Source organism: Demequina zhanjiangensis, from assembly GCF_030418315.1.
In the GTDB taxonomy this organism is placed as follows: Bacteria; Actinomycetota; Actinomycetes; order Actinomycetales; family Demequinaceae; genus Demequina; species Demequina zhanjiangensis.
Genome location: NZ_JAUHPV010000002.1, coordinates 1 through 57,671 on the forward strand (window position 1 = coordinate 1; position 57,671 = coordinate 57,671).

A 57,671-nucleotide genomic window follows, 5' to 3' on the forward strand; every position below is an offset into this window, starting at 1 on the left:
GATGCGATGCCAGGGCGCATCTGCGTCCGACCCGGGCGCGGTCGACAGGGACGATCGCCGAACCTCACCGAGATCAGCGACTGGTCGCGTCGGCGGCGCCCGCCGGTCGGTGACCGCTACAGCTCGCGGTGCACGACCTGCGCGGACACCTGAGCTCGCGGCATGATCAGCATCGAGTCGATGTTCACGTGCGCCGGCCGCGAGGCGACCCAGGAGATCGCCTCGGCGATGTCCTGGGCGACGAGCGGCGTCATGCCCTCGTAGACCTTGTCCGCTCGATCCTTGTCCCCGTCGAAGCGGACCATGGAGAACTCCGTCTCGACGAGGCCAGGGTCGATCTCCGAGACGCGGATCGGCTGGCCCTTCATCTCGAGCCGCAGCACGCGGGTGAGCGCCTTCACGGCGTGCTTCGCCGCGTTGTAGCCGGCGCCGCCCGGGTACGGCTCGAGCGCCGCGATGGAGCCGAGCGTGATGACCTGACCGTCACCGGACGCGACGAGCTTGGGCAGCAGCCCGCGCACGGTACGCAGCGTGCCGAGCACGTTCACGTCGTACATGCGCAGCCATTCTTCGTCGCTCGCGTCAGCCACTGACGTGGTGCCGAAGGCTCCGCCCGCGTTCGCGACCAGCAGGCTCACCTCGGGGACCGCGTCGCAGAAGGCCTCGACCGACTCGGGGTCCGTCACGTCGAGCGCGAGCGCGGTGCCGCCGATCTCCGCGGCGAGCGCCTCGAGCCGATCGAGCCTGCGCGCGCCCAGGACCACGTGCCATCCGTCTGCGGCGAGCTGACGTGCGGCGGCCTCACCGATGCCGCTCGAGGCTCCGGTGACGACGGCGGTGCGCTGGGTCATGAGGCGATCTCCTTGGATATGCGTGCCCGTGGAGGGCGTGCCGGGACTCTCACCACCATGGCCGGGCGTCGACCACGGCGCCAGAGCCAGTTGCTCCCCCGATGGTAGGGGGAGCCGTGTTTCGCCTAGGTATCGGACGCCTGCGCGCGGACGAGCGCGATGACGGCCTCGACCCCCAGCCCGGCGTCGCGGGCGCGAGCGACGAGCGCCTTGGCGTCCTCCCCCAGGCCGGCGAACGCGGCGGCACGGTCGGTGAGGACCGCTCCGCGGCCCCTGCGCATCTCCACGAGACCCTCGTCGCGCAGCTCCTGGTACGCGCGGAGCACCGTGTGGAGGTTCACGTCGAGCGCTTCCGCGACCTCGCGGGCGGACGGCAGCCGCTCGCCCGGGCCGACGCGCCCTGCGGCGGCATCGGCACGGACGGACGCCGCGATCTGGTCGTAGAGCGGCGCGTCCGACGCGGGATCAGTCCTGATCAGCATGAGCGGCCTTCTGTGCGGCGGCGGCGAGCACCGATGCGGCGGTCTGGGGGTCGTCGACCGTGATGACGAAGCGCCGGCCGCTGCGCCGCGTGACCTGGAGCGCCTGGCCGTTGCGCAGGATGATCCCGGTCGCGCCAGGGGCGAACCTGATTCCCCAGCCGCCGAACTCGGCGAGGCCGCTGACGTCGATGACCGAGACGTCGGCGATGTCCTCGACGGGGATGGAGAACCGGGGCCAGCCAAGTGCGGATCGCGCCTCGAGGCCGTCGAGATCGGTGCGCACCCTGAACACCGTGCTGGCGCTGGTGAGCAGCGCCACGAGCAGGACCACACCGGTGAGGATCCAGGCCGCGACGGAGTCGCCGGCGAGCCACATCCACACCGCAGCTCCGGCGAGCACGATGCTGACGGCGATCAGGATCGCCATGAGCGTCGCCCCTGCTTCGGCCCTCCCGAGCCACACGACCTTCTCGCTCGGTGCGACCGGCATCGGCCCCACGGCCTGGCGGCTGGGCTGGGCGAGCTCCTGGCGCGGCTGCACCGCCCATCCGAGCAGACCGATGAGGACCGCGACGACGTAGGACGCGACGACCACTCCCCCGATGGATGGCTGGTCGCCATCCTCGAGGCCGCGCTGGACCAGCAGCGACCCGGTGGAGATGGTCGCGATGAGCGCGGTGAAGCCCACCCCGATGGCAGGCATGAGGCGCAGCATCGGGCTGCGCTCGCCGCGCCTGATCGACGGCAGGGTGAACGCCATCATGAGGGCCGGCAGTCCGAGGCCGACGGCGAGGGTGAGCACCGGGTAGGTCCAAGCGGGCCCGTATCCGTCGGGACCTTCCGAGCCCCAGTGGGTCACGACCTCCGCGGGGAGGTCTGCCATGAGCCAGAGCTGAAGCGCCAGGGCGATGGCGACGAGCGCGTCGGGCGCGACGAAGCCCACCATGAAGGCGCGGCGCAAGACGGGGTCGTGACGCATGAGATCTCCTCGAGAACGAACACTGTTATAGAAGAACTATAACACTCGTCCTCGTGCGCGCCAAGGTCAGTCAGCCGAGGCCTGACCCTTCGCCTCCGACTCCGCGCGCCCAGGGGTGCCGCGATGCACGAGCGACGGATCCACGAGGGTCAGACGGAACACCTGAGGCGCCGACAGGAACAGCACCACCATGAGGTACCAGCCGCCCTCGACCAGGATCCGCGACTCCGTCAGCGACTGCAGCAGCATCGCCACCGTCAGCAGCGTCCACGCCAGGGGGATGTAGGTGTCACCCCGATCAGCGCGCTCCACAAGGCGCCACGACGAGCCGAAGATCAGCACCACGATCGCGACCAGGAGGGCCAGCCCGACCAGCCCCATCTGCAGCCACGTGTCCAGGAACGCGTTGTGGGCGTGCGTCGCCAGCACTCCTGCGCGCTCCACGATCCCGCTGTACGGCGCCTCCCACACGGGCCAGTAGCCCACGTAGCCCCAGCCCTCGGGCCGCATCTCGGCGGCTGCGACGACCTGCCGCCAGATCTCGGTGCGGTTCGTGAGATCCGCGCCGCGATCGAACACCCCGAAGATGACGTCCCTGTACTTGATGGTGAGCACCGCCGCGACAGCAGTCAGCGTCAGCACGGCGCGCGAGATCACCTTCTTGCCGCCCGGCGGCGCCCTCCGGATCCAGAACGCGGCGATCGTGATCCCCGCGAGATACAACGCCGCCACCGTCACCGTCGCGGACATGGTCAGCAGGTGAACCGCCCCGGCCGCGAGCAGCGTCAGCGCGGCATCCGCGCGCCGCACCAGCCCCTCGAGCAGCACGACGACGCCCGTCACCGCGGCGAGCAGCGCGATCATCCCGAACGGATTGCGGTTGCCGACCCAGCCCTGGATCGGCCCGCCGTCGAGCAGCAGTCCGTCGGTCCACGTCAGATCGTCGCCCACGACGTTCTTGCCATCCGTGAGCGACGTGAGGTCCGTCATGGGCGGATAGATGGGCCCGCGCACCAGGAAGGCCGCCACCAGCTCGAGCAGGATGCCGAGCCCGAGCGAGACCTGGAAGCCGCGATACAGCAGAACCATGAAGCGCCGATTGCCGGCCGAGCGCACCGTCACCGCCGCAGCGAACGTCGTGGCGAGCAGCACCACCACCGCAAGCACGGACACCGCCCTGGTCGACGACCACAGCACGGTCAGCGTCGCCAGGCTGACGAACGCACCGAGCGGCAGCGGCAGCCTGACCGTCGCGAGCGTCGGACGGAACGCCGCAGCGATCGCGACGATGCTGAGCACGCAGACCGCCGCGTAGACGGGGATGCCCAAGAGATAGCGGAACCCCTGGCCCGACGTGAGAAGCACGATGATCCACACCGTGAGTCCGTCACGCACGGGTCGGCTCGAGAGCCGGTCACGCCAGTTCACGCGATCGTCTCCTGTCTCCGCATGGTCCGCACGATCGCCGGGCGAACGTCATCGGCCGGCGCCCCTCGTGCTCAGTGTGCCTCAGTGACAACGACCCGCCGCCACAGAGGCTCCCGTCCACGAGGCGTCGCAATCAAACCGTGACACGCGGCGACGCGACGACGCCGGCTACAGCCCGCGCGCGTCCAGCCACGCGAGGAAGTCCTCGGCGGCGATCACGGGAGTCCCCCACTGCGCCGCCTTCCTCGCCTTTCCCGACTGGGTACCCCTCTCGGCGACGACGAGCACGTCCGTCCTCGTCTTCGTGACGCTCGGCACGGGCACCAGGCCAGCATCGGCAGCCCATCGCATCATGAGGTCTCGGTCCACGACGCCCCTCGTCGCCGACACGACGGTGCCCGTGAAGCACACGCGTGCCCCTGGCCCCAGCACCGCCGCAGCCTCCACCGGGCCAGCCGCCTCGAGATCCGGGGGCAGCACGTCGACCCCGAAGTGGCGCTCCGCGGCGCGCACGCGCGCAAGCACATGCTCGTCGTGCGCGATCACCCGCTGCCACGCCCCCGCAAGCATCTCCGCCATGACCGCGCTCGGGTCATCCTCCGCGGACAGGTTGCCTCCAACGACGAATCCCTCCGCTCCCAGCACCGCGCCGGGGCCCGAGACTCGCGCCTGCAGGAAGCCACGCCCACGCGACCACGCCGGGAACGCGGTGCCGGCCTCGAGCTCGCCATACGAGTCGCGCAGCCACCTCTCTCCCGCGTCCCTCATCGCCCGTGCGCGTTCGAGCGCGGTCCCCGTCTCCAGTGCGTCGCGCTCTGCCGAACGCAACGCTGCCACGGGGAGCTCGGAGCCGAGAGCCATAGGCTCCACCACGCCATGACGTTTGAGCTCGAAGTCGATCCACCCCAGCGTGCGGTCGATCCCGACACCCACCGGAACCCTCCCCGCGAGGAGCGGGGAGAGGCAGGCCCACGCCTCCGTCAGCACAGGCGCCAGCTGCACGTCCCGCACGGTGATCCCGAACTCCTCCTGCGCCCCGTACAGGTCGCTCGTGGGGTTCACGACGGTCGTCGCCTCGTCGCCCTCATCCGTCACCACGGCGATCTCCACGGGGCGAGGCCTGTAGCGATCGCCCACCGACCCCACCGTGAGGACGCTCACGTAGACCCGGCCAGCGTCGGCGTCGTCCCCGCCGCCACGCCCTGACGAGGCGAGGAAGCGCCGGATGCGCCCATCCGTCTTGAGGTCCCGCGGCAGCACGTCGCGACGCAGCACCAGGCCATCGAGAGACGTGCAGCGGCTCAACGCCACATACAGCTGACCGTTCGCGAACGTGCCGCCCGTGAGGTCGACCACCACACGATGCAGCGTCTGCCCCTGGCTCTTGTGGATCGTGATCGCCCACGCCAGCTTCATCGGCAGCTGCGTGAACCTGCCGACCACCTCGTGACGCACGGCGCCGCCGCTCGCCACCGGGCGGGTGATCTCCCACGTGTGAGGCCGCACGTGCACCGTCACGCCCTCGCGCAGCCCCACATGGACCACGGGTCCGTCGCGATCCTTCGTGAGCTCGAGGATGCGACCCAGGGTGCCGTTCGCCCAGCGATCCAGCGGATCGTTGTTGAGCAGCATCACCTGTGCCCCCACCGCCAGGTCCAGGCTCGCCTCGGTCGGATGCTCGAAGCCGTCCGTGTCCCCCTCGATCTCGGCCCGATACGAGCGCACGGGCGCCGGAAGGCGGTCGAGCATGTGACGGTTGCGGGCGCCCACGATGCGGTTCGTCGTCGCGAGGGTGAGCCAGAACTCGTCCTCAGGCGGCTCGAAGTCGGGATCCGTGCGCGCGTTGAGGGCGGCGCGCGCGTCGTCCAGCAGAGAGCCCTCGCGCACCGCGTTGAGGATGTCCACCAGCCCCGAGTCGCCGATCTGCCGGAACACCGTCGTCAGCTCGACCACCGCGAACCTGTCGCGATCGAAATGCCGAGCAGAGAAGAAGTAGGGCGTGCCGAAGCGCTCGTCGAAGAAGGCCACCTCGTCGTCCCTCACCACCGGCGGCAGCTGGTGGAGGTCCCCCACGAGCACCAGCTGGACACCCCCGAAAGGCTCGCCGTGCTTGGGACCGAACCGCTCCAGCGCAGCCGCGAGCGCATCGAACAGGTCGGCGCGCACCATCGAGGCCTCGTCCACGATCAGCGTGTCCAGCTCCGCGAGAGTCTGGGCGAAGCGGCCGGGGAAGTAGCGCGGCCCCCGCACGTGCTCCTCCGTCACCCCCATGGGGAAGGAGAACAGGCGGTGGATCGTGTAGCCGTCCACGTTCAGCGCCGCGATGCCCGTGGGAGCGACGGTGATCGCACGCCGACCGGTCGTCGCCAGGAAGTGGCGGATCAGGGTCGACTTTCCCGTGCCTGCCCGGCCGGTCAGGAACATGTGCGCGCCCGAGTCCAGGAGGTCGAGCGCGCGCTCGAAGTCCTCCGTGAAGGTGAGCTCAGGCGTCGTCATCATCCCCGTTCCGTGGCGCACGCACAGGCGCGCACCCGACAGTCTGAACCAATCCGACGGGCGACACGCCGTGGAACCGCGCCGACGGCCGGGGCTGGTCGGCGTGTCGCGGCTGAGCGTGGTGCGTACTGTCCGGGAGAGCGCGCAGCGCGCCTCACACCCCGCGGTCGAGCCGCCCCGACGACGGCAGCTCGACCGCCAGCTCCTGGAGCCGGGCCATGTCCTCCACCGGCGAGGCGCCCAGATCGCCCCACCCCTGCGACTCACGCCTCAAGCCGGCCACCGCGATCCCCAGCTGACGTGCGCTCATCATGGTGCGCGCCGGCTCCGGGAGGACGGTCAGCACCCCGAGCTGAGTCATGAGCGCGACCAGGTCCACGACCGTCACATCCGAGCGGAGCGTCCCTTCAGACTGGGCGCGCGCCACATGGACCTGCAGCCGCGGCTCGAGCTCCGTGCCCGCCGTCGAGGCCGGGTCGATCTGCGCCATCCGGCGCGCAGCCGCGGCGAACACCGGGTGAGCGTTGTTGGTGGCGACGGAGCGCTCCAGATAGCCCACCACCCCGCTCCAGCCGTCCGGCGCGTCCTCGAGCGCGTCGAAGATGGCGATGAAGTGCTCATGCGCGCGAGCATGCAGCGCCCGCACGACGTCATCGTGGGAGGCGAAGCGGCGATACGTCGTCGCCACGCCGAGACCCGCCTCGTGAGCCAGCTCGTTGAGCGAGAACTCGAGCCCCTGGCGCGCGAACAGTCGCTCCGCAGCGTCAAGGAGCTGACGGCGGCTGCGCGCGATCTCGGGGCGCGGCGCCCGGGACGTGGTCATGGGAACCGACTCTAGCCGCGCACCTCGGCGCCCACCGGGCGCCCTCCTCCCGATTCCCCCACCACCGCCAGCACGAAAAAGCAGGACCGGGGAGACCCGATCCTGCTTGTGTCGTGGAGCTGAGGGGAATCGAACCCCTGACCTTCTCATTGCGAACGAGACGCGCTACCAACTGCGCCACAGCCCCATCGCCCCTTGCGGAGCGGATAACAGGATAGCACCGCGCGGGAGTGCAAGTCACACCGCGCGGGCCCCGTCACCCCAGGACGCGCGAGGGCCCGGAAGGCGGAAGCCTTCCGGGCCCTCGCGACCTGGCTGGATCAGACCGCGTCGAGCACGTCGATCACGAAGACGAGCGTCGAGTTCGCCGGGATCGACGAGGTCTCCGAGTCGCCGTAGCCGAGCTCCGGCGGCACGATCAGGAGGACCTGCGAGCCCACCTGCACGCCGGCGAGACCCTCGACCCAGCCCTCGATCAGGTTGTCGGTGGACAGCGGGAACGAGATCGGGACGCCGTTCGCCCACGAGGACTCGACCTCGGTGCCGTCCCACAGCGACAGCGCGTACTGCACCGTGACGGTCTGCCCCTCCTCGACCTCGGGGCCGTCGCCCTGGATCAGCGTCTGCGCCACGAGCTCGGCGGGCTCGTCACCCGCGGTGCTCATGTCCACGGACGGGGTGCCGTCCTCGCCGAGCGTCACCGTCGGGAGGCCGTCGGCCGGAGCCACCGCGGTGCCCTCGGCGCGCAGCGGCGTCACCTTGTCCACCGTGACGCCCATGACGATCGGGCTGCCGGTGGTGTCGAACGAGCCGTACACGATCTGCGCACCCACGTGCGCGCCGACCAGCTGCTCGTAGAGGGTCGGGTCGAGCAGGCCCTCGGTCACGCTCAGGAGCTCGGTGTAGCCGGTGGCGTAGGTCGAGTTGACGAGCGACCCGTCGATCCCGCTGTAGATGACGTAGGACACCGAGGCGCCCGTGCCGTCAGCGATCTCCTCGCCGTCGCCGTCCTGAAGCGTCATCGCGCCGGTGTCCTCGAACAGCAGGCACGACTCGAACGCGAGCTCGGGGGCACCGTCGGCGCCTTCGTTCCACTCGACGCTCTCGAGCGCGGCGGCCGTCTCCAGCGTCTCCGCATCTGCGCAGGCGTTCGCGTCGACGGTCGCACCAGCGGTGGCCGACGCCGTCGCGTCCGGCTCGTCCGAGCTGGTGCAGGCGCTCAGACCGAGCGCGCCGATGGCCAGGACTGCCGCGGCTGCGGCAGAGCGTCGTACATTCACGTGGATTCTCCGTGGGTCGGGTGTGGCGGCGGGCCGGTCTCGGCAGCGCACGCGCTCCAGAACGTGTTCCAGCGTACGCGTCGCACCAGATGCCCAGGGACACGACCCTGCCATGACAACCTCCGAGAACGCGCAGAGGTTCCCTGCGAGAGGCGTTCGCCACACCGGCAGAACCGTTTCATGCCGGACACGGCTCCGAAACACCCCCACAACACATCGGCTTTACCGTTCTTTGAAGACTGGCGGTGGACCCTCCGCCCACGGCCCGCCTCGAAGGGAGGTGAGCAGATGCTTGAGCACATCGACCCGTTCAACGGGACCGAGGTGACGGATCTGCCCGCGCCCTCGAGGCTCGCGGCGACCTGGTGGTGGCCCAAGCCGCAGGTGGGGAACACGCATCCCGGCGCCTCGCATCCGCTGGGCATGGTGTCGGCCTGCGCGTACTCCGGCGCGTACCCGACCGGCTACGGCCTGTACGACCTGTCGACTGAAGGCGTGCCCGAGCGGGTCCACGACTCCTACGTCGCTTCCGGCTTCACCCACTTCCAGCAGTCCGGCACCGGCGCGATCCGCAAGTACTACAACTACTTCCGCGTGACGCCGATGCTCGAGCCGCTCGACGCGCTCGGACGCACCTTCGCCCTCACCGACGAGGAGGCGTCGCCCGGGTACTACGCCACGACGCTGGACAACGGCGTGCGTGCCGAGATCACCGTCGGCCCCAAGTCCGCCGTGCATCGCTACACGTTCCCCGAGCACAAGGACGCGCGCATCGTCGTGGACCTGTCCATGGGCGGGCTCACGATCCCGTACTCGGCGACGGTCCCGCTGCGCGCCTACCTCGAGTCGCTCGCGCCCGGCCAGGCGCAGGGCGAGATCGTCGTCGAAGGCGCCCCGCTGTCCGTCTACCTCGAGTGCGACGCCCTCTCGTGGCGCCAGATGCTCTGGTACGACCGCCGCCTCATGCCTGCCGGCGCACGGCTCGACCTGGACCACATCCGCCCGACGACGCTGCGCCCCTTCGGCCTCATGTGGGCCGGGCCGTCGCTCGCCGGCCAGACGATCGAGCTGCGCATGGGGTTCTCCCTGCGCGGCGTGGACCAGGCCCGCGAGAACCTCCGCAAGGACTGCGGCACCGGCCACGACCGCTTCGACAAGCGGCTCGCCTCCACCCGCTCCGCATGGACCGACATCGTGGACGGCATCCACATCGAGACCGAGTCCGATGCACGCCGGGAGGTCTTCTACACGGCGCTCTACCACTCGCTGATCAAGCCGTCCTTCGCGCGCGACGAGTCGCCGTTCTGGTCCGCGAACGGGCCCTTCGCGTATGACATCTCCACCATGTGGGACATCTACCGCACGCAGCTTCCCCTCCTCACGGCGCTCCAGCCAGGCAAGGCGATCGAGCTCGCGAACGCGCTGCTCACCATCAGCGAGCAGGAGGGCAACCTCCCCATCGGCTACCGCATGGCGCGCGGCTCGGACCGCTTCTCCCGCCAGGCATCCGCATTGGCCCACACGTTCCTCGCGGACCTCTGCCAGCTCGACATCCCCGGCATCGACTGGGACTGGGCGCTCGTCAACATGCAGGCCGACCTGCGCCGCACCTACGGCGAGGACTACCTGCTCACCGGGCGTGCGCACCCGATCTCCCACACGCTCGACCTCGCCTTCGGCTACTGGTGCACCGCCAGAGTCGCCGACAGGGTCGAGGACGCACCTCTCGTGAAGGAGCTCACGTCGCTCGCCGTCCGCTGGCGCAACGCCTTCGGGGACGACGGGCTGCTGCTCGACTCCAACTTCTACGAGGGCACCAAGTACAACTACTCGTTCCGCCTCCTTCACGACATGGCCGCGCACATCGCCGACGCGGGTGGCGACGACGCGTTCGTCGCGATGCTCGACAGGTTCTTCGGCTTCGGCGCCGCGCCGGTCACGCAGCCCGGCGTCGCCCCCTCGCCGGAGGAGATGGACGCCGGCTACGCGCTCGGCCGCTTCGAGGGGCTCAACAACGAGCCCGACATGGAGGCGCCCTGGGCCTATCACTACGCGGGCCGGCCCGACCGTACGGCCGAGGTGGTCCACGACGTCGTCCACCAGCAGTTCGGCCGGGGTCGCGGAGGCCTCCCTGGGAACGACGACTCCGGAGGCCTCAGCTCCTGGTACGTGTGGGCGAGCCTCGGATTGTTCCCCGTCGCCGGCCAGAACGTCTTCCTGCTGCACCCGCCGTCGTTCGCGGGAGCCACGATCCAGATGTCCCGTGGCCGCCTCACGATCGAGACCGACGGCTTCGTCGAGCCCGTCCCCGGCGGTCCCGTGCAGCACGTCCAGTCCGTCACCTTCGACGGCGAGCCCGTGCCGTCCTGGATCGACGGCACCCGCCTCCACGCCGGAGGCACCCTGCGCTTCGTACTCGGCGACCAGCCGAGCACGTGGGGCACCGACGAGCGTCCGCCGTCGATGCCAGACCCCGTCGCGACACCCGTCTCGACATCCCCCTGAGGCCCACTGCCAGCCCCTCACCTTCCAAGGAGGCAGCCATGAACATCGAGATCAACCGACGCCTGGTCATCGTCGTCCGAGCCGATCCGGTGATCTGCGGTCATAGCGGCGAGGCGCGCAACCTCGCCGAGGTCGCCCTCACCCGCGGTTTCGACGATGTGCGCATCGTGACGTGGCCGCTGGACCGTCTTGAGGAGACGGGACTGCCGCTCAAGCCTCTGGATACCGTCCTGCCCTACTCCCCCGGGATCACCGTGGAGAGGCCTGCCCCGGTCGGCGGGTACAAGATCCCCGACGGCCGCTATCTCGCGGGCGTGGTGGGTCGGCTGGTCGAGCTCTTCACCGACGGTGTGCCCACCGTGGCGCTGTCGCTGTACCTGCACCCGCACACCACCGCGGTGGCGCAGGCGGTGCGCATCGCGCGAGCGAGCGGCCTGCCGACGAACGTCACCACCATCGCCGAGGCGGTCGGCTCGGACATCACGGACGTGGTCCGCTCGGCCGTGGAGCATGGTGAGTTCGGTGCGGCAGCCGCAGTGCTCAGCGACTACCTGAGCCAGGACCGGTGCGTCGCGGTGTCCGAGTACACCAAGCAGGTCATCGTCGAGTCGGCCGCCGAGCTCGACGCGATGTACGGCACGGCCTTCGCCGCCCAGTGCGAGGAGCGCGTCACGATCTCCTACCCGGCGATCGACACGTCCGCCTACCTCGCGCTCGACGCCACCGAGACCGATCGCTACCTCGCCGCCCGCGGGCTCGAGCGCGGTCACTATGTGCTCTACCTCTCGCGCCTGCAGAAGGCCAAGGGCGTCGACGACCTGATCCGCGGGTTCGCAGCCTCCGAGGCGTGCCGCACCCAGCAGCTCGTGATCGCCGGCCGCGGACCCGACCTGGACTTCTTCAAGTCGGTGGCCGAGCGTACCTCCGCGAGCGACCGCATCCACTTCCTCGAGGACGTGGGCGACGAGGAGAAGCCGCACCTCATGGCCGCCTGCTCGGCATATGCGCTTCCGTCGAAGCCGGCACCCGAGTTCACCGAGACGTTCGGGATCGCGCTCGTGGAGAAGATGCTCGCCGGTGGCGGCCCCGTCATCACGTGCGACACCGGAGGGATCCTCGAGGCCGTCGGTGACACCGCCGTCGTCGTGCCCTCCGGGGACGCCTCCGCGCTCACCGTGGCCCTCAACGCCTGCGCCGGAGGACTCGACGCCGCCGACCGCGAATGGTGGCAGAGCCGGGCACGCGAGCACGCCATGCAGTTCGACCGCGTGAACGTGTTCGATCGCCTCTTCACCGGACTCGTCGGCGACTCACCCGAGCTGCCGCTCACCGCGAACGTGAGCCGCGTGAAGGTCTGACCCTCCGCCCACATGTGAGAAGCGCCGGCGCCCACCAGGGGCGTCGGCGCTTCTTGCGTCTGAAGGCAGGTCGCGTCAGGCGGACGCGCGGCGACGCGCCAGGATCTGCTCGAGAGAGCCGGAGGCAGCCGGACGCTCCTCCGCCACGGGCTGCTCCTCAGCCTTCCCGTAGCGCTCGTCCGCCCAGCGCTGCGCGACCGCAGCAGCACGCGTGTAGTCGTCCTCGTCGATCGGACGGGCCTGACGCTGACGCACGGTCGGCTTGAGGGTGTAGGCCGGAGCGGGCATCGCCTGCGGGCTCCAGCCGGCCTCGTCCTCGTCGTCCGCGAAGGCGTCGCCGTCGATGATCGAGCTCGCCTGCGGGATCGAGCCCGTGGTGGCGGCCTCCTGCGCCTCGGCGCGCGCGGCAGGGCGCTCGACCTTCGGGGAGGGCGCCGTCAGCGGCGCGAGGTTCTCGGTGGTCACCACCTTGATGGCCTGAGTCTCCAGGTCCGACGGCATGCTCTCCTCACCACGCGACCGGTCACGGCTCACGCGACGCAGCGCCTGAGTGGCGGTCGCGGCAGCCTCGACCTCTCGCGCGACTGCGAGCACGTGCGAATCAGCCTTGCGCTGCGCGTGCGCGGTGCGCGCGCCGACGACGACGAGCCCCGCGAAACCGGCGGACACGATCGCTGCGACGACGGCGGGGAACGCAGTCGCCGCGACGACGATCCACGCGACGACGCTCAGGGCTCCGGCGGAGGCGGTCACGCGGGCACGGCGACGCGCCTGAGCCCTACGCTCCGCGAGGATCGCAGCACGGTCACGACGCATCGACAGACGCTCGCGCTGCGCGAGGGTCGCGGCACGGTCCAGCGGCGTGGCCGGACGTGACACGTGCGAGGCTCCGAGCGCAGCCACCGAGGCGCGCGCCTCGCCCGTGACGAGAAGCGGAACCTCTCCTGACGTGGATCCCGTGGCCTGACGGGCGGTCTCGACGCGGGCGGCGGTCGCCTTGACGACCCGCATGTCCGCGGAGAAACGGTCCTCGGTACGGACGAGCGCGTACTCCGCGCGCTCGCGAGCCCGCTGCGGGATCACGTACGCGAGCATCATGCCGAGCGCGACGATCGCGAGGAGTCCGACAGGGGTCATGTGACGACGGTAGGGCCGCACGCCGCCCGGTGCCGGGACCACCGTCGGCGTGTCAGGACTGGGGGCGTGTCCAGGTGTGCCATGGGCGCGGTTCCTGCGCCGTCAGCGCGAAGACGCGGTGGTCACGCCACGCTCCGTCGATGTACAGGTAGCTGCGCCGCAGACCCTCGTCACGGAACCCCACCTTGCGCGCGACGCGGATGCTGGGCACGTTGTCGGGACGCATCGCGATCTCGAGCCTGTGCAGCCCTTGCGCGTACGCGTAGTCGGCGGCCAGGGTGACGGCGCGGGGGGCGATCCCCTCGCCCGCGCGATGCTCGGACACCCAGTAGCCGATCGAGCCTCCGCACTCGGGACCCCAGGTGATGCCCGTGACGCTCACGCGACCCACGAGGGCGCCCTCGACCTCGATCGCCATCGGGTACGCGGTCGCACGGCGCCACTCGCGGGCCTCACGACGCACCATCTCGCCGAACGTGATCGCACGGCTCGTCTGCCCCGGCGGCGCAGTGGCCTCCCACGGTCGCAGCCACTCGCGGTTGCGGTCACGGAGGGCGAGCCATTCGCGCTCGTCGCGTCGGCGCAGCCGTCGCAGCACGATCCCGTCGCGGAACAGCCTCAGCTCGGTCGCCACGTCACCGCTCCCACGGGTGGCATTCCACGAACGCCTCGCGCTGCAGGGAGGTCGCGTGCTCGGCGACGAGGAGGAGCGCATCCGACGCTGCGACATCCGCGAGGGTCATCGCGGCAGGATCGCCGACCGGCTCCGCCCACGGCACGTCGCCGTGCGGGATCAGCCGGACCGCCACGGCCTGCGCGAGACCGGCGGGCGAGTCGATCGCCTGGGTCAGGCGCGCCCTCACCATGCCGACGGAGCGCTCGCGACCGCTCATCGCGAGCAGCGTCTGGCGCACATACGCCTGGAAGGCGACGGCGGCCGCAGGCGGCCGGCCAGGGAGCGCGATGACGGGCACACGGCGCCCGCCCCCGGCGTCGAGGAAGCCGAAACCATGGTGGCCGCCGGGCCGCAGCGCGAGGTCGACGACCTCGAACTCCCCTCGCTGCGCGAGCACGTCGGGAAGCGTCTCCTCGCGGCCTCCCGAGAGGCCTCCGCTCGTGAGGATCACGTCAGCGCGCACCAGCTGGTCCTCGAGGGTCGCTGCGAGCCGCATCCTGTCGTCGGGCACCGGGCCGACCCGGTAGGCGTTCGCGCCGGCGTCGCGCGCCATCGCGGCGAGCATGTGCCCGTTCGACTCGGCGACGCCACCGCGGGCGTCACCCGGCTCGAAGAGCTCCGATCCGACGGACACCACGACGACGCGCGGCGTGGGGTGGACGAGCAGGCGGGGCCGACCGAGCGCGGCCGCCACGGCGAGCTGGCGCGCGCCGATCCGAGTTCCCGCGGGCACCAGCACGCGCCCCGGGGCGAGCTCCGAGCCGGCGGGGCGGACGTTCTCCCCCACCGCGACCGGGAAGGTCACCGTGACGCGGGCGACACCCCCGTCGGTCATCGAGACGGGGACCACAGCGTCGGCGCCCTCGGGCAGCGGAGCACCCGAGCCGAGCCGTGCCGCGGTGCGCGCGATGTGCCTCCGGGGCGCTCTGGCCTCGACGCTCACATCGTGCGAGACCATCAGGGTGACGGGCTCACCCGGCGAGGCCTGCGCGACGTCGTCTGCTCGGACCGCGTAGCCCTCGCAGCTCGCGACGGCGTGGGCCGGCACCGGAATCTCGGCGACAAGGTCCTCCGCGAGCGTCGCGCCAGGCGCGTCGGCGATGAGGACGTCCAGGTCGGGGACGGGCTCCAGCGACTCGGCAACGATGCGGCGATGCTCGGCGAGAGTCCTGGAGATCATGGCTGCATTGTCCCGGGCTGCGGGGAGGCGGCGCAACGCTTGACACCGCGAGTCCGGACCGCGGCCGCGTGTCACAAAGCGGTAACGCGGATATGCCACGATGGTTCACATGACGCAGAAGTCCTCGCCTTCGTCGAGCACGCTTGAGCCGGAGGATGCGAAGGCAAGCCTCCGCACGAGCCTCCGGAAGGCACGCACGCATCGCTCGGAGCGCCGTATCGCCGAGCACGCGGAGTCGCTTCGGGACCTGGTCATGGCCATCCCCACCGTCGGCGGGGCATCGTGCGTATCGGTCTACGCGTCACGCCCCCACGAGCCCGGCACCGGGCCGCTGATCCAGGCGCTCCACGAGCACGGGGTGAAGGTGATGATCCCGTTGCTCGGCGACGGGCTCCAGCGAGGGTGGGCCTGGTACAAGGGCGTCGACGATCTGATCGAGAGGGCCCCTGGCCGGCCCCCCGAGCCCTCGGGCGACTTCCTGCCGTTCGACACGATCGCACGCGCCGAGGTCGTCGTGGTGCCCGCGCTCGCCGTGGACACCGGGGGCATGCGCCTCGGTCAAGGAGGCGGCTGGTACGACCGGGCGCTCCCGCAGGCCTCACCCGGGGTCCCCTTCATCGCGCTGGTCTATGACGACGAGCTGTTCGACGCTGACGGGGCGCCGCTGCCCCGCGAGGCGCACGACGTGGGGGTGCAGACCGTCGTCACCCCGTCGCGAGTGCTTCACCTGCCTGCCTGAGCGACCGCGTATATACCCCTCCGGGTATCCACCATTCGCGCGGTCGGGCTAATATACGCACCATGCCCAAGTACAGCTACGCGTGCACCGTGTGCGACCACCGCTTCGACGCGGTGCAGTCCATCCACGCTGCCTCGCTCACCGAGTGCCCCGAGTGCCGGGGAGAGCTGCGCAAGGTCTTCGGCAACGTCGGCGTGACGTTCAAGGGTTCGGGCTTCTACCGCACCGACTCCCGTGCCGGAGCAACCTCAGGCTCCTCCGACTGACACGCGCCCGCTGAGCCGCACCGCGCGATGCGCGCCTCGGCTCGGCGGCGCGACGGGTCACCAGTGAGGCGGGCGATCCCCACGGATCTCGTCATCACGGCTCTGCCCTGAACGCGAGCCGCCCCAGCCCTCCTCCTCGTCCTCCCACGCACGCGTGGGGATCAGCGGACGCTCGGCACCCCGCGCAGCACTCGGCTCCGGGACGCCGGCAGGCTTGGTCGGCTCATCCTTCACGTCCTCCGCCTTCGGGAGCGCCACCGCGAGCTTCGGCACGCCGAAGCCCATCGCGGGAACCGGCTTCGGCTCGGGAGCGGGCTCCGGCTCAGCCTCGGGCTCAGCGCCAGCCTCCTCGACCTCTTCGGGCTCCTCGGCCGACTCGGCAGAGGGGGCGGAGGGTGCCGACGCAGCGGACTCGGCCGACTCGGCAGAGGGAGCAGTCTCGGCAGAGGGGGCAGTCTCGGGAGAGGGAGCAGTCTCGGGAGAGAGCGTGGACGGCGCGGACAGCGCGAGCTCCGGCTGCACGACCTCTGCGGTCTCCTCTGGCGAGAGAGCCGACGGCGCCGACCCTGCCGACGGCGCCGACTCCTCCTCACGCGCCACAGCGTCGTCACCCGGCTCCTCCGCGGAAGCGGCCGAGACAGCGGACTTCGCCGACGCGGCCGACGCCGGCTGCGACACGAGCATGGGCCCGATGCCGAGCGTGAGCGGAGCCTGCTCCGGCTCCGCCTCGTCGTCGGCATCCACCGGCTCCGGCTCCACGCGCAGCTCCGGCACCGCGCCCGTGACGAGCGGTTCGTCGTCGGTCAGCTCGTCGGGCTCCGCGAGCGTCACCTGCTCGACGTCGAGATCGAAGACGTCCTGACCGGGGATCTCCTCCGCCCCCTCGTCGGGAGTCTCGGCGCTCGGCGTCGGCGCGAGCACGGACGGCGCGAGGTGCGGCAGGGAGATCGACGCGGTGACAGCGGGCGCCTCGGTGACGTCGAGCGCGTCACGCACGTACTTGGCGGCGGCCTCAGGATCCATGAACACGTCGAGCGTCCACAGCGGCAGCACCGTCCAACCGAGCGCCTCGAGCCGGGTGCGCTGCCAGCGGACCCGGTCGCGCAGGCTCGCGTTCATGCGCGTCGAGGCCTCGTCCGTGACGACCGCGAGACGGAAGCCCTCGTCGTCGCCGAGGCCGACCACCATCGGGATCGCCTCGGACCCTGAGCCGTAGCGCAGCCGCACCTGGCAGCCCAGACGACGCAGCCGTGCAGCGATGTCGGCAAGCAGCCAGTCGGTGGGGGCCGGCTCTGGCCGCTCGGCCGCGACGGCGGCACCCGACGCCGCGACGAGCAGCTCGCGCAGCATGTCGACGCCGTGCCCTGGTGTCGAGCGCTCGGCGATGGGCTCCAGCTGGCCGGGCGTGAGCGCGCTGAAGACCCAGGTGCGCTCCTTTCCGGCGACGAGCGCCTGGGTGAGCGCGTGGGCGCCACCCTGCTCGCTGAGCACCCCGAGTCGACGCGGAACCTCGCCGCGCGCGTCGCGCGCCCAGCCCCAGCTGAGCACGACGTCGTCGGCCGAGTAGCCGGCGGCATCGCCGAGACCCACCACAGGGATGCGTGCGGCAAGCCGAGGGTCGCGCTCCTCGAGCGCCTCACGGAGCTTGAGCGCATGCAGGTCGTTGCCCGCGACGACCAGCACGGTGCGTCGGGGGATGCTGTCGGCGGTGCGTGCGAGGTGCTCCACCACGGTGGAGACCTCCGCATGCGTGGTCTCCACCTCGAGCATCCCTGCCACCGGCGTGCCGACGGCGTCGAGCAGCTGGACCGCGAGCGACTCGGGCTCTCCCGCGGCGGGGAGCCCGGACAGCGAACGCCCGTACACGTGCTCCTGGAGCACGCCCGTCACACGCGGATCGCGCGGCTGCGGGAGCGCAGGCAGCGTGGCCTGCGGGAGGAGCGAGGCGAGCGTCGCGACCGCGGAGCGTGTGGCCGTGTGCGCGTCGCCGAGCACCACCACCTGCTTCGCGCGTGCGATCGCCGGCACGAGCTCCGCGAGCGCGAGCGACTCGGAGGCGACAACGACGAGCACGTCGAGGACGCGCGCGGCGGGCATGAGACGCGACACCTGCTCGGCACGCACGAGGCTGACCGGCCGCAGGGCGGAGACGAGCGGTTGGAAGTCCCGCCACAGGTCACGGTACGGGGCGGCAGATCCCTCGACGAGGAGCGCGAAGAGGTCACGCGCCATCTCGGGGTGACGGGCGATGGCCGCTCTGCGGCGCTCCGCCGCCGCGCGCATGAGGGGCTGCACGCGGGAGGAGGAGAACTCGCGATCGCGCTTCTCGAAGTCGTGGACGGCGTCGGCGAGCGCGCCGTACTGGGTGAGGCGCGAGTCGGCTTGCACGATCGCGTCGAAGGCGGCGGCCCACCACGCGAACTCGAGGTCAGTGCGCACCTGGGCCGCGTCGGGCTCGCGCTCCTGGAGGCTCTCGAGGAGCGGGCCGAAGCCTGCCTCCTCGAGGTCGACGCCGAGCGGTGTCTGGTCGACCTGCTCGATCGCCGCAGTGAGCCCGCCGGCGAGGCGCTCGAGCACCGAGGTCATGCGCTCCCACGACTGCGAGGGCAGGTCCTGCTCACCGCTGACCTGCGCGACCGCGTCCGCGATGACACCCCACGCCTCGCCCGCCTGGTCGAGCCGGGAACCGTACAGGTCGTAGTCGTCGGGGACCACAGGCCAGCCACCCGCGGAGCAGTGGGCGCGCCAGCGGACCGAGACGTCGTGCGCGGTCAGCAGCTGCTCGTGGAGCCGCTCCTTGCCGCGCCCGGGGCGCAGCAGCTCGACGGCTCGCCGCATGAGCGCCTTGCGCTCCCGCCGCGGCAGCTGGACGTGGCGCGGCGACCCGTCGGGGGCGGTCGCGGCGACGAGGTCGTGGAGGGAACGGTGGAAGACCGCCGGCGAGAACACCTCGAGGGTGTCGCGGATGTCCTCGAACAGCCGCACCTGGTCGGCCCAGGTGGTGAGGTCCGGAGCCTCGTCGACTCCGGTCTCGTGGGCTGCGGTCGCTGCCTCGACGCGCATCCTCGGGAGGTGACGGGTGAGGAGCGCCGCGAGGGCGTCGTCGAAGGTCGCCCCCTGCTCGGCGGAGTCGGTGACGTCACGCCACCAGGCGTCGCGGGGGCTCTCCTGCTCGCGCGCGGCCTCACCGAACGCGTCGGGGTCGTCAGGCTGCTCTCCGGACACCTGGAGGTGGAGCGCTGCGGCGACGGCCGCGAATCCGCGCTCGGCGACGAGCAGGCCTGCGTCGGGACCCAGTCGCACCCGGGTGGCGGGCTGCGGCTCGCCGGTCGTGAGGCGCACGAGCGCCTGCACCGCCTCGAAGGCGCTCACGCCCCACGGACGGTGCACGCGGTGCAGGGCGTCGAAGCGGGCATGCAGCCGGTACCGGGCGGTGAGGAGGTCCTCGCCCTGGCTCCTGAGCACGTCGTCGTCCACCTTCGGCGAGCCGAGAGTGATGGCCTCGAGGAGCTTCGCACGAGCCTCCGTGTTCCAGGCCTCCACCGCGGCGTCGATGGCGAGCTCGGCGATCCCGAGCTCCTCCATCCGCTGGTGGATGCTGTGGAGCATGCTCTCCTGGCCGGCGACGACGCCCACGATCCGCCCGGAGGCGGCGCCGTCGGCTGCGATCGCGGCGGCCATCCCGACGCTGTCGGCGCCGGGCGGGGACTGCAGGAAGACGTGGCGCCCCGTGGCGATGAGGTCGAGCGCCGCGAACTGGGCGTCGTCCAGATCCCCCAGCCCACGCTCGGCGAACGGGTCCCTGTCCCCGACGGGGAAGGCAGGAAGCGGGAGCGCGAGCGACCCGGTGGCGTCCTGATCGCCCGAGGCCGCGACGAGCACATCGCTGGCGGCGATCACGGGGTCCAGCTCGTCGAGGTCGTCGAGGAGCCGCTGCTCAGGGTCGTCGAAGACGCCGAGGACGAGGCGCTCGGGTGCCTCGAGCTCCTCGCCAAACAGGTCGGTGCGCTCGAGCACGGCCTCCCACAGGGGGCGCGGGTCGAACTCGCTTCCGGAGGAGACCAGCGGGAGGGTGCGGGCGATCGTCTCCTCGTCGCCGCGTGCACGCATCTCGGCGGCGAACACAGGGTTGACGCGCACGTCGTCCAGGAGGGTGAGGACGATGTCGCCGTCGCGGCCCGGCTCGAGGGTCACGGGCCGCAGCAGGAGGGGCAGCTCGCGGCGGTGACCCACCTCGTCCCAGGCGACGGTGCCGATGCCGAGCTCGGCGGTCCACGCGCCTGTCGCGGCGTGCACCTTGAGCGCTTCGGCGAGCATGCGTCGCGCGCGCGTGAGCGCTTCCGTGCGCGCCTCGCCTTCGCGGATGAGCTGGCTCAGCGGGGTGGGTCGGCCAGCGAAGAGGGGCGCGAGGCCGCCGGGGTGCGCGGAACGCAGGTCGATGAGGGAGCCGGCCACGCCGGAGAGATCTCGAAGTCCGGACTCGGCGTTGTGCTGGCGCAGCTGCTCGCGCCATTCGCGTAGGGCGTCCGCCACGAGGGCGCGTCCGATGTAGTCCGTCACGCCCCCAGCGTAGGAACTGTGCGCGCGAGACGCCTCCCGCCACGCCGCCCGGGAGCCCACGCCTGCCTCAAAGGTGCTGGAACCTGGGACTTTCGGGGGCCACGAGGATTCGGACGATGCGCGCCCACTTGTACAGCCGACGCGCACCGTCGAGGTTGATTGTGGCGCTCGGCGATCGGGCCCGTCAATTTCGGTTCTGGAAAGGCGCAGAACGCCCACGGATCGCCGCTCGAGCACCAGGGCGGATCCCGCGTCGGCCCAGGGCGGGCGCCGGTGGCACAGACAGGGGCGCCGGTCGGTCCGCAGGGAGAACAGCGGTCCGACCGGCGCCCTGCCGGCTCTGATGCCGTCGATCAGCTCACGAACTGCGCGAGGAACGCGAGATCGTCGGGCTGATCGATGCGGTAGCCGCCGCCTGTGCCGGAGCACGTGGCGTTGAGGCCGTAGGAGGTGACGGCGGCGATGGTCGTGGTGCCTGCGACGAAGATCGGGCCGCCCGAGTCACCCGAGCAGGTGCCGCCGCCCGACGCGTTGTTGGTGAAGAGCACGGCGTTGCCCGCCTTCTTCTCACCGAACGCGGCGTCGGCGTTGATGATCTTGACCGACGCGGTCAGGCGGGTGAGCGACGCCTCCGTGAGGCCCGTCTGGGCCGGAAGCGAGCGCTGCAGGCCGTAGCCGACGGGCGTGAACGTCGTCGTCTTCTTGCCGCCGGGCGCGAGGAGTGCGTCGAACAGGCCCTGCTCAGGGAGCGTGCCGTACTCGTCGAGGTAGACGGGCTCGTCCAGCACCACGACGCCGAGGTCGTGGAGGTAGAAGGCGGCGTCGTCGTACTCCGGGTGCGTGTACGGCGAGCCCTCGACGGACAGGTCGGTCCCAGGCTCGAGCACCTCGTCACCGAACGGGTAGCCGTAGGTGGCACGGTCGTTGACGTCCTCGTGGAACCAGATCGTCACCGACTCGGCTCCGTAGGTGCAGTGTCCTGCGGTGACATAGACGGTCGGGGACACAAGGGTGCCGGAGCAGCGCCAGGCGGGCCCGTTCGCGTCGTCGGCGACCATGAGGCCGACGTAGGGGTGAGCGCCGTCGTCGGGCTCCCCGTTCTTGATGGCGGCGGCCGGGACGGCGAGGGCTGCGGTGAGCATGACCGCGGCCGAGGCCGACACGAGTGCTTTCAGGGTGCTGCGCATGAATCCTCCATGGGGTCGAGTGGCGACGCAGAACTCTGGAGAAGGCGTGCAGATGGCCGGACTCCCCGATGCCCGGCCCTGTGGGACCACGCCCCCCAGCGTGGGCCGGACGCTCCGCGGATCGTGTGTCGATCCTGGTTCCAGACGGTGCTCCGACTTGCCGCTGACGCTAGCACCGGACATTCGGTATGTCTCGGACTATTCGGGACGGACGCAGGAAAAGTGCACCGTCGTTCCGCATCGCGCTGGTCGTGGGGCGGCCACGCCGGATTCTTGCGCGGTTGACGGCCGGGCAGACGAGAACCGGGGCCCGACCATGACGGTCGGGCCCCGGTGCGGGCGCTGGGGCTGCAGCGCCCGGTGTGAGCGACGGCGCGCGGCGGGGATCCGATACCCGGCGCGCCGTGCTCAGGTCAGAGTGCGAACGCCGCCTCGAAGCCGGCGTTGATCGCGTCGCCCACCTTGGCGGGCTTCACACAGTCACCGATCGCGACCGCGTTGCCGCGGGCGGTGAGACCCTCCACCAGCGCCGTCGCGGGACGGACGCCGAAGGCGGACACCACGGTGTCGGCGGCGATCTGGACGGGGCCGTCGGGGCCGTCGACCTTCACGCCCTTGTCGTTGACCTCGACGACCTTGTGGCCTGCGAGGACGGTGACGCCCTGGGTGGCGAGGTCGCGCAGCAGCGTGATGCGGTTGATCATCAGCAGGTCGTTCGCGACGCCGTCGGCCATCTCGACGATCGTGACGTCGTGGCCGGCCTCCTGCATCTCGAGCGCGAAGTCGGCGCCCGACAGGCCACCGCCGCAGACCACGATGCGCTTGCCCAGGTCGGCGCCCAGGTGGGCGTCGATGACCTCGACGACGTTGTCGCCGTCAAGGCCGGGAATCGGGGGCGCGAGCGGGGTGGTGCCCACCGCGACGATGATCTCGTCGGCCGCGTCGAGCTCGGGCGAGTCCGCCGTGATCTCGGTGCCGAGGTGGACGGTGACGGGCAGGTCCTTCAGCTGACGCTCCCACCAGAAGATCATGGAGCGCAGCTCCTTCTTGAACTCCGGCGTGGCGGCGGGCCAGAGGACGCCGCCGAGCTGCTCGCTCTTCTCGTACACGTCGACGGTGTGGCCGCGCAGGGCGGCGACGCGTGCGGCCTCGAGGCCGGCGGGGCCGGCGCCGATGATGGCGACCTTCTTGGAGGTCTCGGCGGGGGTGAGGACGCGCTCGAGCTCCATGCCGACGCGCGGGTTCACGGCGCAGCCGAGCGCCTTGCCCACGAACGCGTTGCCGACGCACAGCTGGTTGCAGCGGATGCAGGGGCGGATGTCCTCGCGGCGTCCCTCGGCGAGCTTCAGCGCCCACTCGGGGTCGGCGATGAGCGCGCGACCGATGCCGGCGAAGTCCATCTCGCCGTTCGCGATGGCCTCCTCGGCGCGCTCCGCGGTGAGGTTCCCGCAGCCGAGGACCGGGATCGACAGCGCCTTCTTGAAGGTGCCGACGTGGGTCATCATGCAGTTGTCGCCCAGGTAGTAGGGCGGGAAGACGTAGTCCATCGCCTCGTAGGAGCCTTCGTCGACCATGAGCAGGTCGAGCCCGGCCGCCTCGAGCACCTTGGCGATCTCGAGCGACTCCTCGGGGCCGCGGCCGCCCTCGAAGCGGTGGTCCACGGACAGGCGGAAGCTGACCGGGAGGTCGGGGGCGCCCTCCCTGACGGCGGCGATGATCTCGGCGGCGAAGCGCACGCGGTTCTCCACGGGGCCGCCGTACTCGTCCTCGCGGCGGTTCCAGACGGGCGAGAGGAACTGGTCGATCAGGTAGCCGGTGTGGCCGTGGATGTCGATGGCGTCGATGCCGGCCTCGGCGCAGCGCTGGGCCGCCTCCTTGAAGCGCTGGACGATGACCTTGATCTCCGCGGTCTCGAGCGGACGGCAGATGACGCTCGGGTCGAGCCAGTGGGTGTTGTCCGAGGCGGAGATGGGTGCGTTGTCGGGGTCGACGTTGTTGATGTTGCGGCCGAGGCCTGCCGTGAGCTGCACGGAGACTGCGCCGCCTCGAGCGTGGAACGCGTCGGCGAGCTTCTTGAGGCCCGGGGTGGCGGCGTCGGTGTCGACGCGGCCGAGGCCCTCGGCGATCATCTCGTAGTCGTTGGTGACGGCGTTGATGCCGGTGCACACGAGTCCGGCGCCCGCGGCGCGCTCGGCGTAGTAGGCGACCTCACGGTCGGTGAGGTGACCGTCGTGGTCGCCCATCTCGGTGCCCATGGGCACCATGACGACGCGGTTGCGGAGCTGGAGCTTCCCGAGCGCGACAGGCTCGAGCACATGGGAGAAGGTGGCGGTGGACATCGTGGGCTCCTGGGGGTCAGGGGGGGTTTCCGGGCCTTGCCTGATATACACATGGCAATTACTTAGGAACCTAGGCCACGCGGTCGCCACCCGCTCGGGACCACCGTCCCGCTGTGGCGTAGGCCACGAGGCCCGGAGGATCCTCATCATCGGCCACCCGCAGCCGATCGGAGCGACTCATGGGGGCGCTGGGCGTCCGCATGACCCAGCACCGCGCCGCGCACCTTGCGCCCCCACCCCCAGGAGTCTCCTTGCCTTCCTTCCGCACCCCGGGCGTGGTCGCCCAGCTCAAGGCCGCGACACTCGGCGGCGCCGCCGTCACCGCCCTCGTCGCCGTGATCGCTGTCGCCGGGATCAACTCGCTGCACGACGTGCGCGACGCTGAGCTCGAGCAGTCCGTCCCGTACGTCTCCGGACTCCAGTCGATCGCGCTGGCCGCGAAGGCCGCTGCCAACGATGAGCGAGGATTCCTGCTGACGGGCGACCCCGAGTTCTCCGCTGAGGTGCTCGAGAGGTTCGAGACGATCGATGGCATGCTCGCCGACACGCGCGCCAACGCCGCGGACGAGGCGCAGCTCGCGTCGCTCGACCGGCTGGAGACCGAGCTCGTGGCCTGGGAGGACGCCCTGGTCGCGGAGTTCGACCAGTACGCGACCGACCCCGAGGGCGCCGAGGCGGTCGCCCTGGAGGACAACCGCGCGCTGCGCAAGGTCTACGAGACGACGCTCGCCGAGATGATCACCGACGGAGAGACGCTGATCGAGGAAGGTCAGGGCTTCGCCGCTCAGGTCGCCTGGCTGCGCACCGCGATGATCGCGCTCGGCGTGCTCGCCTTCGCGATCGGCGCCGCGGCCGGCTGGTGGCTGTCGCGCCGCGTGAAGCGCGCCGTGACGTCGCAGGTCGAGGGCCTGCGCGCCTTCGCCGACGGCGACCTCGCGCACCGCGTCCCGGTGACCTCCTCGGACGAGTTCGGCCAGATGGCAACCGCACTCAACACCTCCGGAGAGCGGCTCGCGGAGGCGCTCGGCGCGGTGGCCCACTCCGCAGGCACCGTGCTTTCCACATCCGAGCAGCTGCGCTCCACCGCGTCCTCGATCGCGGCCGACGCCGCAGAGTCCGCCCGCCGCACGGCGGGCGCGGCCGGCACGGCCTCGCGCGTGAGCCACGATGTGCAGTCCGTCGCCACGGGCGCTGAGGAGCTCAGCTCCGCGATCAGCGAGATCGCACGCAACGCGGGGGACGCGACAGATGTCGCCACCCGTGCCCGCGAGGTCACCGGCCGCACCACTGAGCAGATCGCACGCTTGGGCACGTCGTCCCAGCAGATCGGCTCCGTGGTGCAGATGATCAATCAGATCGCGGAGCAGACGAACCTGCTCGCCCTCAACGCGACGATCGAGTCCGCGCGCGCAGGCGAGGCAGGAAAGGGGTTCGCGGTCGTCGCCGGCGAGGTGAAGGAGCTCGCGGGCGAGACCGCCCGGGCCACCAAGGACATCGTGGGCCAGGTCGAGGCGATTCAGCGGGACACCGAGGCTGCGGTCGCCGCGATCGCGGAGATCTCCGAGGTCGTCGAGCGCATCCAGGACTACCAGGGCACCATCGCCTCCGCGGTCGAGGAGCAGTCCTCGGTGACCTCGGAGATGACCCGCGGACTGAGCGACGTCTCCACAGGTTCGGGCGAGATCTCGCTCGCGGTCGACGCGGTCGCGCGCGACGCAGAGGAGTTCACGAGCGCCGCAGCGAGCACCCTTCAGGGCGTCGAGGAGCTCGACGCCCAGGCGAGCGAGCTGCGCGCCGTGGTGGGCCGCTTCAGATTCTGACGCCCACGCCGCGGGCGCTGCAGGTCAGCGCTCGCGGCGTCGCCTGAGCACCTCGCGAAGTGGCGGAACGATGACGCCGGCCTCAGCCATCTCGAGGCGGGTGCGCCGCCTGTTGCGCAGCACCCCTGAGACGCCCACCAGCCACGGCACGAGCAGCGCCGCGAACGCGATCCTGTACTCGTCGAGCGAGTAGACGGAGCTGCCTGCCGGTGAGGCGACCTGGAGCACCAGTCCGACCAGGAGCACCGAGGCGATGGTGGAGACGAAGCCGCCCATGTTCACGAACCCGGTCGCGGTGCCGAGCTGCGCGCGGGGCGCGAACGTGCGTGCGTAGTCCATTCCGATGAGGGATACCGGACCACCCGCGCCCACTACGCCCATGAAGATCACGAGCTCCCACATGGGCCGCGGCGTCGACGGCACGAGAAGCACGACCCACGCGATCGCTGTCGCGACGGCAGAGCCGAGCACCATCCAGCTGCGCCTGAGCGGATGCCTCGCGGTGTACGACCCCGCGATGGGGCCGGCCACCATCTTCGCGATCGTCAGCACCGTGAGCAGCGCCGACGCCTCGGCGCGCGTGAGCTCCTGCGCCGTGATGAAGAACGGGACGCCCCACAGAAGCGCGAGGGTGTTCGCGGAGAACAGGCTCGTGAAGTGCGTCCAGAAGCCCAGACGGGTTCCCGCCGGCGACATCGCGAGGCGCACCTGGGAGGCGAACCTCTCGCGTTCGGGGGCGGCGACAGCAGCCTCGGAGCCGGGGCCTTCGGCGACCACCACGTCGTCTTGGCCGACAGCGCCGGGCCGAGGCTCGCGTACGCCCACCGCGGCGACGACTGCGATGACGACGCCTGCGATCGCGAGCGCGACGAAGGCCACGGTCCACCCGTAGGCGGCGAGCAGCCAGGCCACCGGGATCGCGGTCGCGAGCTGGCCGGTCTGGCCGACGAAGCCGGTGACCTGGACCATGAGGGGCGCCCGACGCGGCGGGAACCAGTGCGCGACCAGGCGGCATGCGGCGATGAAGATCGGGGCGTCGCCCGCGCCGAGCAGGATGCGCGCGGCGATCGCTGTGGGATAGCTGTCCGCGAGCGCGAGCATGAGCTGGCCGACTGCCATGACGAGCGAGCCGATCACGATGACCCGCTTCGCCCCGAAACGGTCGAGCAGGGCGCCTGCGGGGAGCTGGAGCGCCGCGTAGGTGGCGATCTGCGCCACGGAGAGCATCGCAAGCCCGGTGGCCTGGATGTCGAAGCGGTCGAAGGCCTCGACGCCCGCGACGCCGAGCGCGGTGCGGTGCACCACTGCGAGGAAGTAGGCGCCGATGGCGGCTGCCATCACGAACCAGGCCTGACGGGGGACGCGCTCGACGGCGTCGGTCATGGCGGTCCTCCGTCCTGTGAGGAGGTGGGATCCGGGGAGGTCCTGAGGGGCGCGTTCACTGTAACCGACGCCGGATGCCGGTTTCGGCCCTGGAGGTCCCGGGGCCGCGACGGTCCGCGCTCGCCGGCGCAGACGGTTGACGCGTCAACTCATCACCCCTGGCAGACCCCTGGATCAGCGCCGGGACCTTGGTCGCTTACTCGTGTAAGCGCACAGACGTACCGTGACAGCGTCCACCCCGTCACCGACGATCCGAGGGACCAGACCACATGACCGCACTCTCCACGCCCCGCGTCCGCGCGGAGCAGCCCACCGACGTCCTCTTCGAGCCCTACATGCTCGGGAAGCTCCGCCTCAAGAACCGCTTCGCGATGGCCCCCATGGGCCCGCTCGGGTTCTCCGACGCCGACGGCGGCTGGAACGCCCGCGGCATCGAGTACTACGTGGCCCGCGCCAAGGGCGGCACCGGCCTCATCATCACCGGCGTCACCTTCTGCGAGAACCCCGCCGAGGACGTGCCCCGCCCGTCCGTCGCCTCCTCCGTGGTGAACCCCGGCCACTTCATCCGCACCTCCAACGAGATGACCGAGCGCGTCCACGCGTACGACGCGAAGATCATGCTGCAGATCTCCCCCGGATTCGGTCGCGTGATCATGCCGCAGTTCATCAAGCCCGGGAACCTGCCCGTCGCGCCGTCCGAGATCCCCTACCGCTGGGGCGAGCAGACCTGCCGCGAGATGACGGTCGAGGAGATCCACACCACCGTCAAGAACGCTGGCAAGGGCGCCTTCAACGCACAGCGCGGCGGCTTCGACGGCATCCAGATCCACGCGGTCCACGAGGGCTACCTCCTGGACCAGTTCGCGATCTCGATGTTCAACCAGCGCACCGACTCCTACGGCGGCTCGCTCGAGAACCGCCTGCGCTTCGCGCGCGAGGTGCTCGAGGAGATCAAGACGCGTTGCGGCGACGACTACCCCGTCACCCTGCGCTTCTCCCCCAAGTCCATGATCAAGGACTGGCGCGTGGGCGCGATGCCCGGCGAGGAGTTCGAGGAGATGGGCCGCGACATCGAGGAGGGCATCGAGGCCGCTCGCCTGCTCACAGACTGGGGCTACGACGCGATCGACCTGGACGTCGGCTCCTACGACTCCTGGTACTGGTCGCACCCGCCGATGTACCAGGAGAAGGGCCTCTACATGCCCTACTCCAAGCAGGTGAAGGACGCCCTGCCCGACGTGCCCGTGATCCTCGCCGGCCGCATGGACGACGGCGACCGCGCCGTCCGCGCCGTCAAGGAGGGCTTCGCCGACCTGATCAGCCTCGGCCGCCCGCTGCTCGCCGACCCTGAGTGGGTCAACAAGCTGCGCGCCGGACGCACCGAGACGATCCGCCCCTGCATCTCCTGCCAGGAAGGCTGCATGGGCCGCATCCAGGCGTACAACTCGCTCAACTGCGCCGTGAACCCCGAGGCGGGCCGCGAGGCCGACCGCAAGGTCCGCCCCGCGCTGCGCGCCAAGAAGGTCATGATCATCGGCGGCGGCATGTCCGGGCTCGAGGCGGCACGCGTGCTCGCCGAGCGTGGGCACCGCCCCGAGGTGTTCGAGGCCGGCGACAGGCTCGGAGGCGTGGTCGTCGCGGGCGGCATGCCATCCTTCAAGGAGGACGACCACGACCTCATCGCCTGGTACGCGAGCCAGCTCGAGGAGCTCCAGGTGCCCGTGCACCTGAACACCCCGGTCACCGAGCAGATGATCGACGAGACCGACGCGGACCACGTGATCCTCGCCACCGGCTCGAGCCCACGCACGCTCGACCTGGGCGACGCCGTGCCCGTCACCGAGGCCATCGACGCGCTCATGGACCCGGCGCCCCTCGCGGGCAAGCGGGTCGCGATCGTGGGCGGCGGCCTCACCGGCTGCGAGCTCGCGCTCCACCTCAAGGAGCTCGATGAAACCACGCAGGTCACCATCGTCGAGGCGGGCGCCGACGTGCTGTCCATGTCCGGCCCGCTCTGCCACGCGAACCACGACATGCTGCACGACCTCGTCACCTACAAGGGCGTGGAGGTCGTCGCGAACGCGTTCGCGCAGCGCACCACCGAGACCGGCCTTGAGGTCAAGGTCCAGGACGCGACGCTGACGGTGGAGGCCGACGCGGTCGTCACCGCCATCGGCTACAAGTCCTCCGCGACCCTCGCCGACGCGGTCGCCGCCTCGCGGATCCCGTTCCACGTGCTCGGGGACGCCCGCAAGGTGTCTAACATCATGTACGCGATCTGGGACGCCTTCGAGGTCGCCACAGAGCTCTGATGAAGGGAAGGTGAGCCCGGTGCCAGACGAACGCACGGCACCGGGCTCACCTGCGCCTGCAGGCGAGGGCGCACGCCGGCGCCCCACGAGCGCGGACGTCGCCCGGCGCGCCGGAGTCTCCCGCGCGACCGTCAGCTTCGTCCTCAACGACAATCCGACGCAACGCATCTCCCCCGCCACTCGGGAGGCGGTGCTGGCAGCGGCCGCCGAGCTCGGCTACCTGCCTTCGCCGCACGCGGCAGCGCTCCGCTCCGGCCGTTCGAAGCTCGTGCTCATGCTCGTCCCCCACTGGGCGTCGAGCGAGACCGTCATGCGCTACCTCGAGCTCGCGGGAAGTCACCTCGCGGAGCACGGACTCTTGAGCGTCACTCACATCGAGCGCTCGGCTCCGCTGCGCGAGCTGCTGACCGCCGTCCACCCGGCCGCCGTGCTGAGCCTCGTGCCGCTCTCCGACGAGGAGTCGGCGCTGCTGGCCCAGGCGGGAGTCGTCGAGGTCCACGGCTACATCGCCGACTTCCCCGACCGCACCCGGACCGTCACGCTCAACCAGGAGCACATGGGGCACGCGCAGGCGACGCACCTGGTCGACCGCGGCTACGACCGGCTCGTGTACGTCGCGGGACCCGAGATCGGGCATCCCATCCGCCCGGCCGGTCGCCTCGCCGGCGCTCGCGCAGCCGCGGACGAGCATGGCGTGCCGCTTGAGCACCGCACGTACCGGACGGAGGACGAGCTCGCGGCGCTGGTCGACGCGTGGCACTCCTCGGAAGGACGGCTCGGCGTCTGCGCCTTCGACGACGTGACGGCGCTCGAGGTGCTCGCCAGCCTTCGCACTCACGGCGTCGACGTGCCGGGCCACGTGGGGATCGTCGGGATGGACGACATCCCGGCGGCGCGCTTCAGCGAGCCCCCGCTGACGACGGTGCGACCCCAGCTGGGCCCTCAGGCTCTCGCCGTCGCGCACGCCACCCTGGAGGCACTGGACGTGCCGTTCGACGACACGGAGAAGGTCGCCAGCGGCGAGATGCCGGTCGCCGCGGTCGTGCAGCGCTCAAGCACCTGACGCACGGTCAGTCAGACGGCCCTGTCACCGGAGACTCGCGCACGGAACCAGTCCTGCGACTCCTCACGGAGCGCCACCTCGACGTGCGCGTTGCCGGACCGCACGGCGAGGACCACGTGCTGCGAGCCGAGATGAGACCTGTCATTCGCGTCGGGCGCGCGCTCGCCCGGGTCCACCGAGTCGATCGTCAGCACGGTGTCGCCCGCGGCGATCCGCCCCGCGTCGACCAGCCACTCCTCGCGACGCCAGTCGGATCCAAGACCTGGAACCGCGCCGTCCACGACGCGTACCCACGCGAGCGCGACGCCACGCGACTCGCGTGCCCTGCGGCCGTCGTCGCTCTCCGGGAACCGTCCGAAGACGAAGTCGACGACGCTCGAGAGATAGCCCCCCATGAATGCCCCCTTGCTCAGTAGGACCACTATGCCGCGACCGCGCGGTCGACGCGAGGCGGTCCCGCCATGAGGTGGAGAAGGTGGGGCTCCGGCGTCTCTCGACGCCGGAGCCCCTCCCCGGTCTGCAGGTCGTCAGTCGGTCGCGACAGGAGCCTGAGCGGCGAGATCTGCGGCGGTCAGGAGCGGCAGCTCGGTGCCGAGCGTGCGCGCGAGCTGGAACCCGCCATGGACGGCGGACAGGATGCTGTCCGCCTCGACCGCGTCACCGATCACGGAGACGTCGACCTTGCCCTCGAGCGCCATGCGCAGCTCGTCGTTCGGCGTGTAGCCGGCGGCGATGACGACCGTGTCGGCGTCGATCGTGGTCTCGGCGCCGCCCTTGCTGTAGGTGAGGCCGTCGTCGGCGATCTGGGTGACCCTCGCGTCGGTCACGAAGTCGATCTCGGAGTCCTCCAAGAGCTGGGCGAGTGCGAGCTCGTTGTTGCGGCAGTGCGTGACGGTCGCGAGGATCTTGTCCTCCATCTCGACCACGGTGACCGAGTCGGCGGTCTGGGCGATCATCGCGGCGGCCTCGCAACCGACGAGACCCGCGCCGATGACGACCACCTTCTTGCCGTGCGAGGCACGCCCGGTCAGCAGGTCGTTGGCCTTCACCACGGACGCGCTCTCGATACCGGGGATCGGTGGCATCGTGTGGCGGGCGCCGGTGGCGAGCACCACCTTGTCCCAGCCGCCCTCGAGGATCTCCTCGACCGTGGCGTCCTTCATCGTCTTGACGACGACGTCCGACGCGAGGGTGCGGTTCACCATCACGTCGGCATAGTCCTTGACGTCCGACTTGAACGACGGGCCGCCGGCCGCGTAGAGGGTGCCGCCCAGGCGGGGGCCCTTCTCCCACAGCTCGACCTCGATGCCGCGCTTCGCCGCGGTGAGCGCGAACTCCATGCCGCCGGGGCCACCGCCGAGCACGAGCGCGCGCTTCGGCTCGGTGACGGGCTCGATCGGGTTCATGTCCTCGGCGTAGCAGGTCGGGTTCACAGCGCACACGTAGTGCCCGCCGCTGAAGCCGGAGAAGAGGCACTCGTTGCAGCCGATGCACGGCGTGACGTCATAGGCCTTGTTCGCGGCGACCTTGTTGACCCAGTTCGGCTCCGCGAGCGCGCCGTGGCCGAGACCGATGAAGTCGCCCTTGCCGTCGGCGAGGACCTTCTCCGCGACGCCGGGGTCGTTGAGCTTGCCGGTGGTGAGCACGGGAACGGTCGCGATCTTCTTGACCTCCGCGGCGAGCCACGACTGCAGGGCCTGCGGCTGGTAGACCGTCGGGATCGCCTTGTACCAGGCCTCATAGCAGCCCATGTCAACGTGGAGGGCATCGACACCGGCCTCCTGGAGGAGACGGCTCTGCTCGAGACCCTCCTCGAGCTCGCGGCCGCCCGGGACGCCGTGGTACGGCGTGTACTTGTAGAGCACGGGGAAGTCGGGACCGACGGCCTCGCGCACGGACGCGACGATGTCGAGCCCGAACTTCATCCGGCCCTTGAGGTCGCCGCCGTACTCGTCCTCGCGCTTGTTCCACAGCGCGGACGAGAACTGGTCGATCAGGTAGCCGCCGTAGCCGTGGATCTCGACGGCGTCGGCACCGGCGGCCTTGGCGAAGGCCGCACCCTCGCCCATCTTGGCGACGAGGTGCTGGATCTGCTCCACGCTGAGCGGCTCGCACATGAGGCCGGGGAACCAGTAGGACTCGACGGCGCTCGCCGCGAGGGGTGCGACCTCGGCGGCGTACGGGAGCTGCATGCGGCCCAGGCCGGGGGTGATCTGGATGCAGAGCTTCGCGCCGGCCGCGTGGATGCGGCTCACGAGCTCCTTCATCTGCTCCATCGACCGGTCGGTGCCGATGATGTTGCAGGCCTTCTGCTCGAACTCGGTGGACACCTGGTTGGCGCCGGTGATGATGAGCCCGAAGCCGCCTCTGGCCCGCTCCTCGTAGTAGCGGATCGACCGCTCGTGGAACGAGCCGTCCGGTTCTGTGGTGGTTCCCATGGGGGCCATGAAGACGCGGTTCTTGAGCTCCATGGTGCCGATGCGGCCTGATTCGAGCAGCTTCATCGATGCTTCCTTCTTCCGGGCGCTCAGGGCGCGCCGGGGCAACCGCCGGGGAACAGATGCTCGCGGCCGTCCTTGGACGCAGGTGATCGTGTCCTCACAGGATTACTCGACATGCGTCAAATTGCGCGGGACGGAAGTCCCGAACGGAGGCCCCCGAACGCAGGACGGCCCCGCCATCCCGAGCCTCTCGGCTTGAGGATGGCAGGGCCCGCACTGCCGAAGGGGAGGGTGGGATCGGTCAGTGCGCGTCGGCCGCGACGGCCTCGCCGCGCGCGACCAGGCCGGCCTCGTCCGACAGCTTCACCTCACGCAGGAACAGCGTCAGGACGAAGCCGACCACGACGAGCGGCACGAGGTACCAGAACGACGGGGCGAGGGCGTTCGTGAACGCCTCCACGACGCCCGTCTGCACGGGCTCCGGCAGCGACTGCACGAGCTCGGGGGTGAGGCTGGAGCCGTCGAACGCGCCCGCCCCTGCGGTCGCGTCTCCGGTCACCGCCATCGACTCCTGCAGATCGGCGAAGTTGTCCGTCAGACGCGACGTGAAGATCGTCGTGAACAGCGCAGTGCCGATCGCCGCCCCGATCTCACGGAAGAAGTTGTTCGAGCTGGTCGCGGTGCCCACCTCGTGCGGGTCCACCGAGTTCTGCACGGCGAGCACGATCGTCTGCATCACCAGACCCATGCCCGCGCCGAGCACGAAGATCATGGCGCCGAACAGCACCATCGACATGTCGCCGGTGATCTGGGTGAGCCACGCGATGCCGCCCGCGGTGATCGCGAGCCCGAGCACGGGGTAGATCTTGTAGCGCCCATTCGCGCTGATCAGGTAGCCCGAGCCGATCGCGGTGATCATCATGCCGGCCATCATCGGGAGCATCAGGAAGCCCGACTGGGTGATGCCCGCGCCGGTCGCCATCTGCAGGAACGTGGGCAGCATCGCGATCGCGGAGAACATGCCCATGCCCAGCACGAGGCCGATCAGCGTCGTGATCGTGAACGTCGTGTTCTTGAACAGGCGGAGGGGGATCAGCGGCTCGGCCGCACGGTTCTCGACCACGATGAACGAGGCGATGGCGAGCACGGTGATGATGGCAAGCCCCGAGAGACTCGGGCTCGACCAGTCGTAGCCGTCGTTGCCGAGCGACTCCCAGCTGGTGAGCATCACGATGCCGGTGGTGCTGATCACCATGGTCAGGATGCCCGCCCAGTCGACGGGACGGTCGGAACGGTGCGTGGGGATGCGCAGGGCGAACCAAGCGATGACGACGGCGATGATGCCGACGGGCACGTTGATCCAGAAGGTCCAGCGCCAGCCGGGCCCGTCGGTGAGCCAGCCGCCCAGGAGCGGGCCGATCACTGCCGAGATGCCGAAGAGGGCACCCATAGGGCCGAGGTAGCGGCCACGCTGCGAGGCGGGCACGATGTCGGCGATGATCGCCTGCGACAGGATCATCAGGCCACCGCCACCGAGACCCTGGACGGCGCGCGCCGCGACCAGTTCGGGGAAGTTCTGGGCGAGCCCGCCCAGGAGCGATCCGGTGGTGAACAGCACCACGGCGATCATGAACGGCCAGCGTCGACCCCACTGGTCGCCGAACTTGCCGTACAAGGGCATCACGATGGCGACGGCCAGGATGTAGGCCGTGACGACCCAGCCCTGGTGCTCGACGCCGTGCAGCTCGCCGACGATGGTCGGCATCGCTGTGGAGACGATGGTCTGGTCGAGCGAGGACAGCAGCATGCTGGCCATGAGCGCGCCGAAGATGATCCAGACGGTGCGCTGCGTGAGCTGAACGACAGGCTTGTCGGGTGGAGCCGCCGTCTCGGTGGAGTCGGACATGAGGGACCTTTCAGTGTCTGGGCAGCCCGCAGTGCGCGAGCGCACCGGTGCGGGTAGAAGGAGAAGTGAGGTCGAGACGGCCGTCAGGCGGGGCTGCGGCCGGGAGGGATGAGGTCCGTGAGCTGGGCGATCACGCCGTCGAGGACCTGCTCGGGATCGCGGGTGCAGTCCTCGCGACCCCAGGCGACGGCGACGTTCTGGAGCAGGAGCATGAGGAGGCCGCTTCCGAGCTCAGGGTCGGCCGACGCCGCGCCCGAGGCGATGCGCTGTTCGAGCAGGGCGGCGAAGGTGGCCTTCTGCGCGTCGAACCAGGCGATCTGCTGGGACAGGAGGCTGGGCTCCTTCTCCGCGAGCGCCATGCTGCGCTTCATCCCCTCCTTGTAGGCCGCGAGCCCTGAGACGAGCGCGCGAGCCACGACGACGAGATCGTCGAACGCCTCACCCGTGGGGCCGCCGGCCACGAAGGTGTCGACCACGTCGGCGTCGATGTCGGTGCCCGGGAGCCCGAGGACGGCCTCGTCCTTCGAATCGAAGTAGTTGAAGAAGGTGCGGGCCGAGACTCCGGCCTCGGCCGCGATGTCCTCGACGGTGACGGCGTCGAGGCCGCGGGCGAGCACGAGGGTCTGGGCGGACTCGACAAGCGCGGCGCGACGTGCGCGCTTCTTGCGCTGCCGGAGGCCGCTGCTCGAGTTCTCGCTGGTGTCCATGTCTCCATAGTTGCACTCACTGCAATATTTCGTCAAGCGCATTTTTGCAGTGAGTGCAAAACTTCACGTCGCTGTGCGTTCAGCGCACGGGGAAGAACATCTGCAGACCGCTGTACACGTAGTCGTAGCCCCACGGATAGTCATGCAGATGCCCCTCGACCACCCAGTACATGAAGTTGCCCTCCGAGAAGCCACGATCCGTGTACGCGAACACATCGGAGCCCTCCCGCACCTCCGCAGCCATCGCGTCCATGTTCGGCACCGCCATGTCCTCCGAGCCCGTCGCGGAGAACACGAACACCTCCCGCGGACCGTAGCCCGATTCGCGCACGCCCTCCTCCAGCTGAGCCACCGTCGCCTCAGTCGCCGACAGGCCGCCCATCATCCCCTGATTCCAGCTGTCGCCGCTCATCGGGAGGTAGTGCGCGAAGACCTCCGTCGCGTTCTCGAGCATGTGCCACGTCGTCACACCACCCATCGAGAAGCCGCCGAACGCGCGATGCTCCCGCGACGCCTCCAGCCCGTCGGCATCGACCGACTCCGCGAAGGTGCGGAAGCGCTCCTCCACGACGGGGATCAGGTCCTCGACCAGCTCGTCCGTGAACGCCTCGACGTTGCGCTGGAAGGTGGCACCTCCTGAGCCGTACCCCGTGTCATAGGTCGGCGCGACCACGATCATCGGTCGCACCAGGCCGTCGGCGATCATGTGGTCGAAGATCGAGGGCAGCGCCGTGGGCCGCGACGGGTCGCCCATCCACGACCTGATGCCGCCACCGCCGCCGTGCATCAGGTACAGCACGTCGTATCGGGCCGACGCGTCGGCCTCGCCGTAGCCCGGGGGCAGGTACACGAGCGCCTCCTTCGCGACCTCCGACGCCCCCTCAGGGTCGTGGCGGCTCGCATACTGGACGACCTCGAGCGTTCCGGCAGCCTCAGCTGGCGCACGGTAGGCGTCAGGCACGAGCGCGGGCACCGGATCGAGCCCGGCATCCGAGCCTCCCCCGCCGGACGGCTGCGCCTCCGTCGACGGCACCGCGCCACGAGAGGCGCCATCCGGCTCCACGTCCACGGAGGAGCAGCCCGCGACGAAGGCGGCCACTGTCGCGGCCACCGCCCCTGCGGCGCCCGAACGTCGGGAATGACGGGTCATCACGGTGTCCTCTCAGGGTGGGGTCAGGGCTGCGACGGCAGAGCGGAACGACGAGCCGACGCGACGACGGCGACGCCGAAGGCCGCGCCGGCAGCGTTCGCCACCAGGTCGCGCGGATCCGAGATGCGGTCAGGCATGGGGATCTGCAGCACCTCGATCGCGAAGGTCAGCGCGACAGAGGCGGCGAACCCGCGAACCACGCCGAAGCGAGCGGCAAGCAGGCCCACGGGCACGAACAGCATGACGTTGAGCATGAACTCACGCGGAGAGCCGCTGGTCCACGTCACCGGATCGGCCCACATCTCCGGATCGAGGATTCCCCGATGCGGCTGCGCGCCCTGGGTCGCCCACGGCGTCGGCGCGAGCGTCGCGAAGGCGACGAAGCCGAGATACAGGACCACACCGACGCCCCACGCCACGTCACCGCCGGTCAGCGGACGACGTCGGGGAGGGGCGGCGTCGACCGCGGGAGCAGGACCAGGCTCAGGCATGCGGGCAGGCTACGCAGGGTTTCCGTCAAGGAAAGAGGCTGTGAAAGAACCCCTTTCGTCGGGAACTCCCCTCCGACACGCCCGGCACGGTTCGGTGGGGGCATTGGCGGGCGCTCCGCCCGCCCCGAAGAAGGAGCACCCATGTATCAGGTACCCGACCAGACCGGCAGGGTCACTGTCATCACAGGCGCGAACAGCGGCCTGGGCAAGGAGACGACGCGCAGGCTCGTCGAGGCGGGCGGAGCGGTGATCATGGGCGTCCGCGACCTCGCGAAGGGCGAGGCCGCGCGTCAGGAGATCCTCGCCCAGCACCCGGAGGCGGATCTCACGCTCGCGCTGGTCGACATGGCGGACCTGAGCTCCATCGCGCGCTTCGCGGACGCGGTTCTCGCGGACGGCGCCCGCATCGACACGCTCATCAACAACGCGGGCCTCATGGCCGCACCCACGCGGATGACCACGGTCGACGGCTTCGAGCTGCACATGGGCACCAACTTCTTCGGCGCCTTCGCACTCACGATGCGACTCCTGCCACGACTCCTCGAGTCCCCCGCGCCGCGAGTCGTGATGCTGAGCAGCAACCTTGCCCGCCAGGGACGGATCGTCCTGGACGACCTCCAGCGCGAGCGTCGACGCTACAGCCGATTCGGCGCGTACGGCGACTCCAAGCTCGCCGACCACATGATGGGCCTGCACCTCGCCAAGGTCGCCGCCGAGCGGAACTGGCCGCTCATCTCCGCGATCGCCCACCCCGGCTACACGAACACGAACCTGCAGACCGCCGGCGCGAGCATCGGCTCGTCGAAGGTGCGCTCCTCCACCGGCTTCTCCCAGAAGATCATGCCCACCCAGGGCGTCGAGGAGGGCGCGGTCGCGGTCCTTGTCGCGGCCACCGACCCCAAGGTCAACGGCGGCGACTACTACGGTCCGACCGGCCGGATGAACATGATCGGCCCGGTCGCGCTCACCGAACCCGCCAAGCAGGCGCTCGACGAGGACACCGCGGCGAAGCTGTGGGTGGAGGCCGAGCGCCTCACCGACACCTCGCTACCCTCCTGACCGGACGGGGATCCGCAAGAGCTGTGCGTGGGACCCGGGGGCGAGGCCCGCGCACAGCCCTTGCGGAGGTCAGGGGAGCTGACGCGCGCGGAACCGCGGGAACATGGCGCGCTGGAGCCAGCGTGGCATGCGGCGGTTCGGACGCCCGGTATCGAGGCCCGCGACACGCGCCATGTCCTCGTCGTCGAGGGCGAAGTCGTGAACGTCCAGGTTCGCGGCGATATGCGCGGGGTTGGTCGACTTCGGGATGACGATGAAGCCCTGCTGAAGATGCCAGCGCAGGAGCACCTGGTGCACGGTGCGGCCATGCTTCGCCGCCAACTCCGCGAGGACGGGCTCAGAGAGCAGCTGCTGGCGCCCGTGCCCCAGCGGCGCCCACGACTCGATCGCGATGCCCTTGTCCCGCAGATGGGCGACGAGCTCGGGCCGCTGGTAGAAGGGGTGCATCTCGATCTGGTTCACGACCGGCGCGATGCGGGCGACGGCGAGCAGGGCGTCGATGTCCGCGATCTCGAAGTTGCTGACCCCGACCGAGCGGATCTTGCCCGCATCCACCGCCTCCTCCATGGCGCGCCACGCGCCGGACCAGTCCGGGTACGGCTGGTGCAGCAGCATGAGGTCCACGTAGTCGAGGCCGAGCCGCTCGAGCGAGGCGTCGATCGACGCGACCGCAGCCTCGTAGCCGTAGTCGCTCAGCCACATCTTGGTGGTCACGAAGATGTCGCCGCGGGGCACCCCGGACGCGGCGATCCCCCGACCGACCGGCCGCTCGTTGCCGTACACGACGGCCGTGTCGATCAGGCGGTAGCCGGACGCGAGCGCCGACTCGACGCTGCGCTGGCACACGTCTCCGTCGGTGATCGTGTAGACGCCGAGGCCGATGCTCGGCATGGTCAGGCCGTCGCTCAGGTCGACGGTCTCGGGAAGCGCGTAGGAGGTCATAGAGCCGACGCTAGGGCCTGCCGACGCCGTGATGGGGGTTCCGACACGACCCCCCTTTCGTCCGGCGCCCGTCGGCAGCACGTGCCTAGCCATGCGCCGGCAGCAGGCTGAACGCGTCCTCGTCCTCCTGCGCGTTGTGCAGGCGCAGGACCCCGTAGAGCGCGTACAGCATGCGCCGCAGCTCCACGATGTCGTCGGGCTCCGCATCACCGTCGATGCTGTCGAGGAGCCGACGCAGCCGCCCCACCTGGTGCTCGATCTCAGCGTGGGTGCGGCTGAGCGCCATGACCGCCTCGTCGGTGCCGCGCGCCCTCGCGACGAGCGGCACCAGCCGCTCCTCGTCGGCGCGCTCATGCGGAAGCAGGTCCGTCTCGAGAGCGTCGACGAGCGCGATCGCCTCCGAGACGTCGGGGTCGTGCGCGTCAAGCGCGTCCGCCACGGACGCCACCCTCTCCACCAGGGGCGACACGCTGTCGTGCTCCTCCCGCAGCGCGGCGAGCGTCTCCTTGTCCTCCTCGCTCAGCGCGACCGAGTGGAGCCGTCCCGGCAGCACCGCCCTGAGCGCGATCCCGATCGCGAGCAGGTCGATCACCTCCTGCAGGGCCGCACCGACGGTGGGGGCCAGGTAGCCCAAGGCCGCAGCCACCATCGCGACGAGCGACAGCCCCATGCCCACCGCGACGGCCTGGAAGGCGATCCTGCGCGAGCGCGCCGCGACGGCCATGGCGTCCGCGAGCGCGTCGATCCTGTCCACGGTGAGCACCACGTCGGCGGCTTCCGAGGAGGCGGTGGCGCCGCGGGCGGCGAGGGCGACCCCCACGTCGGCGGCGGCGAGCGCCGGGGCGTCGTTGATGCCGTCACCCACCATGATCGTGGCGCCGTGGCCCCGCTCGCGGCCGAGCGCCTCGAGCTTGTCCTCAGGCGTGCAGTCCGCGAGCACCTGATCCACCCCGACGATCCGGCCGACAGCGGCGCCCACGTCGGCCCGGTCCCCCGTCGCGAGGACGACGCGGGTGACGCCCGCGCGGCGCAGGGCACGGACCATGCGGGGCGCGTCCGGGCGGATGGGGTCGCGCAGCAGGAGAGCCGCGACCACCTCGCCGTCGACCTCGACGAGCGAGCTCGCGGAGCCGTCCAGGTCGGCGCGCTTGCGCACCCGCCTGATCCAGCGCGGCGGGGTGTGGCCGGCGATCCAGGTCATGCGGCCCACGCGCACCCGATGCCCGCCGACCATGCCTTCGACGCCCTGCCCGTGCACCTCCTGCACGTCCGTCGGCATGACGACGTCGAGGCCCCGCTCCCTCGCGGCCTCGACGATCGGCCCGGCGAGCACGTGCGCGGAGAGCTGATCCACGGAGGCCGCGAGCCTCAACGCCTCCTCGCCATCGCCGTCGGGCGCGGTGATGACGTCGGCCAGCTCGGGGCGCCCGCGGGTGAGCGTGCCCGTCTTGTCCACGAGCACCACGCGACCTTGGGCGAGCTGCTCGAGCGCGCCTCCGCCCTTGACGACGACCCCGAGGCGCGCGGCGCGCGAGAGGCCCGAGACGATCGCGATGGGCGCGGCCAGCAGCAGCGGGCACGGCGTCGCGACGACCAGCACCGCGACAGCGCGCACCGGGTCGCCCGACACAGCCCACGCGGCGCCCGCGAGCACGAGCGTGAGCGGCACGAACGCGACCGCCCATCTGTCCGCGCTGCGCACGAACGGCGCCGAGATCCCCTGCGCCTCCTCCACGAGCCGCACGAGCGCCGCATAGGTGGAGCTCTCGGAGGTGGTGGTCGTGAGGATCTCCACCGGGCCGCCGACGTTGACCACGCCGGAGCGCACGTCCTCGCCCGCGGGCCTCCCGACCGGAAGCGGTTCCCCGGTGAGGGCGGACTCGTCGAAGGTCGCGTCGTCGGACAACCGACCGTCGACCGGTACCACCTCACCGGGGCGGACGAGCAGCCGGTCGCCGATCCGCACGTCGGCGACGGGGATCTCCTCGAGCCCGTCGGCCACGATGCGACGCGCCGTCCTGGGCGCCCTGGCCGTGAGGAGGCTGAGCTCGCGACGCGCACGGGCGTCGGCCATGGCCTCGAGCACCTGCCCGGTGGCCAGCATGAGGGTGATGATCGCTCCGGCGAGGGGCTCGTCGACGGCGAGCGAGCCCGCGAGCGCGAGCACCGCGATGATGTCCACCGTGGGCCGCTTCTGCGCTGCGGCCTGCACCGTGGCGGCGAGCGCGAACACGAGACCGAGGACCGTGCAGGCGATCCACATCCACCGCGCGGCCACGTCGGCGTCGACCCACCACGCGACGGCTCCGCCCGCGAGCAGGAGCCCGGACACGACGAGGACGATCATCTCAAGGTTGCGGCCCAGCCATGCCTTCATACGCTCACGGTACGCCCGTCTCCGTTGCCACGCTTAGCAGGGACGATGCGGTGAGGTGAGCCTCACCTGCGCACGCGACCTCCGACCGGCTGCCGGCAGGCCGCGATGCTGGGCTCCTCTAGACCGCAGACGACACCGACGGACGGGCCGCCAGGTGGAGCGTCTCCCCCTTCGCGAGCGCCTCGACGATTTCATGCAGCCCGGCCGCCCTGGTCTCCTGCCGCCCGTGGATCGGCACGGATGCCGGGTCGTCGGAGCGGAAGGCGTGCTTCACGTCAGGGTCGGAGAAGAACACCTCGACGTACCTGTCGTTCGCGAGGAAGGGAGCGACGCCGCGCATCCCGTGGGCGGTGTACCAGAACACGACCAGGTCGTCGGCCTCGACCTTCTCGAGCACCTGCTCCGCGTACCAATGCCACGACAGGATGTCGACCTCCGCCATCTGAAGTCCGCCGATGGTGGTCCTGACCCGCTCCGTTGCGTCCATACCGTCATTGTGCGCGCGCGTATGGGGGCGGCGCGCGTCGACAACTGCGCCCACGCGCCTTCACGCGCGCTGGCATCGCATGAGTGCCGAGATTCGGGTCAGGACCGGCACTCGTGCGATGCCAGGGCGCAGGAGCGCCCGGCGAGCCTTTCAGCGGCCAGCCACTCCCTCACCATCCAGGCACGACGACGCGACGACGTACCCTGCGGCGCACCGCTCCCGAGAGTAGATTCGAAGGAGATCGGGCGGCACGCCCACCCGAGTCCCCGCAGGCTCGAGGAAGAGAGATGCGCTGGCAGCAGATCGTCGACCGATTCCGCCCGGTGTCCGCACCAGGAGGAGCGGCCGAGTCTGCCGAGCACGTCGCCGACCGCACTGGCCCCGCCCTCGAGCTCGCACCGGTCTTCGCGTTGCTGGACCCCGACCTCGAAGCAGCCCGCCACACCCTGGACACCGCTGACATGCGCGCTGCCGCACAGCTCGACGACGCCAGGCAGCGCGCCGCCTCCCTGCTCGCCCAGGCGCGCCGCGAGGCGCCCGCACGTGAGGCCGAGGCCGCCGCACACGTGCTCACCGAGGCGGCGAAACGCGACGCCGCACTGGTCGACGACGCTCGCCGCCGCTCCCGGGACGAGCTGCACGCGCGCTCTCCCCAGATCGACGCGGCCGCGAGGGCCGTGGTCGACAGGCTCGTCGACACCCTCAAGGCGCTGCCATGAGCATCTCGTGGGTCGCCGCCACCGTCCGCGTCAGAGCCCTTGCCGCGGGGCGCGCCGGTCGCGCCGGAGCGGCGCGCCTCGCACAGTCGGACTCGCTGGACGACGCCGCAGATCTCCTCTCCCGGTGGAGCTATGGCGCCCGGCTCGGCCCCGAGACGACCGCCACGGCGCTCCAGCGCTCGGTGCGCGAGACGCTCCTGTGGCAGTTGAGGGTGCTCGCAGGCTGGGCGCCGGCGAACGGCACGGGGATCCTGCGCGGCGCCGCGGCCGAGTTCGAGCGGGACAACATCCTCATGCGCATGCGCGAGCTCCAAGGTGGGCCCGCGGAGCGGCCGTTCGAGCTCGGAGCGCTTGAGACGTCCTGGTCCACGCTCCGCCATGCGTCGAACGCCGACTCGCTCCTCGCGCTGCTCGCGAGGACTCCGTGGGGCGAGGTCCCCGCCGACGAGCAGGACCAGCTTGCTGACATCCTCACCGCGACCTGGCTGGGACGCTACGCCGCCGCCGCTCCCGGTGCGCAGGCGTGGGCCGCACGGCGCGCGGCGATCCTCACCGCCCGAGCGAGGTTCGTCGACGGGCTGGACCTGGCTCCGACGCTGCGACGGCGTCTTCGCCCTCTGCTCGGGACCGCCTGGGAGTCCACGACCGATCTCCCCGCCTTCGCCGCGTCGCTTCCGAGCCGCGTCCGCGCGGCCCTGGCGGGTACGGACGACGCCTCGGGCCTGTGGTCGGCGGAGTCCCACCTCTACGCCCTCATGGACGACGAGGCGTCGTCGCTCCTGCGCACCGGCACCCCGCGCCCAGAGTCGCTCGTCGCGGGGCTCGCACTCCTCACGGTCGACGCCTGGCGGATCCAGGCGGCGATCGCCGCCGTCGAGTCGGGGCAGGGCGCGAAGGAGGTGCTCGATGCCGCATCGTGAGCATGGAGGCCCCGTCAGCATGGAGCGGGTCGCGATCGTCGTGCTCGACGAGGACCGTGAGCGCGCGCTTGAAGCGGTGGCGCGGGCAGGCGTCGTCGAGCTGGATCTCCACGCCGCCGGCAGCGGCGAGAGCGACGAGTTCAGGCGTGCCGTCGCCGCGGGCGTGCGCCACGACCGGCTCGTCGGCTGGGTGGGCTGGATGCCGCGACCCGCGCACGGGCCGCTCGCGGAGACGTTGGCGGAGCTCGGCGGGGCGCTCGTGCCTCTCAAGACGCCGCTCGGCGAGCAGCCGCCGACCCTGATCGCGCACGGCGCGTCCGGGACCTCGCGCACTCTGGTGGACACCTACGGCGTCGTCCCCTATGCGGATGTGGACCCCGCGAAGATGGCGGCGGCCGCCTACATCGTCATGTTCGGGATGATGTTCGGCGACGTGGGACACGGCGCCCTCCTCGCGCTGATCGGGCTCTCGATGCGCTGGGGCTGGATCAAGGGACTCGCCCGGTTCCGCAGGACATGGCTGTTCGTCACCCTCGCAGGCGTGGCCGCCATGGCGTTCGGAGCGCTGTACGGCGAGGCGTTCGGCCCGACGGGGCTCGTGCCGGTGCTGTGGCTCAACCCGATGGAGGACCCGGTCCCGCTGCTGCTCGCGGCGATCGCGTTCGGTGCGGTGCTGCTCGCCGGCTCGTACGCGACAGGCACCGTGAACAGAGTGCGGGAGGGCGGCTGGGCGTATGCGCTGTACTCGCGTGCGGGCCTCGCAGGGTCGGGGCTGTTCCTTGCGCTCGGGCTGCTCGCGTGGGGCCTGATCTCGAGCGTCCTCGCGCTGGTGGTGGTCGGCTCGGTGCTCGCGCTCACCTCCGTCGTGCTCATCTTCGTGGGGATCGTGTCCTCCGAAGGGGGCGGCGCGACCGCGTTCCTGCAGGCAGGGATCGAGTCCGTCGACAGCGTCAGCCGGCTGGGCTCCAACATCATCTCGTTCGCCCGGCTCGCCGCGTTCGGGCTCACCCACGCCGCGCTGCTCGCCGTCATCTGGGAGGGCACCACCTCGCTCTGGGCGCCGGGCTGGGGCGCGGCCGCCGCGGTGCTCATCTTCTTGGTCGGCAACGTCATCACCTTCGGACTCGAGGCGCTCGTGGCCGGGATCCAGGCACTGCGCCTCGAGTACTACGAGCTCTTCTCCCGCGTGTTCGTGGGAGAGGGCCGTGCCTTCCAGCCGTGGCAGCCGCCCCTGCCGCCGGAGCGGGACGTCGACGCGGACGGCCGCGCCGACGATGCCCCGTCACCCACACCGCCCCTCGTCCCCGCACCTGCCCCGTCCGCGCCGCACCGAAAGGACTGACCCATGACCGTCTGGCTCCTCACCCTTCCCGTCCTCGCCGGTGTCGCCCTTGGCGCGACCCTGCTCCTCAAGCGCCGACGCAGATCCGGCGTGATCGCCGTCGTCACCGCGAACATCGCCGTGCTCGCAGGAGCCGCGATGGTGCTCTTGTCCGGCACCGCCGCGAGCGCAGCGCCCGTCGCGACCGCCACCGCGGAGGCGACCACGAGCGCAGCCAACGGGTCCGCGCTCATCGCCGCCGCCATCGCCGTCGCCGGATCGTCGCTCGGCGCGGCGATCGCCGTCGCGTACACGGGCTCTGCGGCCCTGGCGGCGATGAGCGAGCGGCCCGAGATGTTCGGTCGCGCGATGGTCGTGGTGGGCCTCGCCGAGGGCATCGCTATCTACGGCCTCATCATCGCGATCATCCTGATCGGCAACGCATGACGGCGAACCTGCTCTCGGAAGGCGCGGTCGTCGCACTGGGCGAGCGTCGACTCGTCGGCGCGTTCGCGCTTGCAGGCGTACAGGTGCGCGCTGTCGAGGGCGCCGCCGAGGTGCGCGCCGCGTGGGAGAGCCTTGACGAGGGGGTGGCGCTCGTCATCCTCACCCCTCACGCAGGCCAGGTGCTGGGCGACGAGATCGATGCGGTCGACGCGCCGCTGACGGCGGTGCTTCCGTCATGAGGTCGCTGCCGTCCGGCTCCAGTGCTGCCGCCGCTCCCCTGCGGGCAGCGATCCACGACCGTGCGGCGGCGGCAGCGCGAGCCACCGCAGGCGAGGCGGAGCGTCGGGCCGCCGAGATGATCGCCGACGCGGAGCGCCAGGCATCCGCGATCGCGGACCGGGCCGTGGAGGCGGGGAGGACGGCGGCGCAGGCGGATGCGGCACAGCGGTCCGCGCGGGAGAGGCGGCGCGCGCACGAGCTGCAGCTCGCGGCGCGGGAGTCGCTGCGCAGGGACCTTGAGGCACGCGTGCTCGCGCTGGCGGTGGAGCTGCGGACCGGGCAGGAGTACCCCCGTCTCATGGACGCGCTGCGCGGCGAGGTAGGCACCCTGCTCGGCCCGGAGGCGACGATCGAGGAGCATCCCGACGGGGGCGTCGTCGCGTCCCTCGGCGCGAGGCGCGTCGATCTGTCCCTGCCGAGCCTCGCGAGGGCGACCCTCGAGTCGATGAGCGGGGAGGTGGCCGAGCTGTGGACGACATGACGGACGCCACCGCATCCGGGCAGGCCAGGACCGTGCGCGTGACGGGCCCGCTGCTCGAGGCCGACGGCGTGCCCGACGTGGCGATGGGAGAGATCCTCCACGTGGGACCCGACAGGATCAGCGCGGAGGTCGTCGCCGTCCAGGGAGGGCGCGCCACCCTGCAGGCGTACGAGTACACGGGCGGGATCCGCGCGGGCGAGCACGCTGCCCCCAGTGGTCGGCCGTTGACCGGACTGTTCGGCCCCGGCCTGCTGGGCAGCGCCTTCGACGGCCTCATGCGCCCGCTGACCTCGGCACCCGTGTGGCTGAGCCCCGACCGCCCGCTCCACACCGCGGAGGGCGCTGACGCTCGTCGATGGCACTTCGAGCCGAGAGTGGTCACGGGGGACGAGGTGTCCGAGGGTGACGTGCTCGGCGTCGTCCCCGACTCCGGCGCGGTCGAGCATCGGGTCATGGTGCCTGCCGGCACGCACGGACGTGTCGAGTGGATCGCCGAGGCGGGCGAGACGGGCGCGCTCGACAGGGTGGCCACCGTCGCCGGCACGGACGTGCATCTGTCCGACCACTGGCCCATCCGTCGTCCCCGGCCCTTCCGGGAGCGCCTGTCCGATCCGGTGCCGCTCCACACCGGCCAGCGGGTGCTGGATCTCTTCTTCCCTGTGGCGCGAGGCGCGGCCGCGGCCGTCTCGGGAGGCTTCGGGACAGGCAAGACGATGCTGCTGCAGCAGATCGCCAAGTGGTGCGACGCGGACGTGATCGTGTACGTCGGCTGCGGCGAGCGCGGCAACGAGATGGCCGACGTGCTCGACGACTTCGCGCAGCTCGCCGACGAGCGCACGGGCGGGCGGCTCGTGGACCGGACCGTCGTGGTCGCCAACACGTCGAACATGCCGATGATGGCGCGCGAGCTGAGCATCTACACGGGGATCAGCATCGCCGAGTTCTACAGGGACATGGGGCACGACGCGGTGGTCATCGCCGACTCGACGTCACGATGGGCGGAGGCGCTGCGCGAGTTCGCGAACCGCCGGGGCGACCTGCCGGCGGAGGAAGGCTTCCCCGCCGACCTCTCGTCCCAGCTGGCGGCCTTCTACGAGCGCGCGGGACGCGTCACGACGCTCGGGGGCCAGGACGCGTCAGTCACCGTGATCGGCGCCGTCTCCCCTCCGGGGGGCGACATGTCCGAGCCGGTCACGACCATCACCCAGCGGTTCGTCCGAGCCATGTGGATGCTCGACCGCGACCTCGCCTACGCGCGCCACTATCCGGCCGTGCAGTGGTCAGGATCCTTCGCGCGCGACACCGCGGGCCTCGCCCGCTGGCAGACGGTCCGCGGGGACCCGGAATGGTCGGTCAGGCGAGCCACCGCCCTCGAAGTGCTCGCGGAGGCGGACAGGCTCGCCTCGCTCGCCGAGGTGATCGGCGTCAACTCCCTCCCGAGCCGCGAGCGCATGGTGGTGCTCGGAGGACGGCTGCTGCGCGAGGCGGTGCTCGCCCAGAACGCGCTCCACCCGCACGACGCCACCTGCTCCGACGAGAAGGGGGCGGCGCTGCTGGACACGGTGCTCGAGGTGATCGACGCATGCCACGCCGCCATCGACCGCGGCGCGACGGCCACCGCGGTCGAACGCCTCGACTTCGGGCCCGTCATCCGCGCCGCTCAGGCGGCCGGCAGGGACGACTCGGCGACGATCGCGACGATCCGCGAGCAGGCGCTGGACGAGCTCGGGAGGCTCCCATGAGCGAGCTGCGCGACCGCGAGCCGCACGCGAGCGCCCTTCCCGGCGCCCGAGTCTCGCATCGGGACATCCGCGCCATCCGAGGCCCGCTCCTGACCGTCGGTGGCGTCGAGGGCGTCGGGTGGGACGAGTCCGTGGAGGTGGAGACCCCGGACGGGCTGCGGCACGGGCTGGTGCTCGATGTCGACTCCGACCAGGCGACGGTGCAGGTGTTCGAAGGCACCGAGGGGCTCACCTCGGGGGCGATCGACGTCAGGTTCGACGGGCGGCCGCTGCACATCGAGGTGGGCACGGGCTGGCTCGGCAGAGTCTGCAACGGGCGCGGCGCCCCGCTGGACGGCGGCCCTCCGATCACCGGCGACAGGCTGGCCCCGGTCGCAGGCTGGCCGCTCAACCCCGTCGAACGCGAGCCCCCCCACGAGCCCGTCCTCACCGGCGTCTCGGTGATCGACGCCCTCACCACGCTCGTGCGCGGGCAGAAGCTGCCGATCTTCTCGGTGGCGGGGCTCCCCCACCTGGCGCTCGCCACCCAGATCGCGGCGCAGGCGACGAGCGCAGGATCGAGCTTCATGGTCGTGTTCGCGGCCATGGGCCTGCCGCACGCGGACATCGCCTACGTGCGCGACCGGCTCGAGGCCCGCACCGCCTCAGGCGAGCTCGTCCTCCTGCTCAACGCCGCCGACGACCCCGCCATCGAGCGCATCCTCACGCCCCGGCTCGCCCTCACCGTCGCCGAGCACCTCGCCTTCGAGCAGGGAGCCGACGTGCTGGTGATCATGTCCGACATGACCAGCTACGCGGAGGCCGTCCGAGAGGTCTCCGCCGCGCGCCGCGAGATCCCCGCCCGACGCGGCTACCCCGGCTACCTCTACAGCGACCTCGCAGGCCTCTACGAGCGTTGCGGACGCGTACGTGGCCGCGACGGCTCCGTCACCGTCGTCCCGGTGCTCACCATGCCGGCGGGCGACATCACCCATCCCGTGCCCGACCTCACCGGGTACATCACCGAAGGCCAGGTGGTCCTCTCCCCGGAGATCGCCTCGCGCGGCGTCTACCCGCCCGTGGACACGCTCAGCTCCTTGTCGCGCCTCATGCGGCTCGGCGCCGGGAAGGACCACACGAGGGACGACCACCTGGACGTCTCCGCGCAGGTGCTCGCCGCGCTCGCGCACGCCCGCCAGTCGGCGGCTCTCGCCGAGCTCGTCGGCGCCTCGGCCCTGGGAGAGACCGACCGCGCCTACCTCACGTATCGGGACACCGTCGAGCAGCGGCTCCTCCATCAGGGACAGGGTGAGACGCGAACCCTCGACGACACGCTGGACCGGGCGTGGGCGGCGCTCGGCGTGCTGCCGCGTCAGGAGCTGACCATGGTCTCGCCCGAGATGATCGCGAGGCGGCTCCCTGGCGAGGACGCGGGGGTGCGCGATGGCTGATGTCGGACGCGCCGCGCGCCTGCGAGTGCAGCGCCAGCTGTCCACCGCGCGGCACGGCGTGGAGCTGCTGGAACGCAAGCAGCGCATCATCGCGACCGAGCATGAGCGGCTGCTGCTGCGCCAGGACGAGCGAACGGACCCATGGGAGCGCGCGGCCACCGAGGCGCATGCGTGGGCTGATCGTGCGGCAGCGGCCGACGGCTGGCCGACCATCGCGGCCACGTCGCCGCCCACGCCCGCCAAGGTCCGGGTCGGCGTGGACAGCGTCATGGGCGTGCAGTTCCCAGGCGAGGCGACCGTGGACCTCCCGCGCGCGCGACGCGCGGGAGGGAGCTCGTCGCTCTCCTACGCTGTCGCCGCCGTCGGCGCCGCCGTGGAGGCCGCCGCCGCCTACGCCACCGTCCGGCGGGCGGCCGCGACCATCGCGGCCGAGCTCGCGGCGACCCGTACGCGGCGCCGCGCGATCGAGCATCGGTGGATCCCGCAGCTCGAGGACCGGCTCACCACGATCGAGCGCGCGCTGGACGAGCTGGAACGCGAGGAGAACCTTCGCGTGAGATGGGCGGTCGACGCGCAACGTCCGCGGCCTGTGCGGGGCAGGGAGGGAGCGCCGAGATGAATGGACCTGTGCTGGTCGCCGTCAACGATTCCGACGCCTCGCTGCGCGCGGCCGACGTCGCGGCGGACCTGGCCGCGCGGGCGGGGTCCGCGCTGCGAGCGGTCGCGGTGGTGGAGCCCGACGGGGCGGGCCCGGACCCGGACGTGGAGGAGGCGCTGCTGCGCGGACGCGAGCAGGCCTGCTCCGCGGCGCTCACCCATGTGCTCCGCCTGGGTGCCTCGCACGAGGTCGAGGCGTCCGTGGTGCTGAGGCGCGGCCGGATCGCCGCGGAGATCCTGGCCGAGGCGACCGATTGCGGTGCCGACATGATCGTGGTGGGCCGCATGGAGCGGCCAGGGCACGTCATCCCCGCGATCGGGTCGCACACGCTCCACGTGCTCGAGTTCGCGCGGACACCTGTGCTGGTCGTGCCCCAGGACACGCGACCACCAGGAGGTCCGTAGGCGCGGCGGCGGCCTGGTCTCGAATCAGCGCCGACGGTGGAGACAGCTCCGCATCCGCGATGCGCAGCGACTCGTGGTGCGCCTGGACAGATTCGAACTGTCGACACCCGCTTTAGGAGAGCGGTGCTCTATCCCCTGAGCTACAGGCGCGGGGTAGATGACAAGGGTACCGAACGCGCGGCGCCGCCCACGTCACCAGCGCGAGTGGACGTGCTCCCTGATGTCCTCGTTGTAGATCTTCGCGAGTGCCGCCATCGTCTCGTCGGGGATCGTCGGCAGGTCCCCGACCGCCGCGTTCTGACGCGCCTGCTCGGGCGTGCGCGCTCCGGGGATGACCGTGGTGGAGCCCATCTGCTCCACCCAGCGCAGCGCGAGCTGCGCCGTGGTCCAGCCCTCGGGCGTGAGCTCTGCGACCTTGCGGGCTGCCTCGACCCCGATCGGGAAGGGCACACCCGCGAACGTCTCGCCCACGTCGAAGGCGGAGCCGTCGCGGTTGTAGTTCCTGTGGTCGTTCGCCGCGAAGGTGGTGTGCTCGTCGTACTTGCCTGAGAGGAGGCCCGACGCGAGCGGCACACGCGAGATGACGGCGACGCCCTTCTCTGTCGCCTCCCGCAGGAAGTGCTCGGCGGGCTTGCGGCGGAAGATGTTGAAGATGATCTGCACCGAGGCGAGGTCGTCCTCACCGATCACGTGAAGCGCGTCCTCCACGAGCTCGACGGAGACGCCGAAGTCGGCGATGCGCCCCTCCTGCTTGAGGGTGCGCAGGTCCTCGAAGGTCTGCGGGTCGTGGAAGACGGCGGAGGGCGGGCAGTGGAGCTGCACGAGGTCGAGGGTGTCGACGCCGAGGTTCTCGCGTGAGCGGTCGGTCCACCGGCGATAGTTGTCGAGGTTGTAGCCCTCCGGCGTCTGCTCAGGAAGGCGGCGCCCCATCTTCGTGGCGACGAAGAAGCTGTCAGAGTCGTCCCGGTCCTTGAGGAACTGTCCGATCGACTGCTCGGAACGGCCGTCGCCGTATCCGTCCGCGGTGTCGAAGAAGGTCGTACCCGCGTCGGCCGCCGCGTGGAGGATGTCCTGGGAGCGCTGCTCGTCCGTGTCCCCCCAGTCCCCGCCCAGCTGCCAGCAGCCGAGGCCGATCGCGGAGATGTGCCTGCCGATTCGTTGCGCCATCGCAGTTCTCATATCGCCACCGTATCAACGCTGAGAGCGTGACACCTGTCGTGCTCGCCGCACCGTCGCAGACCCGGGAACGACGAAGGCCGCTCCCCGTCGGGGAGCGGCCTTCGTGAAGCGTTGCGGAGCTCAGCCGGTGACGCGGACGTACACCGGGTTGCTCTGCCAGATCGAGCGGAACTGGATCGTCTTGCCCGGGCGGGGCGCGTCGATCTGCAGGTTCGGTCCGGCGTAGATGCCCAGGTGTCCGGGGCTGACGATGATGTCGCCCGGCTGCGGGCTGGAGACCCGGGTGCCGACGTTGTAGTAGGCGCCCGAGGTGCGCGGCAGCGAGACGCCGAGCTTGCCGTAGACGTAGGAGACGAAGCCCGAGCAGTCGAAGCCGGAGGGCGACGATCCGCCGGAGACGTAGGGCACGCCCACGTACTTCGATGCCTCGGCGATGACGGCGGATCCGGAGATCGCTGCCTTGACCGCGCTCGACTGGGCGACCTTGGTCGCAGAGCCCGAGCTCGAACCCGAGCTGGACGTGCCGGTGTTCGTCGACGTCGTGCGGCGAGGCGCGACCACGACGGGCTCCGGGTCCTCGGAGACCTCGATCTCCGGCTCGGCGAAGTCGAACTCCGCGTCATCCGCAGCCACGACCACGTTCGAAGCGTCAGCGATGTCCTGTGCAAGGTTGGCGTTGACCTCGGCGACGACGGAAGCGTCGGGGGTTGCCGGGGCGTCCTCCTCAGGCGTCACGAGTGCCATCGCGGCTACACCCGTGAGGGGAGCGACCACAAGCGCACCACCCGCGGAGATCGCGATGGCACGCGTGCGAGCACGCTGGTATCCGTACCTCAAATTCTTGATTCCTTCCGCACCATGCGGCGCGTCGGCGACACGACCCCAACGTCCGACCGATGCCGTGCGTTCCCTCTTGGTGGGGGTCTCTCACATCCACGATGCGATTCATTAACTGAGTCCACAGTAACTGCCCGCACGCGGATTTGCACGTTCCAGGTCACGAAATGGTCACGAAGACGTGCCGCGCCACAACGTTCGAGAGGTGGACCTCGCCCGCCTCGCCGACCAGCACGACGTCCTCACCCTCACGCCTCACTCCGAGCGAAGCCCCTGCTATGACCCCAGCCTCGAGCATCGGCTCGAGCACGTCCGGGTGCGCCTGGGGGTTCTCGCCGATGCGGATCACTGTGACTCGGGACACATTCTGAGCAGCCGCATCGAGAAGTGAGATACCCCCCGGCGTGTCGGCGCCCGACACGCCGAGCTCCTCGAGCCCGGGCACCGGGTTGCCGTACGGCGACATCCGTGCGTCCTCCACGAGCGCGAGCACCCGCTTCTCCACGCGCTCGCTCATCACGTGCTCCCACCTGCAGGCCTCATCATGCGCATGCGCCAGATCCAGCCCGAGCACATCCGTGAGGAGCCGCTCGGCTAGTCGGTGCTTGCGCATCACGCGCATCGCGATCTGCTCACCCTCAGGCGTCAGCTCGAGGTGGCGGTCGTCCGAGACGACGACGAGTCCGTCACGCTCCATCCTCGCGACCGTCTGCGACACGGTGGGGCCCGAGTGCCCGAGCTGCTCGACGATCCGCGCACGCATGGGGACGACGCCGTCCTCCACGAGCTCGTAGATCGTCCGGAGATACATCTCCGTCGTGTCGATCAGGTCGCTCACGCGAACCGCCCCATGCCGTGGTACTCCCAGCCGGCGTCGATCCATCGCTGCGGATCGAGGCAGTTGCGCCCGTCGATCACCTTGCGTGCCGCGACCATGCCTGCCACGACCTCAGGATCCATCTGCTTGAACTCGTTCCACTCGGTCGCGACGAGGATCACCTCCGCGCCGGCGCACGCCTCCTCCAAGGAGGAGGAGTAGGTCAGCTTCGGCGACACCGCACGGGCGTTGTCCGCAGCCTCCGGGTCGTACACCCGCACGTCCGCGCCCGCGAGATAGAGCTTGCCCGCGGCGTCGAGCGCCGGGGAGTCGCGCACGTCGTCGCTGTTGGGCTTGAAGGCAGCCCCGAGCACGGCGACCTTCGCACCGTGCAGGACACCCCCCACGCACTTGGCAGCAAGGCCCACGACGTGCTCGCGACGACGCAGGTTCACCTCGTCCACCTCGCGGAGGAAGTTGAGCGAGTGACCCACGCCCAGCTCGCCTGCACGCGCCTGGAACGCCCTGATGTCCTTCGGGAGGCAGCCTCCGCCGAATCCCAGGCCCGCGCCCAGGAACTTGCGGCCGATGCGCTCGTCGTAGCCGATCGCGTCCGCGAGCTCCTTCACATCCGCGCCCGTCACCTCGCAGATCTCCGCGATCGCGTTGATGAACGAGATCTTGGTCGCAAGGAACGCGTTGGCCGAGACCTTCACCAGCTCCGCGGTCGCAAGATCCGTCACCAGGAACGGCGTTCCGCGGTCGAGCACCTGCGCGTAGACCTCGCGTGCCATCGCCTCGGCGCGTCCAGCCGAGGCCTTGTCGACGCCCAGCACGAGCCTGTCGGGGCGGAGCGTGTCCTCCACCGCGAAGCCCTCACGAAGGAACTCGGGGTTCCACGCGAGCTCGGCGTCGGCGCCGACGGGCGCGAGCTCGCGGACGCGCGCCGCGAGGCGCGCAGCGGTGCCGACAGGCACCGTGGACTTGCCCAGGATCACGGACGGCCGCGTCAGCTGCGGCGCGAGCGTCTCGATCACCGCGTCGACGAATCGCATGTCCGCCGCGTTCTCGCCCTTGCGCTGGGGCGTGCCCACACCGATGAAGTGGACGTCGGCCTCCGCCGCAGCGACCGACGCGTCGGTCGTGAACCGGAGGCGGCCGGAGTCCACATGCTTGCGGATCAGCTCGGGCAGGCCCGGCTCGAAGAACGGCACCTCACCCCGCGACAGGCGCGCGATCTTCGCCTCGTCGACGTCGATGCCGATGACCGTGTGGCCCAGCTCGGCCATCCCTGCGGCGTGCGTCGCACCGAGATAGCCGGTGCCGAAGACAGAAACCGTGAGCGACATACGGCCAGCGTAGTGGGTGTCATCCCGCCATGGGGAGGCCCTCGGTGCCGGTTCTCGGGAGGCGTTCAGCCGCGCGGAATGGTCGCGATCGCCGCCAGTCCCGCGGTCTCCACGGCTGCGGGACCCTCCGAGTAGCCGATGAACACGGACTCGCCTGCCGCGAGGATCGCCACCCTGCCGCCCGCGACGACGGTGGTCGTCCCTTCGAGCGCGAGGACGATCCGCGGGCCCGGCTGGGACGCGAACGCCCCTCGGCGCAGCAGCGCCAGCGCGAACTCGTCCGCCGCCGTCGTGAACTTGGTGACGGGGCCGTCGACCTCGATGGTGGGCACCTGCGGCGCGGTGGGACGGGTCTGCGCGAGGAACAGGAGCTGGCCCAGATCGATGTGCTTGGGCGTCAGGCCCGCGCGCACGACGTTGTCCGAGTTCGCCATGATCTCGAGCGCGACGCCGCTCTGATAGGAGTGCACGATGCCGTCGCCGGTGAACGACGCCTCGCCGGGCTCGAGCCTCACGACGTTCATCGCGAGCGCCACGAGCACGCCGGGATCGCCAGGGTGCGCATCCAGCGCGTCCGCGGCGGTGTGCATCGCGTCCGAGCCCCGCCCGGCCGCGACGGCCGCCTTGAGCGAGACGAGGACGGGCATCGGCTGGATGCCGCGCAGGCATGCGTCGACATACTCGGAGATCGCGTCCTCATCGTCATCCGCGTCGTCGAGCACACCCTCCAGCACCCGTGCACCATCGGCGTCCAGGAGCGCGAGATCAGCCCGCAGATCCTCGACGGGCCGGAACCCGGTGAGCACGACGGTGGGCGTGAGCGCCACCACCATCTCGGGCTTGTGGTTGTCGTCGCGGAACGTGCGCTGCGGGTCCATCACGGGGATGCCGAGCCCGTTCTCGCGCTCGTAGCCGGCGACGGCGTGCTCACGGCTCGGGTGGACCTGGAGCGACAGCGGCTTCTTGATCGCAAGGATCTTCAAGAGGTACGGGAGGCAGTGCCCGTGCTTCTCGGCGATCTCGGGGCCGAGCGCCCCCATCGGGTCGTCTGCGATCAGTGCGTCGAGGCCCTGCTCTCCCCCGTCGATCGTCGCTGGGTAGACGGGGTGCGCACCCCACCAGGCCTCCGCGACGGGCGCAGTGGAGGAGGGCATGCCGAGCATCGACGGGATGGTGTGAGCGTCGCCCCAGTCGTAGGGCTGAAGCACAGGGGTCAGGGCGTGCACCGCCCCATCTTGTCATGACCGGAGGCCAGTCCTGGAAGGCCCCCGCGAGCACTAGGCTGTCGGCATGTCCGACTCGCTGACGATCCCCTCAGACCTGCTGCCCCGCGACGGGCGCTTCGGCTCCGGCCCCTCGAAGGTCTCGGGCTTCCAGATCGAGGCGCTCAAGGCCGCAGAGTCCATGCTTCTCGGCACCTCGCACCGCCAGGCGCCGGTCAAGAACCTTGTGGGCGACATCCGCCAGATGCTCGCCTCCTTCTTCTCCCTCCCCGACGGATACGAGGTGGTCCTCGGCAACGGCGGCTCCACGCTGCTGTGGGACGCCGCCGCCTACGCGCTCGTGCAGCGCCGCGCCCAGCACAGCGTCCACGGCGAGTTCGGCTCCAAGTTCGCAGCCGCGACGCTCGGCGCGCCTCACCTCGACGCCTCGAGCATCCTGCAGGCCGACGCCGGCTCGATCGCCACCCCGGAGCTCGAGGAGGGCATCGACGTCTACGCGTGGCCGCACAACGAGACCTCCACCGGCGCGATCGCCCCGGTCACGCGCCTCCGCGGCGCGGACGGCGCGCTCATGGTCGTCGACGGCACCTCGGCAGCCGGCGGCACGGAGCTGGACGTGAGCCAGACCGACGTCTACTACTTCGCCCCCCAGAAGAACTTCGCGTCCGACGGGGGCCTGTGGTTCGCGCTCATGTCGCCCGCAGCGATCGAGCGGGTGGAGCGGATCGCCGCGTCCGACCGGTACATCCCCTCGATCCTGTCGCTCCAGGACGCGGTGGCGAACTCGCGCCAGAACCAGACGCTCAACACGCCCGCGATCGCCACGCTCGTGATGATGCGCGCGCAGCTCGAGTGGCTCATGTCGAACGGCGGCATGGCGTTCGCGGCATCGCGGACGGCCGACTCGGCCTCGCGCCTCTACACGTGGGCGGAGCGCTCAGAGCTCGCACGGCCCTTCGTCGGCTCCGCCCCGCACCGCTCTCCCGTCGTCGGGACCATCGATCTGGACGCCTCCGTCGACTCGGCTCAGCTGCGCGCGGTGCTGCGCGCCAACGGCGTCGTGGACGTGGACCCGTACCGCAAGCTCGGTCGCAACCAGATCCGTGTGGGCATGTTCCCTGCGGTGGATCCCGAGGATGTGTCGCGCCTGACCGCGTCCATCGACTGGGTGCTGGAGCGGCTCGTCGACTGACCCACGGCGGCATCCGCGCCTGAATCGGCGTTCACACCACCGCTGGCGGTGTGACATACGTCACACCTGGTACATGAACCCTGCTCGGCACGAGCTATGCCCGGTTTCACCCCTCTGAGACCTTTTTCACAAGTCCTTCCAAGGCCCCTCCACGCATTCCTAGCATCGCTGTTGTAAGTGATGCGAAGAGCCGTCGACGCCCCGTCCGACGGCCCGGCCCAGCCCTCGCATCCCGACAGGCTCATGGCG

47 protein-coding genes, 2 tRNA genes and 1 pseudogene (1 of these 50 running past the window's edge) are annotated in these 57,671 nt (G+C 70.8%); 20 read left to right on the forward strand and 30 right to left on the reverse strand.

The genetic code is table 11. The annotated features are described in order from the left end of the window. Positions 1-116: 116 nt before the first annotated feature. From QQX04_RS02700 to QQX04_RS02735, 8 genes are all read right to left on the reverse strand, one after another. The gene (locus QQX04_RS02700; protein ID WP_301126037.1) at positions 117-851 is read right to left on the reverse strand and encodes an SDR family NAD(P)-dependent oxidoreductase; all 735 of its coding nucleotides are present in this window, start codon (positions 849-851) and stop codon (positions 117-119) included. A gap of 125 nt (positions 852-976) precedes the next feature. Then, a complete protein-coding gene (locus QQX04_RS02705) occupies positions 977-1,333 on the reverse strand; it encodes a GntR family transcriptional regulator (protein ID WP_301126050.1) in 357 nt (118 codons plus the stop codon). Beyond that, the gene (locus tag QQX04_RS02710; RefSeq protein ID WP_301126052.1) at positions 1,317-2,312 is read right to left on the reverse strand and encodes a DUF1648 domain-containing protein; all 996 of its coding nucleotides are present in this window, start codon (positions 2,310-2,312) and stop codon (positions 1,317-1,319) included. The genes QQX04_RS02705 and QQX04_RS02710 overlap by 17 nt, the downstream gene beginning before the upstream one ends. A 66-nt stretch (positions 2,313-2,378) precedes the next feature. Next, positions 2,379-3,740 carry an O-antigen ligase family protein gene (locus QQX04_RS02715; protein ID WP_301126054.1) on the reverse strand — a complete coding sequence of 454 codons (1,362 nt, stop codon included), beginning with the start codon at positions 3,738-3,740 and terminating at the stop codon, positions 2,379-2,381. 168 nt (positions 3,741-3,908) lie between these two features. Next, positions 3,909-6,239: an AAA family ATPase gene (locus QQX04_RS02720; RefSeq protein WP_367312922.1), complete on the reverse strand. Its 2,331-nt coding sequence runs from the start codon at positions 6,237-6,239 to the stop codon at positions 3,909-3,911. A 151-nt stretch (positions 6,240-6,390) separates the two neighbouring features. After that, the gene (locus tag QQX04_RS02725; RefSeq protein ID WP_301126056.1) at positions 6,391-7,059 is read right to left on the reverse strand and encodes a TetR/AcrR family transcriptional regulator; all 669 of its coding nucleotides are present in this window, start codon (positions 7,057-7,059) and stop codon (positions 6,391-6,393) included. A 114-nt stretch (positions 7,060-7,173) separates the two neighbouring features. Continuing rightward, positions 7,174-7,246: transfer RNA gene (locus QQX04_RS02730), tRNA-Ala, on the reverse strand. A 133-nt stretch (positions 7,247-7,379) separates the two neighbouring features. Next, on the reverse strand, positions 7,380-8,339 hold the full coding sequence (locus tag QQX04_RS02735) for an FKBP-type peptidyl-prolyl cis-trans isomerase (protein ID WP_301126058.1): 960 nt from the start codon (positions 8,337-8,339) through the stop codon (positions 7,380-7,382). Positions 8,340-8,627: 288 nt separating this feature from the next. On the opposite strand from QQX04_RS02735, the gene QQX04_RS02740 reads away from it, so the two are divergent. Both QQX04_RS02740 and QQX04_RS02745 read left to right on the forward strand, forming a co-directional pair. After that, entirely contained in the window at positions 8,628-10,844 is a 2,217-nt protein-coding gene (locus QQX04_RS02740; protein ID WP_301126060.1) for a glycoside hydrolase domain-containing protein, read from the forward strand. 38 nt (positions 10,845-10,882) lie between these two features. After that, positions 10,883-12,202, forward strand: coding sequence for a glycosyltransferase (locus QQX04_RS02745; protein WP_301126062.1), 1,320 nt, complete (start codon positions 10,883-10,885; stop codon positions 12,200-12,202). A gap of 75 nt (positions 12,203-12,277) precedes the next feature. Here QQX04_RS02745 and QQX04_RS02750 read toward each other — a convergent pair whose 3' ends face one another. The 3 genes from QQX04_RS02750 to QQX04_RS02760 are packed head-to-tail and all read right to left on the reverse strand — an operon-like array spanning position 12,278 to position 15,195. Further along, positions 12,278-13,339 (reverse strand): hypothetical protein, encoded by a 1,062-nt coding sequence (locus tag QQX04_RS02750; protein ID WP_301126064.1) that lies wholly within the window; start codon positions 13,337-13,339, stop codon positions 12,278-12,280. Positions 13,340-13,391: 52 nt separating this feature from the next. Further along, entirely contained in the window at positions 13,392-13,973 is a 582-nt protein-coding gene (locus QQX04_RS02755) for a GNAT family N-acetyltransferase (protein ID WP_301126066.1), read from the reverse strand. 1 nt (position 13,974) lies between these two features. Next, the gene (locus QQX04_RS02760; RefSeq protein ID WP_301126068.1) at positions 13,975-15,195 is read right to left on the reverse strand and encodes a molybdopterin molybdotransferase MoeA; all 1,221 of its coding nucleotides are present in this window, start codon (positions 15,193-15,195) and stop codon (positions 13,975-13,977) included. Between the two features lie 109 nt (positions 15,196-15,304). On the opposite strand from QQX04_RS02760, the gene QQX04_RS02765 reads away from it, so the two are divergent. Continuing rightward, complete coding sequence (locus QQX04_RS02765; protein WP_301126070.1) at positions 15,305-15,934, forward strand: 5-formyltetrahydrofolate cyclo-ligase; 630 nt, start codon at positions 15,305-15,307, stop codon at positions 15,932-15,934. 62 nt (positions 15,935-15,996) lie between these two features. Continuing rightward, positions 15,997-16,194: pseudogene (locus tag QQX04_RS02770) on the forward strand (FmdB family zinc ribbon protein); the annotation flags it as partial. A gap of 63 nt (positions 16,195-16,257) precedes the next feature. Here the strand turns inward: QQX04_RS02770 and QQX04_RS02775 are convergent. The 3 genes from QQX04_RS02775 to QQX04_RS02785 all read right to left on the reverse strand — a co-directional run bounded on the left by QQX04_RS02775 (position 16,258) and on the right by QQX04_RS02785 (position 24,286). Next, complete coding sequence (locus tag QQX04_RS02775) at positions 16,258-20,760, reverse strand: PDDEXK-like endonuclease domain-containing protein (RefSeq protein ID WP_301126072.1); 4,503 nt, start codon at positions 20,758-20,760, stop codon at positions 16,258-16,260. Positions 20,761-21,113: 353 nt separating this feature from the next. Beyond that, positions 21,114-21,947 carry a S1 family peptidase gene (locus QQX04_RS02780; protein ID WP_301126075.1) on the reverse strand — a complete coding sequence of 278 codons (834 nt, stop codon included), beginning with the start codon at positions 21,945-21,947 and terminating at the stop codon, positions 21,114-21,116. Between the two features lie 413 nt (positions 21,948-22,360). Further along, complete coding sequence (locus tag QQX04_RS02785) at positions 22,361-24,286, reverse strand: oxidoreductase (protein ID WP_301126076.1); 1,926 nt, start codon at positions 24,284-24,286, stop codon at positions 22,361-22,363. 251 nt (positions 24,287-24,537) lie between these two features. Between QQX04_RS02785 and QQX04_RS02790 the strand changes: the two genes are divergently transcribed. Further along, positions 24,538-26,106 carry a methyl-accepting chemotaxis protein gene (locus tag QQX04_RS02790; RefSeq protein WP_301126079.1) on the forward strand — a complete coding sequence of 523 codons (1,569 nt, stop codon included), beginning with the start codon at positions 24,538-24,540 and terminating at the stop codon, positions 26,104-26,106. A gap of 24 nt (positions 26,107-26,130) precedes the next feature. Here QQX04_RS02790 and QQX04_RS02795 read toward each other — a convergent pair whose 3' ends face one another. Then, positions 26,131-27,489: an MFS transporter gene (locus QQX04_RS02795; protein WP_301126081.1), complete on the reverse strand. Its 1,359-nt coding sequence runs from the start codon at positions 27,487-27,489 to the stop codon at positions 26,131-26,133. Positions 27,490-27,758: 269 nt separating this feature from the next. On the opposite strand from QQX04_RS02795, the gene QQX04_RS02800 reads away from it, so the two are divergent. Beyond that, positions 27,759-29,801, forward strand: coding sequence for an oxidoreductase (locus tag QQX04_RS02800; RefSeq protein ID WP_301126084.1), 2,043 nt, complete (start codon positions 27,759-27,761; stop codon positions 29,799-29,801). A gap of 19 nt (positions 29,802-29,820) precedes the next feature. After that, positions 29,821-30,864: a LacI family DNA-binding transcriptional regulator gene (locus QQX04_RS02805; protein ID WP_301126086.1), complete on the forward strand. Its 1,044-nt coding sequence runs from the start codon at positions 29,821-29,823 to the stop codon at positions 30,862-30,864. A gap of 11 nt (positions 30,865-30,875) precedes the next feature. On the opposite strand, the gene QQX04_RS02810 is transcribed toward QQX04_RS02805, so the two are convergent. The 6 genes from QQX04_RS02810 to QQX04_RS02835 all read right to left on the reverse strand — a co-directional run bounded on the left by QQX04_RS02810 (position 30,876) and on the right by QQX04_RS02835 (position 37,559). After that, on the reverse strand, positions 30,876-31,259 hold the full coding sequence (locus QQX04_RS02810; protein WP_301126088.1) for a hypothetical protein: 384 nt from the start codon (positions 31,257-31,259) through the stop codon (positions 30,876-30,878). A gap of 132 nt (positions 31,260-31,391) precedes the next feature. Beyond that, the gene (locus QQX04_RS02815) at positions 31,392-33,368 is read right to left on the reverse strand and encodes an NAD(P)/FAD-dependent oxidoreductase (RefSeq protein WP_301126090.1); all 1,977 of its coding nucleotides are present in this window, start codon (positions 33,366-33,368) and stop codon (positions 31,392-31,394) included. Between the two features lie 238 nt (positions 33,369-33,606). Continuing rightward, positions 33,607-35,211, reverse strand: coding sequence for an MDR family MFS transporter (locus tag QQX04_RS02820; RefSeq protein ID WP_301126092.1), 1,605 nt, complete (start codon positions 35,209-35,211; stop codon positions 33,607-33,609). 83 nt (positions 35,212-35,294) lie between these two features. Next, entirely contained in the window at positions 35,295-35,918 is a 624-nt protein-coding gene (locus QQX04_RS02825) for a TetR/AcrR family transcriptional regulator (RefSeq protein ID WP_301126094.1), read from the reverse strand. Positions 35,919-35,997: 79 nt separating this feature from the next. Continuing rightward, positions 35,998-37,068, reverse strand: coding sequence for an alpha/beta hydrolase (locus QQX04_RS02830; RefSeq protein WP_301126096.1), 1,071 nt, complete (start codon positions 37,066-37,068; stop codon positions 35,998-36,000). A gap of 23 nt (positions 37,069-37,091) precedes the next feature. After that, complete coding sequence (locus QQX04_RS02835; protein ID WP_301126098.1) at positions 37,092-37,559, reverse strand: VanZ family protein; 468 nt, start codon at positions 37,557-37,559, stop codon at positions 37,092-37,094. A 141-nt stretch (positions 37,560-37,700) separates the two neighbouring features. Here QQX04_RS02835 and QQX04_RS02840 point away from each other — a divergent pair, with 141 nt between their 5' ends. After that, a complete protein-coding gene (locus tag QQX04_RS02840) occupies positions 37,701-38,618 on the forward strand; it encodes an oxidoreductase (RefSeq protein ID WP_301126100.1) in 918 nt (305 codons plus the stop codon). A gap of 69 nt (positions 38,619-38,687) precedes the next feature. On the opposite strand, the gene QQX04_RS02845 is transcribed toward QQX04_RS02840, so the two are convergent. The 3 genes from QQX04_RS02845 to QQX04_RS02855 all read right to left on the reverse strand — a co-directional run bounded on the left by QQX04_RS02845 (position 38,688) and on the right by QQX04_RS02855 (position 42,424). Next, complete coding sequence (locus QQX04_RS02845; protein WP_301126102.1) at positions 38,688-39,560, reverse strand: aldo/keto reductase; 873 nt, start codon at positions 39,558-39,560, stop codon at positions 38,688-38,690. 85 nt (positions 39,561-39,645) lie between these two features. After that, a complete protein-coding gene (locus tag QQX04_RS02850) occupies positions 39,646-41,937 on the reverse strand; it encodes a heavy metal translocating P-type ATPase (RefSeq protein WP_301126104.1) in 2,292 nt (763 codons plus the stop codon). A 118-nt stretch (positions 41,938-42,055) separates the two neighbouring features. After that, on the reverse strand, positions 42,056-42,424 hold the full coding sequence (locus tag QQX04_RS02855) for a hypothetical protein (RefSeq protein WP_301126106.1): 369 nt from the start codon (positions 42,422-42,424) through the stop codon (positions 42,056-42,058). Between the two features lie 287 nt (positions 42,425-42,711). Here QQX04_RS02855 and QQX04_RS02860 point away from each other — a divergent pair, with 287 nt between their 5' ends. The 10 genes from QQX04_RS02860 to QQX04_RS02905 are packed head-to-tail and all read left to right on the forward strand — an operon-like array spanning position 42,712 to position 50,825. After that, positions 42,712-43,143 (forward strand): hypothetical protein, encoded by a 432-nt coding sequence (locus QQX04_RS02860; protein WP_301126108.1) that lies wholly within the window; start codon positions 42,712-42,714, stop codon positions 43,141-43,143. Then, positions 43,140-44,063: a V-type ATPase subunit gene (locus tag QQX04_RS02865; protein ID WP_301126110.1), complete on the forward strand. Its 924-nt coding sequence runs from the start codon at positions 43,140-43,142 to the stop codon at positions 44,061-44,063. Before QQX04_RS02860 ends, QQX04_RS02865 begins: the two co-directional genes overlap by 4 nt. Continuing rightward, on the forward strand, positions 44,050-45,405 hold the full coding sequence (locus QQX04_RS02870) for a V-type ATPase 116kDa subunit family protein (RefSeq protein WP_301126112.1): 1,356 nt from the start codon (positions 44,050-44,052) through the stop codon (positions 45,403-45,405). The genes QQX04_RS02865 and QQX04_RS02870 overlap by 14 nt, the downstream gene beginning before the upstream one ends. Positions 45,406-45,408: 3 nt before the next feature. Next, on the forward strand, positions 45,409-45,831 hold the full coding sequence (locus QQX04_RS02875; RefSeq protein ID WP_301126114.1) for an ATP synthase subunit C: 423 nt from the start codon (positions 45,409-45,411) through the stop codon (positions 45,829-45,831). Continuing rightward, a complete protein-coding gene (locus tag QQX04_RS02880; RefSeq protein WP_301126116.1) occupies positions 45,828-46,070 on the forward strand; it encodes a V-type ATP synthase subunit F in 243 nt (80 codons plus the stop codon). Before QQX04_RS02875 ends, QQX04_RS02880 begins: the two co-directional genes overlap by 4 nt. Continuing rightward, entirely contained in the window at positions 46,067-46,591 is a 525-nt protein-coding gene (locus QQX04_RS02885; protein ID WP_301126117.1) for a hypothetical protein, read from the forward strand. Before QQX04_RS02880 ends, QQX04_RS02885 begins: the two co-directional genes overlap by 4 nt. Further along, positions 46,588-48,333: a V-type ATP synthase subunit A gene (locus QQX04_RS02890; protein WP_301126929.1), complete on the forward strand. Its 1,746-nt coding sequence runs from the start codon at positions 46,588-46,590 to the stop codon at positions 48,331-48,333. Before QQX04_RS02885 ends, QQX04_RS02890 begins: the two co-directional genes overlap by 4 nt. After that, positions 48,330-49,763: a V-type ATP synthase subunit B gene (locus QQX04_RS02895; protein WP_301126119.1), complete on the forward strand. Its 1,434-nt coding sequence runs from the start codon at positions 48,330-48,332 to the stop codon at positions 49,761-49,763. The genes QQX04_RS02890 and QQX04_RS02895 overlap by 4 nt, the downstream gene beginning before the upstream one ends. Continuing rightward, on the forward strand, positions 49,756-50,382 hold the full coding sequence (locus QQX04_RS02900; protein WP_301126121.1) for a V-type ATP synthase subunit D: 627 nt from the start codon (positions 49,756-49,758) through the stop codon (positions 50,380-50,382). Before QQX04_RS02895 ends, QQX04_RS02900 begins: the two co-directional genes overlap by 8 nt. After that, positions 50,379-50,825, forward strand: coding sequence for a universal stress protein (locus QQX04_RS02905; RefSeq protein WP_301126122.1), 447 nt, complete (start codon positions 50,379-50,381; stop codon positions 50,823-50,825). Before QQX04_RS02900 ends, QQX04_RS02905 begins: the two co-directional genes overlap by 4 nt. Before the next feature lie 74 nt (positions 50,826-50,899). Here the strand turns inward: QQX04_RS02905 and QQX04_RS02910 are convergent. The 6 genes from QQX04_RS02910 to manA form a co-directional block, all read right to left on the reverse strand. Then, positions 50,900-50,975 (reverse strand) — tRNA-Arg (locus tag QQX04_RS02910). A gap of 42 nt (positions 50,976-51,017) precedes the next feature. Continuing rightward, entirely contained in the window at positions 51,018-52,004 is a 987-nt protein-coding gene (locus QQX04_RS02915; protein WP_301126124.1) for an aldo/keto reductase, read from the reverse strand. 120 nt (positions 52,005-52,124) lie between these two features. Continuing rightward, complete coding sequence (locus QQX04_RS02920) at positions 52,125-52,841, reverse strand: C40 family peptidase (protein ID WP_301126125.1); 717 nt, start codon at positions 52,839-52,841, stop codon at positions 52,125-52,127. Positions 52,842-53,001: 160 nt separating this feature from the next. Beyond that, on the reverse strand, positions 53,002-53,679 hold the full coding sequence (locus QQX04_RS02925; RefSeq protein ID WP_301126127.1) for a metal-dependent transcriptional regulator: 678 nt from the start codon (positions 53,677-53,679) through the stop codon (positions 53,002-53,004). After that, positions 53,676-55,007, reverse strand: coding sequence for a UDP-glucose dehydrogenase family protein (locus QQX04_RS02930; RefSeq protein ID WP_301126129.1), 1,332 nt, complete (start codon positions 55,005-55,007; stop codon positions 53,676-53,678). Before QQX04_RS02930 ends, QQX04_RS02925 begins: the two co-directional genes overlap by 4 nt. Positions 55,008-55,072: 65 nt before the next feature. Continuing rightward, positions 55,073-56,233: a mannose-6-phosphate isomerase, class I gene (manA, locus tag QQX04_RS02935; protein WP_301126132.1), complete on the reverse strand. Its 1,161-nt coding sequence runs from the start codon at positions 56,231-56,233 to the stop codon at positions 55,073-55,075. 64 nt (positions 56,234-56,297) lie between these two features. On the opposite strand from manA, the gene serC reads away from it, so the two are divergent. Together serC and QQX04_RS02945 are read left to right on the forward strand one after the other, a co-directional pair. Further along, positions 56,298-57,422 carry a phosphoserine transaminase gene (gene serC, locus QQX04_RS02940; RefSeq protein WP_301126136.1) on the forward strand — a complete coding sequence of 375 codons (1,125 nt, stop codon included), beginning with the start codon at positions 56,298-56,300 and terminating at the stop codon, positions 57,420-57,422. Between the two features lie 180 nt (positions 57,423-57,602). Beyond that, positions 57,603-57,671: the 5' portion of a CAP domain-containing protein gene (locus QQX04_RS02945; protein ID WP_301126137.1), read on the forward strand. The gene runs 798 nt beyond the window's last position; the window shows 69 of its 867 coding nt (coding positions 1-69); the start codon lies at positions 57,603-57,605; its stop codon lies beyond the right edge, outside the window.

Excerpts from the sequence above, each read along its gene's own strand:
- QQX04_RS02850 (WP_301126104.1), bottom strand. The coding sequence starts at position 41,937 with ATGAAGGCATGGCTGGGCCGCAACCTTGAGATGATCGTCCTCGTCGTG.
- QQX04_RS02905 (WP_301126122.1), top strand. The coding sequence starts at position 50,379 with ATGAATGGACCTGTGCTGGTCGCCGTCAACGATTCCGACGCCTCGCTG.
- QQX04_RS02830 (WP_301126096.1), bottom strand. The coding sequence starts at position 37,068 with ATGACCCGTCATTCCCGACGTTCGGGCGCCGCAGGGGCGGTGGCCGCG.
- QQX04_RS02860 (WP_301126108.1), top strand. The coding sequence starts at position 42,712 with ATGCGCTGGCAGCAGATCGTCGACCGATTCCGCCCGGTGTCCGCACCA.
- QQX04_RS02710 (WP_301126052.1), bottom strand. The coding sequence starts at position 2,312 with ATGCGTCACGACCCCGTCTTGCGCCGCGCCTTCATGGTGGGCTTCGTC.
- QQX04_RS02825 (WP_301126094.1), bottom strand. The coding sequence starts at position 35,918 with ATGGACACCAGCGAGAACTCGAGCAGCGGCCTCCGGCAGCGCAAGAAG.
- QQX04_RS02795 (WP_301126081.1), bottom strand. The coding sequence starts at position 27,489 with ATGACCGACGCCGTCGAGCGCGTCCCCCGTCAGGCCTGGTTCGTGATG.
- QQX04_RS02930 (WP_301126129.1), bottom strand. The coding sequence starts at position 55,007 with ATGTCGCTCACGGTTTCTGTCTTCGGCACCGGCTATCTCGGTGCGACG.
- QQX04_RS02725 (WP_301126056.1), bottom strand. The coding sequence starts at position 7,059 with ATGACCACGTCCCGGGCGCCGCGCCCCGAGATCGCGCGCAGCCGCCGT.
- QQX04_RS02740 (WP_301126060.1), top strand. The coding sequence starts at position 8,628 with ATGCTTGAGCACATCGACCCGTTCAACGGGACCGAGGTGACGGATCTG.
- QQX04_RS02845 (WP_301126102.1), bottom strand. The coding sequence starts at position 39,560 with ATGACCTCCTACGCGCTTCCCGAGACCGTCGACCTGAGCGACGGCCTG.
- QQX04_RS02780 (WP_301126075.1), bottom strand. The coding sequence starts at position 21,947 with ATGCGCAGCACCCTGAAAGCACTCGTGTCGGCCTCGGCCGCGGTCATG.
- QQX04_RS02720 (WP_367312922.1), bottom strand. The coding sequence starts at position 6,239 with ATGATGACGACGCCTGAGCTCACCTTCACGGAGGACTTCGAGCGCGCG.
- QQX04_RS02895 (WP_301126119.1), top strand. The coding sequence starts at position 48,330 with ATGAGCGAGCTGCGCGACCGCGAGCCGCACGCGAGCGCCCTTCCCGGC.
- QQX04_RS02875 (WP_301126114.1), top strand. The coding sequence starts at position 45,409 with ATGACCGTCTGGCTCCTCACCCTTCCCGTCCTCGCCGGTGTCGCCCTT.
- QQX04_RS02810 (WP_301126088.1), bottom strand. The coding sequence starts at position 31,259 with ATGGGGGGCTATCTCTCGAGCGTCGTCGACTTCGTCTTCGGACGGTTC.
- QQX04_RS02900 (WP_301126121.1), top strand. The coding sequence starts at position 49,756 with ATGGCTGATGTCGGACGCGCCGCGCGCCTGCGAGTGCAGCGCCAGCTG.
- QQX04_RS02870 (WP_301126112.1), top strand. The coding sequence starts at position 44,050 with ATGCCGCATCGTGAGCATGGAGGCCCCGTCAGCATGGAGCGGGTCGCG.
- QQX04_RS02785 (WP_301126076.1), bottom strand. The coding sequence starts at position 24,286 with ATGTCCACCGCCACCTTCTCCCATGTGCTCGAGCCTGTCGCGCTCGGG.
- serC (WP_301126136.1), top strand. The coding sequence starts at position 56,298 with ATGTCCGACTCGCTGACGATCCCCTCAGACCTGCTGCCCCGCGACGGG.
- QQX04_RS02865 (WP_301126110.1), top strand. The coding sequence starts at position 43,140 with ATGAGCATCTCGTGGGTCGCCGCCACCGTCCGCGTCAGAGCCCTTGCC.
- QQX04_RS02815 (WP_301126090.1), bottom strand. The coding sequence starts at position 33,368 with ATGAAGCTGCTCGAATCAGGCCGCATCGGCACCATGGAGCTCAAGAAC.
- QQX04_RS02760 (WP_301126068.1), bottom strand. The coding sequence starts at position 15,195 with ATGATCTCCAGGACTCTCGCCGAGCATCGCCGCATCGTTGCCGAGTCG.
- QQX04_RS02885 (WP_301126117.1), top strand. The coding sequence starts at position 46,067 with ATGAGGTCGCTGCCGTCCGGCTCCAGTGCTGCCGCCGCTCCCCTGCGG.
- QQX04_RS02855 (WP_301126106.1), bottom strand. The coding sequence starts at position 42,424 with ATGGACGCAACGGAGCGGGTCAGGACCACCATCGGCGGACTTCAGATG.
- QQX04_RS02880 (WP_301126116.1), top strand. The coding sequence starts at position 45,828 with ATGACGGCGAACCTGCTCTCGGAAGGCGCGGTCGTCGCACTGGGCGAG.
- QQX04_RS02750 (WP_301126064.1), bottom strand. The coding sequence starts at position 13,339 with ATGACCCCTGTCGGACTCCTCGCGATCGTCGCGCTCGGCATGATGCTC.
- QQX04_RS02800 (WP_301126084.1), top strand. The coding sequence starts at position 27,759 with ATGACCGCACTCTCCACGCCCCGCGTCCGCGCGGAGCAGCCCACCGAC.
- QQX04_RS02915 (WP_301126124.1), bottom strand. The coding sequence starts at position 52,004 with ATGAGAACTGCGATGGCGCAACGAATCGGCAGGCACATCTCCGCGATC.
- QQX04_RS02820 (WP_301126092.1), bottom strand. The coding sequence starts at position 35,211 with ATGTCCGACTCCACCGAGACGGCGGCTCCACCCGACAAGCCTGTCGTT.
- QQX04_RS02840 (WP_301126100.1), top strand. The coding sequence starts at position 37,701 with ATGTATCAGGTACCCGACCAGACCGGCAGGGTCACTGTCATCACAGGC.
- QQX04_RS02765 (WP_301126070.1), top strand. The coding sequence starts at position 15,305 with ATGACGCAGAAGTCCTCGCCTTCGTCGAGCACGCTTGAGCCGGAGGAT.
- QQX04_RS02700 (WP_301126037.1), bottom strand. The coding sequence starts at position 851 with ATGACCCAGCGCACCGCCGTCGTCACCGGAGCCTCGAGCGGCATCGGT.
- QQX04_RS02705 (WP_301126050.1), bottom strand. The coding sequence starts at position 1,333 with ATGCTGATCAGGACTGATCCCGCGTCGGACGCGCCGCTCTACGACCAG.
- QQX04_RS02835 (WP_301126098.1), bottom strand. The coding sequence starts at position 37,559 with ATGCCTGAGCCTGGTCCTGCTCCCGCGGTCGACGCCGCCCCTCCCCGA.
- QQX04_RS02745 (WP_301126062.1), top strand. The coding sequence starts at position 10,883 with ATGAACATCGAGATCAACCGACGCCTGGTCATCGTCGTCCGAGCCGAT.
- QQX04_RS02890 (WP_301126929.1), top strand. The coding sequence starts at position 46,588 with ATGACGGACGCCACCGCATCCGGGCAGGCCAGGACCGTGCGCGTGACG.